Genomic DNA, 56,997 nt, shown 5'->3' on the forward strand with positions numbered 1-56,997 from the left:
CGCTTGCGTCCGAGTTCGGTTTCCACCGGTTCCACCGATAAACAATTGCTCTGCACGCCGCAATCGCCACAGCCTTCGCACACGGCTTCGTTAATGAACAAGCGCTTGTCCGGATCGGGAAACTCGCCTTTTTTGCGGCGACGGCGTTTTTCCGCCGCGCAGGTTTGATCGTAGATGAGGACGGTCACGCCCTTGATATCGCGCAACCGCCGCTGGACATCGTCGAGTTCGCGCCGATGATGGTATGTCGTCCCCTTCGGAAACTGATCGTGATGACCATCGTATTTCTCGGGTTCATCGCTGACGACTACCAGCGTCGCGATACCTTCCGCTTCTACCTGCCGCGCGATTTGCGGCACGGAAATGCTGCCGTCGACGGGCTGGCCGCCGGTCATCGCGACGGCGTCGTTGTACAGGATCTTGTAGGTGATGTTCGTCTTTGCCGCAGCCGCCTGGCGAATAGCAAGGATTCCTGAGTGAAAGTAGGTGCCATCGCCGAGATTCTGGAAGACGTGCGGCGTTTTCGTAAACATGGAATGCGATGCCCAGTCCACACCTTCGCCACCCATTTGAATCAGGCCCGTTGTATCGCGCTCCATCCACGACGCCATGAAGTGACAGCCGATCCCAGCCTGTGCGATCGATCCTTCAGGCACTTTCGTCGATGTATTGTGCGGACAGCCCGAGCAAAAATACGGCGTGCGTTTGACGGTATCGGCAGCGTTCGAGAGGATTTGCGGCGCGACGAGATCCACGACTTTATCGCGGCGATCCAGCGCAGGCTTGTGCCGCGCGAGCCAGTCCGCGAACACAGGCAACACGCGCGATGGGCGCAGTTCACCGAGCGCGCTCAGCAGCATTGCACCGTTTTGCGCGTTCTTGCCGACCACGATCGGCCGCGAGCCTTGTGTCCGGTTATACAAATGGTCCTTGATCTGCTGCTCGATCACCGGGCCTTTTTCTTCGATCACCAGGACTTCAGAGAGACCTTCCACGAAGGTATCGAGACGCGTGGTTTCCAGCGGAAACGATAGACCCACTTTATAGATACGCACACCGGCGGCATCCAGGTCATCGACGGTGAGATCCAGGCGGCGCAACGTCTCCATCAGGTCGAGATGCGCCTTGCCGCACGTGACGATACCGACGTTCGCGTGACGACTTGGCGCGATCCATTTATCGATGGAATGGGTTTTAGAAAAATACCGCACGGCGTCGAGTTTCGCGGCAAGACGCGCCTCAATCGTCAAGCTCGGCAGGTCGGGCCAGCGATTGTGCAGACCGCCTTCGGGCGCGACGAAACCCTCCGGCGCGGGCCACACGGTCTGGAACCCGTCGAGGTCCACGGTCGACCCGGATTCCACCGTCTCCGATATCGCCTTGTATCCCACCCAGGCGCCCGAAAAACGCGACAACGCCCAGCCGTAGAGACCGAACTCGAGCATATCGGCGATGTTCGACGGGTTCACCACCGGCATGTGCCAGGCGATCATCGCCTGATCGGACTGATGCGGCATGGACGACGACACGCAACCGTGATCGTCGCCCGCCACCACCAGCACGCCGCCGTGCGGCGACGATCCGAACGCGTTGCCGTGCTTTAGCGCATCACCGGCCCGATCCACACCCGGCCCCTTGCCGTACCACATCGCAAAGACGCCCTCCACGCTCCGCTCGGGGTCCGACTCAACCCGCTGCGTGCCAAGCACCGCCGTGCCGCCGAGCTCCTCGTTGATCGCGGGCAGAAAACGCACGTCATGCGACGCGAGGAGTTTTTTCGCCTTCCACAATTGCTGATCGACCATACCCAGCGGCGATCCACGATAACCGCTCACAAAACCCGCTGTATTCAGCCCGCCGGCGCGATCGAGCTGGCGTTGCATCAGCACCAGCCGAACCAATGCCTGCGTCCCGGTAAGGAAGATCCGGCCGTGCTCGGCGTTGAGGTTATCGGTGAGCTGGTAGCTGGCTAGCGGAGGGTTGTCCGAAAAAGGCACACGCGCGTTCATAAATAAAGTCTCCGGCTTCTTATCTGGCGAATTGAGGGGATGTCGCCATTCTTCCTCGACACAACCGGAAGGTTTTTGCGTTCTTTGCGATCGAACGCTCGTACCAGAAACAAAATCGATCTTTATTGAGATGGGTGAGGGAAATTCACCTGCCGAATGGCTAACGTGTGGTTAACCCGCGCCTCGAAACGCTCAGGAGCGGGTAATCTGGACGCTCCCTGACAATGCCGCGCCACTAAGAGGAATCCACCCATGAAGCTTTATTACTGGCCGAAGACGCGCGCGTTTCGCGCGTTATGGATGCTCGAAGAATTGCGCGTGCCGTACGAGTTCGCCTACGTGAACATTCGGGCGGGCGAGCAGAATGAGCCAGCGTTTTGCTCGGTGAATCCAATGTCGAAGTTGCCCGCGCTGGATGACGACGGCGTGTGCGTCGCGGAATCGGGCGCAGTGCTGCTTTATCTCGCCGATAAATACCCTCAAGCCGGGCTGGGTGTTCCGATTGATGATCCGCTGCGAGGCCGTTTCCTCCAATGGATGTTTTTCACGGGCGCTTGTCTTGAGCCGGCCATGGCCGAAAAAATGACGGGTGCACCGGGCAACAGCGTGAGTTTCGGCTGGGGCGATCTGGGCCGCGTGGAAAAGGCGATTGAATCGACGCTGGCAGATGGCCCTTGGCTGCTCGGCGAACGTTTTACAGCCGCCGATATCCTCGTCTCGAGCACGCTGCAGATCGCCTATATGGCGAAGCTGATCGAGCCGGGAGGTGTGTTGTCGGATTATGTTGCGCGCGCCACGTCGCGGGAGGGGCACGAACGCGCGGCATCGATTGATAAACAGGAAGCGCAGAAGGTGCCGTCAGCCGCCTCGCAGCCGCAGACGGGCACAGTTAGCGTCGTTAAACCCTGAGTCCCTTGGGATCAAGGGAACGTCTTCGGCTTGGGAATGCCTGCGCCGGCTTCAATGTCGGCGACGGCTTGCACGTGCGCAGCATCAATGGCGTCAGTGGGACTCGACAAGCCGTTATCGCCGCCAACGGTTTTCCACGACTGCACGGCTTTTTCGTGGTGACGGATTTCGTATTCGGCGTCCCACCGCGTCCCTTGAAGTTCGATGGGTCGAACGTGGATGGAGTAGACGCCGTAGAGGAAGAGTTGTTCAGACATGGTGGTTCTCCCGTTCAAGCGAGGTGACAACGGCGTCGGCGCTTGCTTTGCGCGCCGACGTTGTAGTCACAGTTCGAGTTCGCCGAGGATCCGGTGAGCGAGCGCGCGAGCTTCTTCCAGCGCCTCATCTTCGGACAGCGAAGTGGCCGCGACGTCGTACTGTTTCGGTTCGGAATCCTCGCCGTCTTCGCCGTCGTCCCGCACCAGCGTCACGGCGCCTCGAAACTGGCCGCCATCTGCGGCGTAAGCGCCGATCGTGGCGGTGTAGATGCCTTTCGTGTAGATCGTGTCTTCCATGATGCGCCTCCGGCAAAGGTTGAAACGATGCTAGCACGCGCATTTATCGTGCGTATGACCGTCTCTCATTGACCCGCAGGCGCAGGTTTCAGACCAGCAAATCCTCGACTTCTTCCAGCGACGGCGAGTGCGCCCCCGACATCCGGCACGCCGCCGCACCCGCCGCGAGCGCAAAACGCAGATGGTCAGGCCAGCCTCCGGCGCGTGCCATCAAGCTGTAGAGCAAGCCGGCAATGGAAGCATCGCCGGCGCCGACCGTATCGGCGACATCGACTTTCGGCGGACGTGCTTGCCAGCTTTCATCGCCGACATGCAGCGTGGCTTCCGCCGATCCCCGTGTGACTAGCACGGAGGCTTGCGGATTCATCGCGCGGATTTCGGCGATGGCGTCGGCTTCATTCGGGATCGATGGGAAAAGCTTTTGCAGGTCTTCGTCGGAGACTTTGATCAGGTCGGCAAGTGCGGCCATCTTGCGCAAGGTCGGCTCGTAGCCATGCTCCATCAGGTTTCGATAATTCGGGTCGAAGCTGATCTTCACACCGTGCTCGCGCAATTGCGCGGCGAGACGGGCGAGCGTGTCGCCAAGCGGCTGGCGCACGAGGCTGATGCAGCCGAAGTGCGCCCATTTCACCGAGTCCATCCAGCCGGACGGCAAGAGGGCGGGATCAAACGCAAGATCGGCGCCGTTTTCGCCCATGAAGTAATAGGTCGGCGGCTGCGTCTTATGGACAATTGCCAGCAGCGGCGGTCGCTCGACGCGCTGCATGAAGCGCATGTCGAGGCCGGCCGCGACGCTCGCGTCCCAGAGTTCATCGGAGAAATTGTCGGTGCCGAGCGAACCGGCACTTGCCGTCGGCAAACCGAGACGCGCGACGGCGCGTGCGACGTTCCAGCCGGCGCCGCCCGGTCGCGACAGCCAGTCTGACGGTCCTGTACGGATCAGGTCGGTGAGGATGTCGCCGGCCGAGACGAATTGAGGGAAGGTTGAATTGGAAGTCATCGTGCTCACCGTTTAGCTTGTCTCTTTAGCTTGCTTCTTTCGCTGTCTCGCGGCTTTGTTGGGGCGCGTCCGCTGCGCCTATTGCGTTCAGCACTTCGTAGCACGCGCCCATCGTGTGGTAATCGGTCTTGCCGGCGGGGCTCTTTTCGTCGCCGTACTTGCGGTTGTCGCAGGTCAGGATGCGGAACCACGCGCCATATTCGTGATCGACGAAATGTGCCCAGCTATAACGCCAGAGTTCGTCGTAGCAATCCCAGAATCGCTCCAAACCAATGCGCTTGCCGAGCAATGCCGCGGTTGCGAAGGTCTCGGCCTGCACCCAGAAGTATTTGTCGTGGTCGCAAATCGAGTTGTCGGGGCCGAAGCCGTAATACAGGCCGCCGTGCTGGTCGTCCCACGCGCGGTTGAAGCCGGCGTCGAATAGTTCGATGGCGCGCGGCGCAAGCCATGGCAACGCGCGATGCCGCTCCAGAATCAGCAGCAGCTTGGCCCATTCGGTCTGATGGCCCGGCTGGAAACCCCACGGGCGGAAGATGTTGGAACTGTCGGATTCGTTGTAATGCCAGTCGATCGACCAGTCAGGGTGGTAATGCTCCCAGACCAGGCCGTTGCTCAAGCGCGCCTGGCGCAACGTGATGTTGCCGGCAATTTTCTCCGCGCGATCCAGGTACAGCACATGGCCGGTTGCCTCGTACGCGGCCAGCAGCGCTTCAGTCGCGTGCATGTTGGCGTTCTGCCCTCGATACGGCGACAACTGCCAATCGGGCGTGGCTTCGTCTGCGTACAGACCGGCGCTCGCGTCCCAGAAATGCTTGTCCATCAGCTGGAAGGTTTCATCGATCAAGGGTTTGGCTTCATCAATACCCGCCATCGCCGCATGCGCGCAAGCCAGCAGGACGAACGCGTGGCCGTAGCAATGCCGCGTGCCGTCGAGCGTGCGTTTCGCGCCGTCGCGCCATTCGATTTCCCAGTCGTAGCCTTCGTTCACCGCGTCCCAATGCGCGTTGCGCAGGAACGCGAATGCGTGACGGGCGTTGTCCTGATGCTGCTGGCCACCGAAATGGCGGAAGGCCATTGCGTGATTGAAGACGAAGCGTGTGCTGCTGACAAGGTGACGCGTGGTGCGGTCGTAGACCGTGCCGTCGTCCTTGAAAAAATGAAAAAAACCGCCCGAGTCGTCGCGGGCGGTTCGCGCGTAGAACGCAAGTGTGTGGCGAACGTGATCGAGGAGGAAATCGCGGCTGCGAAAGTTCGGTTCTGCCGAACCCGCCACGTGCAGAGCGGTTGAGTTCATGCCGTTGTCTGTGTCCGTGTTGTGGCCGAGCTCGCGCGAGGAATCAGGTGCACGGGCACGAGCGTGTCGGTGGTATTCACGTCGTCGTGGCTTTGAGCGGTTTCAAGCAGCAATTCCACGCCGCGCCGTCCCAGTGCTTCCTTGTCGACCGTGACCGTGGTGAGCGGCGGCGTGCTTTGGGCTGCGGCAGGAATATCGTCGAAACCGACAAACGCGATGTCTTCCGGGACCCGCAAACCGTGCGCGAGACAGACGCGCATGGCAGCGAGGGCCGCAGCATCGTTATAGGCGAAAACGGCGTCGGGCAGCGGAGCAGATTGCGCGCGCGCTTGGGCGATCAGGCGTTCCATGGCGTCCGCGGCTGCCAGATCGGAGTCAATAGCAGGCTGCGTAGTGACTTCAAGCGTTGGGTTAAAGAGTAATCCCGCTTCGAAATACGCCAACCGGTATCCCATTGCCCGTTGGGAGATGCTGTAGTGCGCCAGCGATCCGCCAATGAACGCAATCCGTTTGCGCCCGAGCGCGAACAGGTGCTGCATGGCGAGCGCGGCGCCGCGCGCGTTGTCGACGTTGACCGAGCGAAAACCGGGCGCGCGCAAATCGATCAGCACAACCGGCCGGTTCATGGAGCGCAGATGCGCAAGCAGCTCCGGCTCGATAAATCCCGCGACAGCAACGGCGTCCGGTGCGTGGAGGCGCATCTGCTGGGCGAGATCATGCGTCGGGCCGGCTGTCAGTACTGACGGCACCAGCCGCCGCTCGCGGCAGGCTTCTTCGAAACCGTGCAGCACGTGAGAAAAGAACGGGCTGACCGCGAAATTGTTGTGCTGGCGATGAAGCAGGAATGTTACCCGTCGGATTCGGGTGCGAAGCTGGGCGGCGTCGTAGCCAAGTTGTCGCGCCGCTTCCACGACGCGTTCACGCGTAGTTTCCGACAGGCCCGGCTGGTTTTTAAGCGCCCGCGATACCGTGCCGATCGACACACTGGCGGCGCGCGCGACATCGCGAATGGTTGTGGCCATCGGGTTTCTCGTCTCTGCTTGCGTGGATTTGTTGTTATCGGCGCAGACGCGTTGTAGGCACGTGATGTGTTTACTAACGAGATCAGATTCGCACGATTTCGGCGATTGTATAGTAAAACATCGCGAAAACTTACCCGAGGGATCTTGGAGAAAACCCGTAAGCTGTTTGTTGATAAGGCTTTCAGTTAGCTTTATTGTTTAGTCAATGGAGCGGGAAAATTCAAAGTAACAGGCGTTCGCAGGCACTATCGCGCTTCTCGTTGATGAGTAGATTTCGCATTCGGTGACCATACGTCAAGCACCATGTCATCGTCCCAATAGCACGATAACCGCGGTAGCGTGAGTTTTGCGCGAAGTTCTCGATGTACATGGTCACCCGAATGCGGCCATCCCTCGATTGGCTGCCGCCAATGACAGGCGATCAGCGTTCCGGCACCGGCGAGTGAAACTGTCAGCCTCGCAATGAGCCCGGCTAGCTGCGCTTCATTCAGGTAATACGCCACCTCGCTGATTACGATCAGGTCGAACTCGCCTTCCGGCCAATCGTTGGGCATGGCGCGCTGCTCGACCTTAACGTTTTGAAGATGCGCGACTCGCTGGCGCGCAAGATTGACCGCGACCGGATTCAAATCCGCCGCGAGCAGCGACTCGCATCGAGGCGCCAGCTCAACTGTCAGTTCGCCGTTCGCGCAGCCGGGTTCATACGCGCGACGGTAATGCTCGTCGGGAAGGGCTGCCAGCGTCAGCGCGCGCTTGCGCCGCTCGTACCAGCGATCGCGAAGTAGCCAGGGGTCGTTGCTGCGTTGATAGAGACCGGCGAAATAGTCCTGCGCGTTCGGTTCCTGCGCGGGTGGTTCCTGCGTTTTCGGTTCCATCGTCATATCAGCACGACCTCATAGGGCCGGGTGAGACGTTCGAGCACATGCTCGGGCAGGATGGGCGCGCGACCCGTCGACCCGTCTGCTTCGATCTGGCTACGAAACGCCTGGACCGCGTGAACCTTGCGGGCAAGCGTGGCCGCATCCAGCACGATGCGGCGGGCACGGCTCCAGGGCACGCGGGAATCCTCGGGTGTTGCCCAGTGCCAGGTCCACACTGGGACTTCCACGAACGGCAGGTCAAGCTCGCCAGCTACAGTGGTCACGGCCCGGCCGACCGACTCGTGGTCGGGATGGCCATCGAAACGCCAGGTCCCAAACACAATGTCGCCCGGTCCGAGATGCGCTCTCAGCGCTTCTGCCACTTCCGGCTCGAACGTTTCTCCGCCGCCGTCCGGAAGATGCAGGCGCACCAGCGCGACATGCTTCATGTGCAGACGTTGTAGCGCGTCGCGCGTTTCTTGCGGACGGGTTGCTGCCAGCCTCCCTGTGGGCCATTCCGACGAACCAGGATGGCTCGCAGTGCCGTCCGTCACGGCGATGATCAGCACCTTGCGACCCAAATCCGATAGTTGCGCAAGCAGGCCTCCCGTGCCCAGGATCTCGTCGTCCGGATGCGGCGAAACAATCACGGCGCGTGCGCCGGGCGGGACGAGGACCGCCGGATCGACTTCGGGCAGGCTCGAAAGCCGCCCGGAGCTCTGCCAAATTGCTTCCGGCGTGCCATTCCCCTGGATGGCACGGTCGCCTGCCGAGTGCGTTACTACAGGTTCCATGTGCCGCATTCCCCTTTGATAAGTCGTTCAGCAAGCACGGCTTCATCGCGTTCGGCGTGACTCTGCCGGATAAAGACAGGTAGATCGGCCATCAAACTGGCGAAATGACGATTACGGCAGAGCGGTCCGGCGCCCAGCGCACGGCCGGCTCGCTCGACGACATCAACCGCTGCCCGTTCCGCCGCCAGGCGGACTCGAAAGGTATCGGGCATTGCGTCGGCCTGCGGCTCGCGGTCAATCCGTGCGGCCGCCTCGCGCAGGAGGCTGGCCGTGCCGGAGAGCGCTGTGTCAATAGCACCGAGGTGGGCGAGCTTGTACGGGTCGGCGCGGCGCGCAGCATCTTGTTTAACGAATTCCCCGATCGCCGCCGCCGCCCCGAACCAGCAAGCAGCGATTCCGCCGCCGCCGTGCCAGAAGCCCGCTCGCTCCAGGTAGGCGCGCGGCGCGCCGATGCGGGTGGCTTTAGCGTGATCGAAATGGACGTCCACGCTCGCGCTCGCCGACATGCCTACAGCCATCCAGCCATCACGCGTGATGCGCACGCCCGGCTGACGGAGATCGACTGCGACGAGAATTGGCTCGTCGCGCTCGTTCCAGGCTGTGACGAGGGCATGGGTAATGAAGGCCGCTCCGGAGCACCAAGCCTTCGTACCGTGCAACGTGACGCTGCTTGTGTTCGAAACAACTTTCGCGGCGAGGCGTGCCGTCGGCGGTTCTGCCGCCCAAACTCCCCACGCCTGACCGCTTTCCGGGACGCGACCAACGCCCAGTTCGGCCATGATCGCGAGCGCGTCCGTATGGCCTTCGAACAGCTTGACCAGTGCGAGATCGCACGCCGCGACCGCCGCGAGCATTCGCCAGCGCTCAAGCGTCGCGCCATGACCGGGGAGTGGCAGCCGATCAAGTCCGGCGTCGACCAAGGCATGGAGCGCGCGGGCGGTATCAGTGTCCGAGCCGCGCTCGAAGCGGAGTTCACGCAAAAACGAGCCGAGAATGGACTCGCTCGCGGCCTCGCCAGTCATTGCTTGCATGGTGATCGTTCCCAACCGCTTGCGTGGATGAAGTCAGGCATGTCGTTCTCCGTCGCCTGGTGCCAGTAACAGCTTCTGGACTCAAGTGTGGCAAGGCACATGCCCGATCACCAGTCCGCCAAACGGCATAGGGGTTGCGAAGAACCGAAATGCGTTTGCTGCAGGCTCCCCGGATCAAGTCATAGGTCTTCAGGCCGAATCGACAGAGCGTCTGAATGAGCTCCAAATAGCAAAAAAGCCGCGCAGGGCGGCTTCATGCTTGGGTAAGTTGGGTCGGGGAGTCAGTCATGCAACGTGATTTCGCACTAGTGCCGATGGCGGCGTGGGCGCCGCGCTTACTACCGGTCCAATTGGACCTAACGGACTTGCGCGCGGGCGCCTTCTGGCTGTGGCGCTTGTTCACCGGAAGTGTCGCGAGCACCCCAGCGTTGCGCGAGTACAGCGCATGTCATCAGCTGGATCTGATGAAAAAGCATCAGCGGCAGAACGACCGCGCCAACCGCATGCGAGGCAAAAATCACCTTGGCCATTGGAATCCCCGAGGCGAGGCTCTTTTTCGATCCGCAAAAAATGATCGTGATCTGATCTGCCCGGTTGAAGCCCAGCCGCTTGCTGGCGAACGCCGTTACTCCCAGCGCGAGCGCCAGCAGGACTACGTTCACTACAACCAGTCCGCCGAGCGTTTGAAGGGAAATGGTGTGCCAGATGCCCTCATTCACCGCTTCGCTGAACGCGACGTACACGACCAGCAGGATCGAGCCTTGATCGACGAAGCGCAGGATGCCTCGATTCTTCTCGAGCCATTTGATGATCACGGGCCGCAGCAATTGCCCCGCAATAAACGGCACGAGCAATTGCAGCACGATGTTGCCGACCGTGTGCCATGCGGAACCGGCGTGACCGCTGCCGTCCGTCACCACGAGACCGACCAGCGCGGGCGTGATGAAGATGCCGAGCAGGCTCGACGCCGAGGCAGCGCAAACCGCTGCCGGCACATTGCCCTTGGCAATGGAGGTGAACGCGATAGACGACTGCACGGTGGACGGCAGCGTGCACAGGAACAGAATGCCCATGTACAGCGCGGGCGTGACGAGCGGCGTGAGGACGGGTTTCAGCGCCAGGCCGAGCAAGGGAAACAGCACGAAAGTGCTGAGCAGTACAACGATGTGCAGACGCCAGTGGGTCATGCCCGACACTATCGCTTCGCGGGAGAGCTTCGCACCGTGAAGGAAAAACAACAGTCCGACCGCAATGTTGGTCAGCCAGTTGAAGCCGACCGCCGCCGCGCCGCGGCAAGGCAGCAGGCTGGCAAGGATCACCGTGCCTACGAGTGCAAGGGTGAAGTTATCGGGGAGAAACTTGGGGCGGGTCATCGGGAATTCGCATGTTCATGAAAGTGCATGACGACGTCCGGCGATCACATTTTGTGCCTGAAAAGGCGAATGGACACGCGGGAAAACCATCGCGACCGTCATTTTCGCCCCATACCCATTCAAGATGCAAATTCATTTAAATGATCTATTAATTCCCAAATAGCATGAATCGCCAGTTTTGAAGGCTCGGCGCAAGCACGTGCAAAGCCGCTATGGATCAACTTGGGACCCCTCTTCAGCGCCAGGAAATCAAGCCCGATTTGATAAGACGGAAGCGCAGTGGAGCATCTCGAAAAGAGCCAAAAAACAGTGAAGTAACATGGTGTTACAACCCTCAGGAAGACCTAACACTTTTTGGCTCGACTCCAGTCGCGCGGCACAATAAATTGAATGACAGACCGGTCGGCAGGCGCGTGTTGGAAACACGGGCCTTGTGCTCCGACAATTGACCGGTCGGCGATGTTTGACGGTGCTCACTCCGCCAACACGCTCGAACAGAGCCGGACAACTCGCAGTATCGACATGTTGCTCACCAGATTTCGACCTATCGCTCGCTTGATCCTCGCCGCTGCCATCGGATTGGTTGCGGCGTCGACGTTGTGTGCGCCGCTGGCTTTCGCTGGCGGGAATAACGGCGGGATGTTCAACCGCAACGCGGGTCAGGCTCAGGGGCAATGGAAGGCCGCGAACCGGCATGCAATGCGAGTGGACGCCTTTGAGCGTGGTAGTCAGCCGTTCCGTTTTCAACGTGTTGCGGCGGGTTCGGGCCTGACGCCGATCAGCGCGGAAGTGCGCGGCGGACCGCGTGCCGAGCAGGCGGCGCAATTGCCCACTGGCGGATCAATCCGCGCCGACATTGCGCGTTATAACGAGGAACGCAGTAGCTCGCGTCCGGCAGGCCGCCAAGGCGATGCCCCGCGCTCGCCCGCGAACTCTCCCTATCGGAATTGATGCGGGAAGTATCCGGCGCGTACAACCGGCCGCGTAATCACCCGGATGCACCCGCGTGCATCAAGTCTGCAAGTGGGGTAGCAATGGGCGAAATGCGTTTTCGCCGACCTTCAAAAAATCCCGCACCTCTCTCACCGTCCCTCGTAAGCCCCGCGATGTTCTTCACCCACTAGTTCGAACCATTGGTTCGACCGGTCGCAATTTGCTATCGAGTGGAGTGCAAAACAAAAAACAATTCCCCCGTCTATGGCTAGCGTCGCAATGACGTTATCCCGCCACAGTTTCATCGTCAGAAGCCCATGTCCATTCCTCTCAAAAATAGTCGCATTAACAATGCGTCCGGCTGGCGTTTCTGATCGCATTTTTATTGTTGCCGGAATGCAGATTGCCCGGGTGCACCGTGGCATATAGCATCGCGGGCTATCGCCTGGCTGGCCGGCTCTTGAGTCAAGCGTCTTTTTCGCACTGCGTTACATCGGCCGATAAAAGTTCGTCGCGCGCAATGTATTCAAACCGCTATAGACAGCATAAGGAAAGTTATTTTTGTCCGGAAAAATGATCCGTAAAGATGGTCCCGCCCTAAGCCATTTGCATGCATAGCGGACATTTATAAGAACAGTCCGAAAAAGCGAGGCAATACCCCTCGCCGAATCCCGATTTAACGTTAATACGACAGGAGAGTCCATGAAGCCACCCGTGAACCGCGTGCTTAAGGCCGCGGCCAAGGCCACCGTTACTGCCGGCATGTTCGGCTTGCTTGCCGCCAGTTCCGCCCAAGCACAATCGAGCGTCCAGTTGTACGGACAGGTCGACGAATGGGTGGGCGCCACCAAATTCCCGGGCAGCCAAACGGCCTGGAACGTCGGCGGCGGTGGCATGTCGACGTCGTACTGGGGCATGAAAGGCAGCGAAGATCTCGGTGGCGGGTATAAGGCGATCTTCACGTTGGAAAGTTTCTTTCGGGCGCAGAACGGTAATTACGGCCGCTTCCAGGGCGATACATTTTTCGCGCGCAACTCTTATGTTGGTATCGAGTCGCCATACGGTACGTTCACCACTGGCCGGCTGACCACGCAGCTGTTTGTATCGACGATTCTGTTCAACCCGTTTATTGATTCGTACACGTTCTCGCCGATGGTGTATCACGTGTTCCTCGGTCAGAGCACGTTCCCGACGTACACGACGGACCAGGGTGTTGTCGGCGATTCAGGTTGGGACAATTCCCTTCAGTACACCACGCCTGATTTCAGCGGTTTGTCGGGTAGCGCGATGTACAGCTTCGGCAACCAGGCCGGACAAAATGGCGCGAAGAAATACAGTGCACAATTCCTGTATTTCCACGGCCCGTTTGCGGCGACCGGCGTGTATCAGTACGTGAATTTCAGCGCAACGCCGGGCGACCTGACGTCGTTCGTGGCAGGGTACAAGAGCCAGAGCGTAGGCCAGTTGGGTGCGTCGTACGACATGAAGTTCGTCAAGTTCTTCGCACAGTACATGTACACGCACAACGATATCGATCCGGGTTCGTTCCACGTGAACACGGGCCAGGGCGGCGTGACCATCCCGGTTGGCGTGGGTTCGGTGATGGCTTCGTATGCGTATTCGCGCAGCAACGGCGGCCTCGACCAGACGCACAAGAGCTGGGCGCTCGGCTACGACTATCCGCTGTCGAAGCGCACTGACGTCTATGCCGCGTACCTGAACGACAAGTACACGAGCATGTCGAGCGGCGATACGTACGGCGTTGGCATTCGCACGAAGTTCTGAGCCAGTGGAGCGAGCGTTACGCGCGGGCTCCCGGTAATAACGCAAAAACGCCGCCCTAAGTCACGAGGCGGCGTTTTTATTGTCAGCGCGGACGAGCAATTTAACGAGCTCGGCGAAAACTCCCGCTCGCTTTATAGCGAAATACCCAGCCGCGTTTTTGCATCGTCATATTCATGCTTGAGTCGCGACACAAGTTCCGCCACCGTCGGCACGTCGTCCATCAGGCCGACGCCTTGTCCCGCGCCCCAGATTTCCTTCCACGCTTTGGCTTTGATCGCCGAGTCGCCGAAATTCATCGCTGCTTTATCCGATGCCGGCAGCGCATCCGGATCGAGTCCGGCGTTGAGAATGCTCTGGCGAATGTAGTTACCGTGCACGCCGGTGAAGAGGTTCGTATAGATGATGTCGGCAGCCTTCGATCCCACGATCGCGGTCTTGTAGTCTTCCAGCGCATGCGCCTCGCGCGTGGCAATAAAGCGCGTGCCGATATACGCGAAATCCGCACCCATGGCTTGCGCGGCGAGAATCGAGCCGCCGTTGGCAATGGCGCCGGACAACGCGATCGGGCCATCGAAAATGCGCCGTACTTCGCCTACCAGCGCGAACGGTGACGTCATGCCTGCGTGTCCGCCGGCACCGGCTGCAACCAGGATCAGGCCGTCGACGCCCGCTTCCAGCGCCTTCTCCGCGTGTCGCAAATTGATCACGTCGTGCAGCACGATGCCGCCGTAGCTGTGCACCGCGTCGATCATCTCCTTGACCGGCGCACGCAGGCTCGTGATGAAGATCGGCACGCGATGCTCAACGCACACCCGCACGTCCGCCTCAAGCCGCGCGTTCGAGTGGTGCACGATCTGGTTCACAGCAACCGGTCCGACCGGCGCGTCCGGATTCGCCGCCTTGTGCGCCTCGATACCCTCGCCGATCTGCGTGAGCCATTCGTCGAGCAACTCGGCCGGCCGCGCGTTCAACGCAGGAAACGAGCCGACAATACCCGCCTTGCACTGCGCGAGCACGAGCTCGGGATAGCTGACGATGAACATCGGCGAAGCGATGACGGGCAGCGCGAGGTGTTGCAGAGCGGCGGGAAGTGCCATGAAACGTGTCTCCTGATTGAATGAGAAAAGCCGGCGATACGCGCGCGCCCATCTGACGTGGAGTCACGATAACCTCGCTTGGCGCCTGCGGCCGGACTCGGGCGAAGCTCTGCGCATGCACGCATGCGAACGACCGTTCTATTATAGGCTAATCTTCCGATCCGCGATTGCCGGGGAAATTGGAAGAAGTCTTCAGCTTCTACGAAAGGGCCTGTCGGCAAGCAGTTTAGTATCGCGGAGGACGCCTACAATGCTTTTCCCGCCACGCTGATTATTCACACCATGTCGTTCGAAGACTACGAGCCGTTCACCTTCGATGCTGCGGGTGTCGGTATTTTCGGCATGAAGGGCGGTAACGGGCCACCGCTTCTGCTGCTTCACGGCCACCCGCAGACACATGAGATCTGGCATCGGCTGGCGGCGCCGTTGGCGCAGCATTTCACCGTGATTGCGACTGACCTGCGCGGTTACGGCGCATCGGCGAAACCGCCCAGCGACGCGCAGCACACACCCTATTCGAAACGCGCGATGGCCGCCGATCAGGTCGCGGTCATGCGGCACTTCGGGTTCGATCGCTTCATGGTCTGCGCACATGATCGCGGCGCGCGGGTGGCGCACCGGATGGCGCTGGATTTTCCGCAGGTTGTCGACCGTCTCATGCTGCTCGACATAGCGCCGACGCTTGCCATGTACGACGCCACCGATCGCGCCTTCGCCACGGCCTATTTTCATTGGTTCTTCCTGATCCAGCCCGAGCCGCTGCCGGAATTGCTGATCGGCGCGCATCCGGACGCGTATGTCGAGCGTGTGATGGGCAGTCGCCACGCGGGTCTCGCGCCGTTTGCGCCGCACGCGTTGCAGGCCTATCGCGACGCGTTGCGCCAGCCGGGCGCGGTGCATGCCATGTGCGAGGACTACAGGGCGTCGGCGAGCATCGATCTCGAGCACGATCGAGCGGATATCGAATGCGGCAACCGGCTCGCGTGTCCGCTACGGGTGTTGTGGGGACAGGAAGGCGTGATCGAGCAATGCTTCGAGCCGTTGGTCGAATGGCGCCGTGTTGCACGCGATGTCAGCGGCCGAGCGTTGCCTTCGGGCCACTATATTCCGGAAGAAGTACCCGATGAATTGCTTGCCGAAATGCTCGCGTTTTTCGAGGCAACCGAGGCCGCATAAGGGTGCAGCGTGTGCGGGTCATGGCGCTGTTATATGTCTGTAGGGAAAGCACCGATGCGTCCCAAAAACAGGCGCGCTACGATGCAGTCGGCGCTGATCACGTCAACAAAATTCCGCCGCTTGGGCTTGGCCGTTCGACGATAAATCGATAGCTGACAAGCGGCTTCTTTTTGGCTGTCTGCGGTCATTCTTTCGAATTCAGCCGATCTTCACTGTCTCGCCTTCCATCCTCAGCACGCCGCTTGCCGCCAGTTCGGCGAGATACTCGCGCACTAATCCCGGACGATCATCGGAGAGCAGGTTAGCGGCGGCGCGCATGGCCCGGGCTTCATCGACGAGCAGCAATAACTCGCTGACGGGCATCGAACGCAACTCCATCAGCTTGAACACGATCAGCACCTTCAGCGCATTCTTCGCGTTGCGTACGGGATCGGCACGCAGATAATCGATTCGCGAGAAAGCGATGTCCAACGCCTTCGATACATCCGTGAACGGCGCCCCATGGCCGGGAATCACCGCCCGCACGTCCAGTGTGGCGATCAGGTCGAGCACCGCGCGTTGTTCCGCGAAGCCGCTTTCGCCTTCCAGTTCGGGAAAGATCACGCCGAAACCGTTTTCCCACAGCGCGTCGGCGCTGATCAGCAGCCGTTCTTCGGCGCAGTACAACATCAGCGAATGCGGATCGTGACCGGGCGCGCCTAGCACCGACCAGTCGAGGCCGCCAAGCCGGAGCGTCGCGCCTGGCGCAATCGTGCCAGTGAAACCGAAACGCTCGCAGGTCTGCCCGGTCGCGTGGAACGTGAGTTTCTCTTCGTCCCATTCACGCACGGCGTCGGCTTCCGTTTGCGGAATCAGCGTCTCGCAGACGAAGGTCGATTGCAGCAACGCATTGCCGCCGCAATGGTCCGAATGCAGATGCGTGTTCACGATCAGATCGAGCGTGCGTTCATTGCCAAGCGCTTGGCGAACGAGCGCCAGCGTCTGCGGCGCGTGAGTGGCGTAGCCGGAGTCGACCAGCGCGGCGTGCGTCTCATCGATGAAAAACACGTTATTCGACGACAGCCAGCCACGCTCGAACACCCGCATGGACGCCGGTAACGCGATCATGCGTTCCGCTCCTTCGGCATCACGACGATGGTCGCACTCGCCTTGACCACGATCTCGCCGTGCTGGTTCAGAGCCTGGCCGTCCAGCTTCACGAGATCGCCGTTCAAGCTCGGTTTCCAGTGTGCTTCGGTGACTTCCCAGCTCATCGCGAGCACGTCGTTTGCCTTGACCGCGCGCACGAGCTTAAGGCCGAACTCAAGGCCGAGCGGCTGGGCGTAGGTGGAAAAATGCGTGGCGAGCATCGCCATCAAATGCGCTGTGGCTTGCGTGCCCGACGCGATCAGCGAGCCGAAGCGGCTGGTCTGGGCGTAGGCATCGTCGTGATGCAGCGGGTTGTGATCGTTCACCAGCGTGGCAAACGACTTGATGGAGTCGGGCGGAAGAGCGAGCGTTGCCGTGAGGCGTTCGCCGATATGCACGACACGCGGCCCCTTCCGGCGTGCCTGCGCTTGCGTCAGAACTGCCGCCCGTTGCGCGTCATCGAAGGAAGACCAGCCCGCTATTTCATCGATGGTGCGAAAACAGCCGTCGCAAAGCCCCGTCGATGAATTCATCCTGCATACATCGATACACGGCGATGCAACGGCCTCGGTCATCACGCAGTCTCGCGCAACGCGACATCGGCGACCGGTGCGCCGGTCAGCGCGACCAGTTCCTGCGGCGTCAGGTTGAACACAGCGTGCGGATGACCGGCGGCGGCCCAAAGGCTGTCAAGCGCGAGCAGGTCTTCATCGATCAGCGTCAGCGGCGTAGTGGCATGGCCGATCGGGCACACGCCGCCGATTGCGTAGCCGGTTTTCTCGCGGACGAACTTGGCGTCGGCACGCGCGAGCTCACCTACGCGTTCAGCCACTTTCTTCTCGTCCACACGATTCACGCCGCTGGCAATCACGAGCACGGGCGCGTCGTCTTTCTTGCGGCGAAACAGAATCGATTTAGCGATTTGCGCGACCGAACAGCCAAGGCCGGCCGCTGCTTCAGCCGATGTCTTGCCGGTTTCAGGCAGCATCACAACAGACTTGGTGTGTCCGCGTTCCTGCAGCAAAAGCGCGACGCGGCGAGCGGAGTCGGGCAGGGCGTCGAGTGTTTCGTTCATCGTGTTTTTTCCAGGGTCATAAGCCGATCATCAAACGCAGGGCGCCACGCCGTCGCGTTTTTTCGCGAGCAGCGCACGTCCCACTCGCGATGCGCTCGGCTTGCCGATCGTCTGCGAAATGAAATCACCAATCTCCACGAGCTGATCGAGATCGACGCCGGTTTCAATACCGAGCCCGTTCAGCAGGAAGATCACGTCCTCGGTCGCGACGTTGCCAGTCGCCCCTTTCGCGTATGGACAGCCGCCGAGTCCCGCCACGGAGGCGTGGAAAATCTCGATGCCTTCCTGCAGCGATGCGTAGATATTCGCGACGGCCTGACCGTAGGTGTCGTGGAAATGGCCGGAGAGCCGTTCGCGTGGAAACACCTTCGATACCGCCGCCATCACCTCGCGCGTGCGGCCCGCTGTGCCCACGCCGATGGTGTCGGCGATATCGATTTCATCGCAGCCGAGCGCCTTCATGCGCTGCACGACATCGACCACTGCTTCGATCGGCACATCGCCTTGATAGGGGCATCCCAGCGCGCACGAAATGCTGGCGCGCACGCGCAGTCCTGCTTCTTTCGCGGCCTTCGCGACGGGTTCGAAGCGCGCGATGCTCTCCGCAATACTGCAGTTGATATTCTTCTGCGAGAACGCTTCGCTCGCCGCGCCGAAGATGACGATCTCATCGACCTTCGCATCCAGCGCCGCTTCGAAGCCGCGCAGATTCGGCGTGAGCGCCGAGTAAATCGTGCCCTGACGCCGCTCGATACCCGCCATCACGGCCGCGCCGTCCGCCATTTGCGGCACCCATTTTGGCGAGACGAACGACGCCGATTCAACGTTCTGCAAACCCGCGTTTGCCAGCCGGTTCACCAGTTCGATCTTCACCTCGGTCGCAACGAATTCCTTCTCGTTCTGCAGGCCGTCGCGCGGTCCCACTTCGACGATTTTTACCTTGGCCGGTAGCATGGTTGTCTCCTTGGAATGCGTGTTTGTCCTTGCGGTTTTAGTAACCGCGTTTCACATCGACTATGCCGGATATCGGCTCGCCGCGCGCGAGCGCCAAGATCTTGTTCGCGACCTGCTCCGTGCTTTCCTCGCGCAGCGTTTCAGCGGCGATATGCGGCGTGATCGTGAGGCGCGGCGTGCGCCAGAACGGATGATTGTCCGGCAACGGTTCGGTGTGGAATACATCGAGTGTTGCGGCGGCGATCTGGCCGGATTGCATCGCGTGGAGCAAATCGTCGTCGACCAGATGCCCGCCGCGCGCGAGGTTGACGAGATACGCGCCCGGCGCCAGCCGTTCAAACGTGCGCCGGTTCAGGATGCCTTCGGTGTCCGGCGTATGCGGCAGCAGGTTGATGAGCACTCTCGTGCCGTCGAGGAAGGGCTCGAACTGTTCGTCGCCGGCAAAAGTCTTGACGCCCTCAACATCCCGCTTGGTACGGCTAAAACCACGCACCGGCATGCCGAACGCCGTCAGCGCCTGCGCGACCCGTGCGCCGAGAACGCCCATGCCCAGCACGCCGACCGTGAAGTCCTTCAGCGCATAGGGCGGTAGTTTTTGCCAACGATGCTCACGCTGGAGCGCATCGTATTCGTCCAGGCGGCGCAAGTAGCGCAGCACCGTATGGGCCGCGTATTCGACCATCTGGTGGCCCATGCCGCTATCTTCCAGGCGCACGAGCAGCGCATTGGGCGGCAGCGTGCCGGGAAGCTTCCGTTCGATTTCCAGGATTGCATCGACACCCGCGCCCAGATTGAACACCGCCTTCAGATCCGGCCGGTTTGCGAACAACTCGGCTGGCGCGCGCCAGACGACGGCGTAGTCCGCGGGAGCGTTGTCGCCGGGTTGCCACAGACGTACATCGGCGCCGGGAAGCGCACGGGCGAGATCGTCAAGCCAGAGCGAGGCCTCGGCGTGGTGCTCGTAGAGAATGATCTTCATCGAAGGTTCTTGTTCACGGGGGTAAGGAGAACGCGCGGATTGAGCGTTGAATTGTGTCCGAAATTAAGCCTATTTTACGGTTTCGCCGCGTTTTTGCCGATTCGCACACGTAACGCGGGAGACTACGCCGCCTGTTTGGCCCGATCGCCGCCGATAACCAAATGACGAAAACTTGGTTCGCGCCGACGCGCGCACGCAGCAGAATTGTTCCTCACCATGCCGGCTTCGAGCTGGCAGCGAGGTTCACATGAGTTCATGCAGTACATCCGCCTGGCCGCCGCGGCTCGTCACCGTACCGGGTCTGCACGGCAGCGAAGGCGCGCACTGGCAAACGTGGCTGGAGCGGCAATTTGCCAGATCTCGACGCGTCGAGCAGGACGACTGGGACGCGCCTCAACTGGACGCGTGGGCACAATCCGTCGCGGATACCGTGACGAGCGTCCGCGGCCCGGTGATTCTTGCCGCGCATAGTTTCGGTTGCCTCGCGGCCGCGCACGCGATTGCACAGGGGCTGACCGGCGACGCCGTTGCCGGCGTGCTGTTTGTCGCGCCCGCCAGCCCGGACAAATTCCGTTTTGCCGGCGCGTTCGAACCGCGCCGTCTTGGCGTGCCATCGGTACTGATCGCGAGCATGACCGACCCGTGGATGCCCTTCGACCAGGCGATGCGCCTGGCGAGTCAGCTTGGCAGCGCGTTCGTGAATCTGGGAGACGCCGGGCACATCAACACAGCATCGGGTTTCGGCCCGTGGCCGCGCGCAAAATATTTCGTCGATACCTTGATTCATTGCGCAGCCCCGGCGCATTTCGCGGAGCAACCCGACGTATTCGACCAATTCGAGCCCATCGAACAGGCGGCCTATGGATGAGTTGTCCGATACATTACATTCCTGACTTTTCGATAGAATCGCCGCTTCGCAGCGGATTTCACTATTCGAATAATCGGGGGATGTATGGCGGGTTTGAAGCATTGGGCAGCAATCGCGGCGCTGGGTTTCGTTACGTTCACCTCATTTGCTCACGCGGATACGGCGTTGCTCAACGTCTCTTACGACGTCACGCGCGAGTTGTACAAGGACATCGATACCGCGTTTATTGCCGACTATAAGCAGAAGACCGGCGAGACGCTTTCCGTGCGCCAGTCGCATGGCGCGTCGAGTGCGCAGGCGTTGTCGGTGATGCAGGGACTGCAGGCCGACGTGGTCACGATGAACCAGCCGAACGACATCGACTTGCTGGTCGAGCGCGGCGGCCTCGTGCCGGCCAACTGGCGCACGCTTCTGCCGAATAACGCGGTGCCGTATACGACCACCATGGTGTTTCTGGTGCGTCATGGAAACCCGAAAAACATCAAGGACTGGAGTGATCTCGCGCGTCCCGGCGTGCAGGTCGTGATCGCGAATCCGAAGACGTCGGGTAATGGGCGTTATGCATATCTGGCGGCGTGGGGCTACAAGAAGCAGCAAGGCGCAACCGATGAACAGGCTCAAGCGTTCGAGAAAGCCATTTTCAAGAACGTGCCGGTGCTGGATACGGGCGGCCGAGGCGCTACGACAACCTTCACGCAACGCGGTATTGGCGACGTGCTGGTGACGTTTGAAAACGAAGTCGCGTTGATGGATGCGGGCGCGTCGGGCAAGGATTTCGACGCAGTGTATCCGTCGGTGAGTTTGTTAGCCGAGCCGCCGGTTGCGGTGGTTGCCAAGGTCGTGGACAAGCGCGCGACGCGCAAGGAAGCGCAGGCGTACCTGGATTATTTGTGGACACCGGCGGCGCAGGAAATCATCGCGCAACATCATCTGCGGCCGCGCAATGCCGAAGTGCTCGCGAAACACGCCAGCGAATTCAAGCCGATCAAGACGTTCACGGTGGAGCAGGTTTTCGGCAACTGGCAGAAAGCGCAGCAAACCCATTTCTCCGATGGCGGCACGTTTGATCAGGTGATTGTGGATAAGAATTGAGGGCGTAGGGCAATTCCAACGACTTGCTGCTCCTTCACGTGTGCGCTGGTGAAGGGGTCAGCGCCCGCGCGAATCGCTCTGTCTCGGCAAGCAGGTCATTTTCATCAAACCCCTTGTAGCTGCCATGACCAGGGCAGCATGAGCCTACCGGCATCAAGCACAATTCTCATTCTTTTGATGCTGCACGACAAAACACCGAGTTTTGGAGATGTCACGCGACATTTTTCGAGATTGTGGGCTCTTTCTTCGCTGGAAAGCGACATTTTCCCGCGAGCTCGATAGAAGGAAAAAATTGGTTTTTTCGCTGCTACGCGACAAATAAGCTGGTTTAAGCGACGCTACACGACAAAATGGAGACTTTGGTCTGTAAGATGTGACGTTACGCGACAACTGCTTCCGCTCCAATGAACGTCACGATCATCAAGAAGGCCGCTGCCGTCAGGCTCGCGACAGAGGACATCATTTTCCTGTCGCGCCTAGGTCCCGCCGCGCGACGCAAGGTGCAACGCAGCGCAGTGGGTGGAAAGCTGACCCGCGTGTTTAAAGGGGTATATGTCAGCAATGAGGGCGGTCAGGCCGAAGTAGAACGGCGAGTGCGTGCGCAATGGGTGGATATCGGCGGCATGCTCATTCCAGGAGGTGTCGTTTCGCATGTCAGCGCCTTCCACGGCCAACCGCAAGACCACGTCTGGATGGTCTCGCACCCAAGCCTCGTGCGCAAAAGGCTCGAATTGCCCGGGCTCGCTTTCCAGCTCGTTGAAGGGCCTGGGCCGCTGCCAGGGGATATGCCTCTCAGTCAAAGTGGACTGCACTGGGCGAGCCAGCCGCGGATGCTGCTTGAAAATCTTGGCCGCAAGGCGCCGCGCCGCGTAGGTCAGGAGGAGGTCGAGAAGTGGCTTATCGAGCGACTGAATGCCTCAGGAGAAGCGTTCCTCAACGAGTTGCGTGACAAGGCTGCATCGCTGGCCGAGCCACTTGGCATGAAGGAAGAGCTCGAAACCTTGCGCGGAATGATTGGCGAACTCCTTGGGACGCACGAGAAGGGCGAACTGAAGACGACTGAAGGGATTCTTGTATCGAAAGGAAAACCAGTCGATCGCGACCGTATCGAGCGCTTCAACCTGCTTGCCGGCTACCTCCGTGGGGCTGCTCTGCCCCGCATCGCAGACGCTGTTCCGAATGGTGTTGCACGGCATAATCGGGCCTTCATCGAATCGTATTTTTCGAACTACGTGGAAGGCACCAAATTTTCCATTGAGGAAGCGCGCGACATTGTCATCAACAACAAGGTCGTGACGACGCGACCAAAGGACTCGCACGACGTCCTCGGTGTGTATCGGTTGGCGATCGAAGCACCTTACCGCCATAGTCCGCCAGTATCGGGAGAAGAATTTCTGCCCGCGTTGCTCGAGTGGCACGCAAAAATGCTTCATGCGCGGCCCGAGGCCAGCCCTGGAAAAATTAAAACGCAGACTAACTACGCCGGCACGACCCAGTTCGTGAACCCAGCGCAGGTTCGGGGGACCTTCGAAGAAGGGTCGCGCATTGCGCTGAGCGTTCCGGAGGGACTCGCCCGCGCTGTTTTCTATATGTTTCTAGTCGCCGAAATTCATCCGTTTGTCGACGGCAATGGGCGGGTGTCGCGTCTCGTCATGAATGCCGAGCTCTCGCGCACAGGCTTGCACCGAATCATCGTGCCCACCCTGTTCCATCCGCAATTCGTCGATTGTCTGCGCAAGCTCACGCAAGAAAATGAGCCCATCGACTTTGTTCGGAGCTTGGCCAAGATGGCGCGATGGTGTGCACAGTTTGACTACAGCAACCTTGACATGGTCATTGAGAACCTGAAGAGGACCCATGCGATGGAGGAATCTCCGGCGCGGTTCCAACTGCACAACATTGACGGGACCCGCACGCTTGCGGAGTGACGTCGTCAGCGCAATCGAAGAAATCCCCCGGATCTGACGATCGCGGGGGATTCCGGACATCAACTGCGCTTCAAGTCAGCAAACCAAACGACCTGTCGATCACTGCACCTGCGCGTGCCCGCACTTCACGTCACACGCTTGCGCTGCTTGCATCTGCTGCGACGCCTCCGCGCGCATTCCCAACCGCTCCAGCAATTTCCGGTCGGCTTCAGCCTGCGGGTTGCTCGTCGTCAGCAACTGGTCGCCGTAGAAAATCGAGTTCGCGCCGGCGAGGAAACACAGCGCCTGCAGCGCTTCATCCATTTGCTCGCGTCCCGCCGACAACCGCACCATCGCCTTGGGCATCGTGATGCGCGCAACCGCGATGGTACGCACGAATTCAAACGGATCGAGCGGTGCGGTGCCCGTCAGCGGCGTGCCTTCCACCTGCACAAGATTGTTGATAGGCACCGATTCCGGATACGGCTCCATGTTCGCCAGTTGCGTGATCAGCCCGGCGCGCTCGCGACGCGATTCGCCCATGCCGACAATCCCGCCGCAACACACGTTGATACCGGCATCGCGGACGTGTTCGAGCGTATCCAGACGATCCTGATACGTGCGCGTCGAGATGATCTGGCCGTAGAACTCCGGCGATGTATCGAGGTTATGGTTGTAGTAGTCCAGCCCTGCGTCGCGCAGGCGCGCCGCCTGATGCCCTTCCAGCATGCCTAGCGTCACGCAGGTTTCGAGGCCCATTGCCTTCACGCCGCGAATCATGTCGGCGATCGGTTCCAGATGCTGGTCCTTCGGATTGCGCCATGCCGCGCCCATGCAGAAACGCGTCGCGCCGTTCGCCTTGGCGATTTCGGCGGCCTTCAGGACTTCATCGACGGCCATCAGTTTTTCGGCCTTCAACCCTGTGTCGTGATGCGACGACTGCGGGCAATACGCGCAATCTTCCGGGCAACCGCCGGTCTTGATCGACAGCAGCGTGGAGAGCTGAACGGTGTTGGCATCGAAGTGTTCACGATGCACAGCCTGCGCGCGAAACAGCAAGTCGTTGAACGGCAGGTCGTAGAGCGCGACGATATCCGCGACACGCCAGCGAGCCAGCGTTTGCGGTGCGGCGGGTTGAGCGGCCTGATCGGTGGATTGCAGTTGCGTCATGTGAGGATCCTTATTCATATAACGAAGAATCATTGGCCCGCGCCAACTGAACGAAGCGTGTCCAGCAGCAGGGAGGTATCGATATAAGTCGTTGCCGCGCGAGCGTCCGGCGGCGTGAGGCGGGGAATGGTGCCGAGCAGCGGCGCGTTGTATTGACTGTCCAGCCGCAGCCGGATTGCTTCGATGTTTTCAGCGGGAAACAGCATGGCGGGATCGATCTGGTTAGCCACCCAGCCCGCCAGATGCAGCCCACGTGCCGCGATGGCCTCAGCGCTCAGCAACGCATGGCTAATGCAGCCGAGCCGCATGCCGACCACGAGCACGACAGGAAGATTCAATGCGAACGCGAGGTCGGCGGTATCGTGGACATCGGTGAGCGGCACGCGGAATCCGCCCACGCCTTCCACCACGACCACGTCCGCTTGCTGCACGGCGAACTTGTGCGCATCCACGATCCGCGCAATATCCAGCGATACGTTCTCGCGTGCTGCCGCGATATGCGGCGCGGCAGCTTCCTTCAGCAGGAACGGCGTCCGTATCGATGGCGGCAGCGCAACGTTAGCGGCGGCATCGAGTTGATCGGCGTCTTCGTTGTGCCACTCGCCGTCGAGTTCAAACGCGCCTGCCGCGATGGGTTTCATCGCGGCGGCGCGCAGGCCGAGTGCGGCGAAGCCATGCAGCAAAGCAGCCGATACGAGCGTCTTGCCGATCTCGGTATCGGTGCCGGTGACGAAGAGCGAGAGTGGCCCTGTCATGATCGATTGCTCAAGGTTTGCAGTGCATCGTCGAGCTTGGCTAGGTCGTCGTGGCTATGCGCCGCCGAGAGCGAAATGCGCAGGCGCGATGTGCCAACGGGAACTGTCGGCGGCCGGATTGCGGGCACCCACATGCTGTATTCATCGAGCGCGGCGGCGAGCTTCAGCGTCTCCTCATTGCCGCCGATAATCAACGGTTGAACGGCTGTATGCGAATCCACCGGTGACCATCGCGTGCGCTGCAAAATGGCGCGCGTACTGTCGATCAACGTAGCGAGATGGGCGCGTCTTGCGTCGCCTTCCTGTCCGCCGATAATCTTCAAACTCGCCGATACCGCGTGCGCCACGGCCGGCGCCGATGCCGTCGTAAAGATGTACGGCCGCGCGCGTTGCACGAACCATTCGATCACCGTCTCATGCGCGATCACGAACGCGCCGGACACGCCCGCTGCCTTGCCCAACGTGCCGACGTACACAAGATGCGGTGAGCGCAACGCGGCGTCGGCCAGCGCGCCGCGGCCTTGCGGACCGAGCACGCCGAAACCGTGCGCGTCGTCGACAACCAGCCATGCGCCGTGACGCTCCGCCAACTCGAGCAGCGAGCCAAGCGGGGCGATATCGCCGTCCATGCTGAAGACGGAGTCCGTGACGATGATCTTCGTGCCGCTCTCATTCGCCGATGCTTCGAGCATGGCGTCGAGCGCTTCGGCGTCGGCGTGAGGATAGATGCGAATCTCCGCTCGCGACAGGCGTGCGCCATCGATCAGCGATGCATGGTTCAACGCGTCGCAGAACATCAGCGTGTCGCGACCGCCGGACTTACTCGCAGCGCCGAGCGTAGTCAGCGTCGCGAGATTTGCCATGTAGCCGGTGCTGAAGTACAGCGCACGCGCCTGGTCGACGAAACCGCCGGAAAACGCCGCAAGGTCGTCTTCAAGCTGCGCATGCGCGCGCGAATGGCCGCCGAGCAGATGCGATCCGCCGCTGCCCGCGCCGTATTGTCGTGCGCCTTCCGCCAGTGCTTCGCGCAGGGTTTCATGCGCGGCGAGCCCGAGATAATCGTTGCTCGCAAAGCCGATGATCTCGCGTCCATCTACCGTCATGTGAGCGGCGCAGGCGCTGTCGACAATTCGTCGGCGACGACGCAAGCCGTTGCGCTCGATATCGGCGAGACCTTGTTTCAGGGACTCGAAAAGAGCGGGCGATGTGTTGCTCATGCGGCCTCCGATAACGTGGCGTCGAAGACAATGCGCGTGCGTTCGGCGAGCAGCGCGAGTTCGTCGTCGCTGAGGATGTACGGCGGCATCAGGTAGACGGTCTTGCCTATCGGTCGCAACAATAACTCGTGTTTTAGGGCCTTTTCGAAGAAACGCCGCGAGAATGAGCGTGCTTGATCAGGATCTTCGATGATCGCATCGAACGCGAAGATGGTGCCGCGTTCGCGCAGGTTTCTGACCTGCGGATGATCCTGAAGCGGGCTCAGCGCAGCGCGCAACACAGACGATTTTCGACGGTTCTCTTCAAGCACGTTCGCGCTTTCGAACAGGTCGAGCGTCGCCAAAGCGGCGCGGCATGCGAGTGGATTGCCCGTGTACGAATGAGAGTGGAGGAAGCCACGCGTCATGTCGTCGTCGTAGAACGCGGCGTAGATTTCATCGCGTGTCAACACGATGGATAGCGGCAAATACCCGCCGCTGATTCCCTTCGATAAACACAAGAAGTCCGGCCAGATCGCAGCCTGTTCGCACGCGAAGAACGTGCCGCTGCGACCACAGCCGACTGCGATTTCATCGGCGATGAGGTGGACACCGTAGTCATCGCACAAAGCGCGCAGGCCCTTCAAATATGAGGGATCGTGCATCGCCATGCCGGCCGCGCATTGAACAAGCGGTTCCACGATCACGGCCGCAAGCTGCGAGGCTTTGGCGTCGAACAGCGTTTTCATATCGGCGAGCGCGCGTTGTGCGACATCACGTGCCGTCTCACCTTCGCGAGCCTGCCGGGCATCCGGCGATGTCACCACGTGCGCATGTCGAATCAACGGATCGTAGGCGTCCTTGAACAACGCGACGTCGGTCACGCCGAGCGCGCCGATGGTCTCGCCGTGATAGCTGTTCGCGAGGCAGACGAATTCGCGCTTCTCCGCGTGGCCGCTGTTGCGCCAGAAGTGGAAGCTCATCTTCAACGCGATTTCGACTGCCGATGCGCCATCGGAGGCGAAGAATGCATGGCCGAGCGTGTGCTGCGTCAGGGCGTGCAGACGTTCGGCGAGCAGGACGGCGGGCTCGTGCGTGCAACCGGCGAGCATCGCGTGTTCGAGCGTGTCGAGTTGATCTTTCAACGCTGCATTGATGTGAGGATTCGCGTGGCCGAAGAGGTTGACCCACCACGAGCTGATGGCATCGAGATAGCGATGGCCGTCGTGGTCGTAGAGCCACACGCCCTTGCCGCGAGCGATGGGCACGAGCGGTGTGCGCTCGTGATGTTTCATTTGCGTACACGGGTGCCATACGGCGCGTAGCGAGCGTGCGACCCAGTCATCGGGTGCAGGCTTTGGCTGGTTGTTCAGGTTCAAAACGACTCCAGGGGAGCGGCCATTCATGCGCTGAGACATGCGGTCACACGAGCACTCAGGCAACGCTCCCGATCACATTCAGGCGAGCCACGACGGCTTGCTCTTTTCCAGAAAACTGCGCACGCCTTCGCGCCCTTCATCCGAGGCGCGAATGCGTGCGATACGGTCAGCGGTGTCCGAGATCAACGATTCATCGATTGGTTTATCCGCCAGATCGACCACCAGTTGTTTGCACTCGCGCACTGCGTTCGGGCTATTGGCGACGATTGCGGCTGCGACTGCATCGACGGTGGCGCCCAACGCATCGGCTGCAACGACCTGATGCACGAGGCCGATGCGCAGGGCTTCAGCGGCATCGAAACGTTCGGCGGTCACGAAGTATCGGTGCGATGCGCGCGCGCCGATTGCCCGGATCACGTAGGGCGCGATGGTGGCGGGCATCAGCCCGAGCTTGGCCTCGGACAAGCAGAAGTGTGCTGATTCTGCGCTGATGGCAATGTCCGCGACGGCTACGAGCCCCATGCCGCCTGCGTACGCGTCGCCCTGGACTTGCGCGATCACGGGTTTGTTGCAGGCGTAGATAGTGTTGAGCATCGTGGCGAGGCCGAGGGCATCGGCGCGATTTTCTGCGTCCGAGTAGGTCGCCATGCGTTTCATCCAGTTGAGGTCGGCGCCTGCGCAGAATGCGGGGCCGTTTGCGGCGAGGATGATGACGCGGATGGCGTTGTCGTCGGCGAGTGCGCGGAAAGCAGCAGTCAATTCGACGATGGTGGCTTCGTCGAAGGCGTTGCGGACGTCGGGGCGATTGAGCGTGACGCGTGCTACGTAGCCGTCGACGATGACTTTCAGGCGCTGCAGGTTCATTGCATCGGTCATGGGGGTTTCTCGATGTGCGCGACTCGGTGTTTCGCTGAGCACCAATTATCTCTAATTTCGCTGCGGGATTCGATTTTGGGAGAGCAGGGGACCTCCGGCGGGCGTGGGACGCGTTGGGCGATTGCTTGGCGTCGCTGCTAACTTCGCTTATCGTGGAGGGTGTTGGTGGGGTTCAGGGGCTATTTTCCGCTGGCGCTCGGTCAAGGGTTTTTCGTTCGCACTCGGGGGCGGGGTCGGGTTCCTGCGGTTAGCGGTCGGGGTCATTGCCGGGTTGCTAGGTTCCTGCGATAGCGGTCTGAGTCATTGCCGGGTTGCTGCTTTCGGCCTTAGCGGTCTGCTTGAGTTGGATGTTTTCTTTATCACTATTAGCCACTGCGCGTGGCAGCGCGTCATTTCTTTGTCCAAAGCGACAAAGAAACGAAGCAAAGAAAACGCTTTCAGAACGCGGGCTCGTAAGTTGACCTAGCGTGCAGTTTCCAAGTTTTTGGCACCCCAAAAGCACGGTGCTCGCCAGAACGACGGATGTGTGAAACCCTCCTTCTCGCGAATTCTTACACGCACACGCTTCGCCCCGTACGCTCTTGGGCAAGCACGCTTGCCCAAGAGCCCGCACGGCCTGACGCGCTTTTAGTCCTTCATTGCTTGGTCGGCTGGTTGCTTGATCTGCGCAGCTATTTTGGGGTACGGCCTTACCCATCGTGCGGCCTCGTTTTGAAGCGGGTTGGCCACGTGGTTCGGCATGCGAACAAATTTGGTGGGTGGTTTTTCGCGGATAGCGCGGGGTGAACCTTAGGCAGGTTCAGTCACTGGTGGCGAAGCGTGTGGGTATCTGTGTTCGGAGAAGGAGGGTTTCACACATCGGTGGCTCTGGCGAGCACCGTGCTTTTGGGGTGCCAAAAACGCGGAAACTGCACGCTGGGTCAACTTATGAGCCCGCGTTTTGAAAGCGTTTTCTTTGCTTCGTTTCTTTGTCGCTTTGGACAAAGAAATGACGTGCCGCCACGCACAGTGGCTAATAGTGATAAAGAAAATAGCCAACTCATGCAGACCACTAAGGCCGAAAGCAGCAACCCGGCATTGACTCCGACCGCTAACGCAGGAACCTAGCAACCCGGCATTGACCCCGACCACTAACCCCAGAACCCGTCACAACACCAGCCACCGGCAGAACCACCCCCCAGCTACCAGCCTTTGGCTGATTCAAAGGCACCTACCGTGAGGCTGTCTGCGTCTGAGCAACATTCCGATCATTCCAGACCACTGCGTTGTCAACGGCATACAACCGGCATGGATCGCTGCTCTGCTTCTGGCACCCGTTCAACGCCACCGACATGGGGTCGTCACCCCCTTCCGCCCACGACCACGCACCCGAATCCGACACCGCGAACGCGCGGCTCGAATATTGATGCAGAAAATTCTCGTAACCCTCACGGCCGTGTTCATCGAGGAACGGCACGGCTTTTACCGCATCCACCGTCGCATAACCCGTAGGCGTGGGCGCCTGCGGATCCGAAACCTGATATTGCCGATCCGTCGGCATGCCAACATCTTCGAGGAACGTCTTCACGCGCGGCCACCAGATCGCCACACCGTCACGATCCCCCACCAGCCGATGCGCATCGTTCTTATATGCGCCGAAATTCACCATATCGGCCTTCGCACCGTGCGCGCTATACGACGTGAACATTTCCTCAGGCAAGTTGCCCTGCCACACGGAGTCGTTAGTGCCGTACATCCACAACGACGGCAACTTCACATGCTCACCGTATTCACCAAACGCGCTCGTCAGGTTTTTCTGCCAGCCGGGACACTCGTCCTGACGCAGGCCACCGGAGAAATTGATCAGGCCACGCACGCCGTTCGCCTCACGCGCGTCGCGAGCGCCATACGCCATGGTCACCAACCCACCATGCGAAGCGCCCGCCACCACCACATGCTGGCTGTCGACAAACGGCTGTTTGTCCATGTAAGCCAACGTGGCCGTCACGTCGCGCGCTTGCGTAAAACCATTGGCTTCGACATCGCAACCGTTGCCAGTATATTCCCCGCCCGATTCCGCAAAGCCACGGCGATTCGGCACGACAACCACATAACCATGACGCACGAACTCACGCGCAAACGCGATCGGACGCGCACGCGCCTGGTCATGCGCATTGCCAGGGAGCTTGCCGTGATTGAAGACGACCATCGGGAACGGACCCGGGCCATCAGGTTTGAAGATGGTGGTTTCAAGCGAGACATCGCCTGAAGGTACTTCGACAACAGACTCGTTGAGGTTTGACTCAACAACGGGAAGCGACGGGTCGAATGACTGCGGCACCGTGCCGAAGGCAGGTGCCTCGAGCTTCGCATACTGCTGCGCACCCGGGAACGGCTCTGCAAGCGCCGAGGCGGACACCGCCGCGAGCGCACACACCACTACACAACCTGACAACACTTGCCTAAATGCCATCCCCGAAACTCCACCCGCTTCTCGACCCGGCTGATTTCCCAAAGCACGAGCCAGCTTATTGTCACAATCCATCGATCCGGACGTTCGTACTGTCAATCAGTATCGCTAGTCGGATCGTCAAGTCATGTCCCGAATAGACATGACAATGGGCTTCAATACGCAACACCGCTGCACTGACAGATATTTAGCTTATGAAACAGTAACTTAATATCATTCGCCAGTGACTGGCGAAAAGCTAGAGTACCCGGACAAAATGAATGGGCGCAATTAGAAAGTACCCGCGCGGGCGACAAAATTCGGGGCGAAAGCAGTCGTTAAGGAAATTATTGCCGCGATGCAGCACGAATCGTCGCTATGACGTTTCAATCGCGGAGATCACCGTCAACATAACGCCACAACCCAGCGGCATCGCGTTCGAAACGGCTCGTCTCATGTAAGCGGAATGCGCGGCCGCCGAGCTTGTATCGAGCGACGAATTCGACCTCGGCGTGGTCCGCGTCAACAGGCGTGTGGCGTTTTATCTGCAAGCCGAGCCAGCGGGTGGCGGGATCCGCGGAGGTTTCCAGGTCGCGGGGGCAGGTGCTCTCGGCCCAGGTCGCACGCAAATACGCCGTATTGCCGAGCACGTACGCGGTATAGCGTGAGCGCATCAGTTCCATGGCGTTGCCTGCTCGCGCACCGCCTTCTATGAAGCGTCCGCAACATTCGACGTATTGAGGCGGACGCTTAACAGCGTTGTTCGATCCCGGCGACGCACCGCCGCACGGGCATTCCCCGACTGCCTTCATACCCTTCATACATCTACGCCCGGCATCTCGATGTGTCGCGGCTGCGCCTTCACGCGTGCAAGCCATGCGCGAATGGCCGGATACCGGCCGAGGTCGAGGTTGGCTTCGTCGGCGACATGGGTGTACGCATACAGCGCAATGTCCGCGATGGTGTATTGCTCATCGACGAAATACGTCCGCGTCGCGAGATGCGTTTCCATGACGTCGAGCGCGCGATACGAACCCGCGGTTTTCTCGGGCAGGCGCGGATCGTCAGGGTGTTTGGCGAACTGAAGAATGAAGCGCGCAACCGCGATGTTGGGTTCGTGACTGTATTGCTCGAAGAACATCCATTGCAGGACGCGCGCCCGCGAAAGACGGTCGGTCGGCAGCAGCGGCGTACCTTCGGCGAGGTAATACAGGATCGCGTCCGATTCGAAGAGGCACGTGTGCTCATCGATCTGCAGCACCGGCACCTTGCCGTTCGGATTCAACTGACGAAACGCATCGGTGCGCGTGGCGCCGTTCATCATGTCTACTTCATGCCAGACATAAGGCCGGCTCAGTTGTTCGAGCGCAAGCCGGACCTTGTAGCAATTCCCCGAAGACGCCACGCCATGTACTTGATACGCCACTTCATGTCCTTTTCGTTTGATTGAAACGCTCACTTCGGAAGCCGTACTAACGCACAGCACTCACCACGCGAGCGGCGTACCGTCATACTGAATGAACGAGCCATTGAATTTTTTAGGGTTCGCCGCCGCCGCGGCGATCACCGCGCGCATTCCGGAAATGCTGTGCGCCGGTTCGATCGCAGCCGACGCGCCACCCATCTCGGTGCGCACCCATCCCGGATGCAAAGCGATGCAAGTCGAACCGCGCGCTTCCAGCGATGCAGCCTTCAACGCCGCATTCACCGCGGCCTTGCTCACCCGATACAGCCAGCCCGCCGTCCCGTTCATCTCCGCAATACCGCCCATCTTGCTCGATACCACCGCGAGCACGCCATGCGCTGCGTTGGTGAGCGGCAGGAGGATGGGCAGCAATTGCATCGGGCCGCGGACATTGGTGTGCATGACCTGATCGAAATCTTCCGAGGGCACGGTTTCCACGTGTTCGGTTCGCGGACCATACACACCCGACACGATGATCGCGACATCGAGCTTCTCGCCATCGAGTTGCCTGCCGAGCGTCGCGATCTGCTCGGGTTGGGTCGTGTCGACCGAGAAGGTTTTTGCACCCATGGCGTCAAGTGCTTCCAGTGACTCCGCGTTGCGAGCGGTGGCGAGCACGCGCCAGCCATCGCGGCAATATCCTCGCACGAATTCGTGGCCGAGCCCGCGCGATGCACCCACGATCAATACGGTTTTCATGATGTTCTCCGGCACGCTGCCCTAAACCAGTTCGATACCCATCGCCGTCGCTTCGCCACCGCCGATGCACAAGCTCGCCACGCCCCGCTTCAATCCGCGCTGACGCAACGCGCCGATCAACGTCACGAGAATCCGCGCGCCGGATGCACCGATCGGATGTCCCAGTGCACACGCGCCGCCGTTGACGTTGACCTTGTCGTGAGGCAAGTCGTGTTCCCGCATGGCAGCCATCGCGACCACGGCGAACGCTTCGTTGATCTCGAAGAGATCGACTTCGTTTGCGCGCCAGCCGTTCTTGTCGAGCAGCTTGCGGATCGCGCCTACTGGCGCAGTCGTGAACAACGCCGGTTCCTGCGCGAAGGTGCTATGCCCGACGACTCGCGCGAGCGGCGTGACGCCGAGCCGCTTCGCCGTGGATGCACGCATCATCACGAGCGCAGCGGCGCCGTCGGAGATAGACGATGCGTTCGCCGCCGTCACCGTGCCGTCTTTTGCGAACGCGGGTTTGAGCGTAGCAATCTTGTCGATATCCGCCTTGAACGGCTGTTCGTCGTGATCGATAACGGTATCGCCCTTGCGTCCTGCGACCGTCACCGACGCGATTTCCCAATCGAACGAACCGTCTTCGTTCGCCCGCTTCGCGCGACGCAACGACTCAACGGCAAACGCGTCCTGCGCTTCCCGCGAAAACTTGTACGACCCGGCGCATTGCTCGGCGAACGCGCCCATCAACCGGCCTTTTTCATACGCGTCTTCGAGGCCATCGAGGAACATGTGATCGAGCACCTGGCCGTGGCCCATGCGCATGCCGGCGCGCGCTTTGGGCAGCAAGTACGGCGCATTGGTCATGCTCTCCATCCCGCCCGCGACAATCACGTCCGCCGACCCGGCCAGCAGCATATCGTGCGCGAACATGGCGGCGCGCATGCCGGAACCGCACATCTTGTTGACCGTCGTGCTGCCGACGGACAGCGGCAAGCCCGCGCCGAGCGCGGCTTGGCGCGCGGGCGCCTGACCGAGACCGGCGGGCAGCACGCAACCCATCACGGCTTCCTCGATCTGCTCGGGCTTCAGGCCGGCGCGTTCAACCGCGGCGCGGATTGCCACCGAACCGAGTTGCGGCGCTGTCACGGTGGCGAAGTCGCCTTGAAAAGCGGCCATCGGCGTACGCACAGCCGACACGATCACCACCGGATCAGTTACGAAATCAGTCATGTTTCAGCTCCTTGATCACACCTTTCACGATTGCCGGGATATCGCCGAGACGGGCGGCATCGGAGGCCAGCACATCGTTCTCCGATGAATGCGCGCCACCGCGCGCCAGCGCCGCGATGCATTGCCGATAGGTCGGTTCTACTTCTTCCGACCCGCCGATCATCATCCCCAGGTTGCGCACGCGGCCGTCATGCACGCCGTAGGTCCAGCCATGCACCGTGATCTCCTGGCCACGCGCCCACGCATCGCGCAGGATGGTCGTGTGACACACGTTCACCGTCTGTTCGATGGTATTGAGCTCCACCAGCCGGCGATTGCGCGCGACGCCCATCGGCCATTCCTCGAGCAGCGCGGAGTGCTTGTCGCGCACGTCTTCCACGTGACGCAACCAGTTATCGGCCAGGCCCACGCGCCGGCCCAGGAGGGCCGCGCCCACGCCGGAGCAGCCGTAGTGCCCGACCACCATGATGTGCTTGACCTTCAGCAGGTCGACCGCGAACTGGATCACGGACAAGCAATTAAGGTCCGAGTGAACGACCACGTTCGCGATGTTCCTGTGCACGAACACCTCGCCTGGCGGCAAGCCGATGATCTGGTTAGCCGGCACGCGCGAGTCCGAGCATCCGATCCACAGGTATTCGGGCGCTTGCTGGTCGGCGAGGCGTGAGAAATACTCGGCGTCTTCCGAGAGCTTGCGATCGACCCACTTCAGGTTGTTATCGAATAGGTGGGAGAGCGGGTTGTTGTCTTGGCTTTCAGGGTTGTCGATGTTGTCGATATTGGACATGGCATTCAGTGCGGATAGGTTTCATGCGGCGCGTGCTGCGGGTGCGCCGGCCAGAAAACGCTCAGGATAACGAACGCAAAAACGGATACCGCGTTCGTACGGGAAGAAGTCGGCGAGTTCGCCGTTAAGGATCTGTTCCTTGTGCTTTTGCCAGAGTGCGGGGTCGAAAAAATCGGGGTGATGTTTCATGAATACGTTGCGCACGCGCGGGTCGCCGAGCAGGAACGTGTCATAGGTTTCGGGGAAGATGTCATGCGGCCCGACGGTGTACCACGGCTCGCCCGACATCTCGTCTTCCTCGTTGCGCGCTTGCGGCACCCGGCGCACGTTGCAGTCGGTCAGATACTCGATCTCGTCGTAGTCATAGAACACCACGCGGCCATGGCGCGTGACGCCGAAATTCTTGTAGAGCATGTCGCCGGGGAAGATGTTGGCCTGGATCAGTTCCTTGATCGCGTTGCCATATTCCTTGATGCCATGCTCGATTTCCGACAGCGTGCCGTTCTGCAAATACAGGTTCAACGGCGTCATGCGGCGCTCGATGTACAAATGCCTGATCACGAGGTTATTGCCTTCGTGTTCGATCATCGAAGGGACTTCTTTGGTGAGCTCTTTCAGCAGCACATCGTCGAGGCGCGACAACGGTAACGCGACGCTCGAATACTCGAGCGTGTCGGCCATGCGTCCAAGGCGGTCATGACGTTTGACGAGCTGATACTTGTCCTGGATCTTCTTGCGCGTGGTTTCCTTCGGCGGCGGAAAGGTGTCCTTGATCAGCTTGAACACGTACGGAAAAGACGGCAGCGTGAACACCAGCATCACGAGCCCTTTGATGCCTGGCGCGATGACGAATTTATCGCTGGAATGCGAGAGGTGATGCAGCAAGTCGCGATAAAACAGGTTCTTGCCCTGCTTCTGCAAGCCCACCGATGTATAGATTTCCGCCTTCGGTTTGCCCGGCATGATCGAGCGCAGGAACTGCACATACGCCGACGGCACTTCCATATCCACGAGGAAATACGAATGCGAGAAGCTGAAGATGATCAGCACTTGTTCGCGCTGCAGCAGGACCGTATCGAGCGCAAGCAGGCAGGGCGACGCGTGACGCACGGGCACGACGAAAGGTATCACCAGATCACCATTGATGATCCGGCCCACTATGTACGCCGCCTTGTTGCGAAAGAACAGCGACGACAGCACATGAATCTGGAAATTAGGCGCAGCCTTGAACTCGCCGAACGCTTCGGTAATGGCTCGCATCAGGCATTGAACATCGCGCTGCAGATCCTCGAACGGCGGCTCGAGCTGGAAGTTCGTCACGATCCGTTCGAATGTCGCGGCGAGCCCGTCTTTACTCGGGTAATACGCCCGATAGGTCGGCTTGGCCGCGGGCTCGTCGTTCTCGATGTACTCCGTCGAAATAGCGGGCCGCACGAAAATGAAGTCGTTGCTGAAGTACGAACGATGCAGGATCTTGCAGCACACGGAGTTGAAGAAAGTCTCCGCGCACTCGGGCTGCCGGTGCGACGTCAGCAAGCCGATGTAATGCAGCTTGATCTGCTGCCAGATTTCATCGTCTATGTTTTCGGCGTCGTACTCGTCTTCCAGACGCATCACGCACTCTTCCACCCGATCGTCGTACGACGTGATGCGCTCGCGCGCCAGCCGCTGCAGCGCGTGCCAGTCGCCGGCCTCGAATAGCCCCTTCGCCGCGATGGCCGCATCGCGAAACACGCAATAGTGACGGTCGAAGCCTTCGAGCAGCGTTTCCGCGACATCGAAGCCAATCTGCGACGACAGCAACTTGGGAAAGTGATTCATTTCGACCCTGCACTTCGTGTGGTGTCGTCCGACATGCGCTCAGTGCGCTACGTGCGCTACGTTGATTACGTCTTTGCGTTAGTGATAAGCATCAAACCCGACTTCGAATCCGGCCGACGAATCCGGCCGATATTGTATCGCCGGACGTTTTTGTTCCTCGACAGCCGCCGTTCTTGCCCGTTGCAAGCTCAGGGCACTTTCGCGCGTGTCTCCGTCGGAACAGTCGAAACCGCCGCCTTGCGCGTGCGTTTTTCAACGTTCGCTGAAAGCAGCGCACGGCCTTGCGTTTCGTAGGCCGAGAGTTCGGCGAGCGTTGCGTTCAGGTCGTCCAGTTGCCGCGTAAGCACCGCGCGATGCGCCGCGATAGTGTCCAGGAACGCATGCAATTGTGCAGCCGTCCCGGTAGGTGAATCGTAGAGATCGAGCAGCCTGCTCACCTCCAGCAACGTGAATCCAAGCCGTTTGCCACGCAGCGTCAGCTTGAGCCGTGTGCGGTCGCGCGCCGAATACACGCGGCGCATGCCGTTCGTGCCAACGCGTGCCGGCGTGAGCAAGCCCTGGTTCTCATAGAACCGGATTGCGCGCGGCGTGACCTCGAATTCGCGTGCCAGTTCGGTGATGGTGTAGCGCGTGTCTGTCATTGAAATTACAAGGTTCCCAACGCTTTTCTGAAGCCGACGTTAAAATGAAGGTTAACGTTAGCGTCAACTTGGCGGCAATGCAACAACTGACAACCCGGAGACCCGACCCGCATGAACCCGCTCGAACAGCAACTCGATTACGTTTTCGCAGACCGTCTTCCTGAGAGCGGCCACTCGATGGAAGTCACGCCCGGCGTGTTCTGGGTGCGCATGCCGCTGCCGTTTGCGCTCGACCACATCAACCTGTGGGTCATGCGCGACGAGATTGACGGCGTGGCGGGCTGGACCATTATCGACTGCGGTATTTCAGACGAAACCATCCGGGCGAACTGGGAACGCACCTTCGACACGCTGCTGGACGGCCTGCCGGTGCTGCGCGTGCTCGTCACGCATTGCCACCCGGACCACCTCGGTCTCGCGGACTGGATCTGCAACGGCGGCGAGAAGAAGCGATGGGACCCGGTCAGGCTCTGGATGTCGCTCGGCGAGTACGCGATGGGCCGCGTGATGTCCGCCGGCGATGGTTCCGACGCGGGCGGCGAGCGGGCGGCACGGCACTTCGCGCGGCATGGTATGACGGACCCGGCTTCGCTTGAAGCGCTGCGCAAGCGCGATACGTATTATCCGAAGCTCGTGCCGTCCATCCCGCCGGTTTATCGCCGGTTACGCGATAACGATAAGGTGGAGATTGGTGGCCGCGAGTGGGAAGTGGTGACCGGGTTTGGTCATTCCCCTGAACATTGCGCGTTCTTCTGCGCGGAGACCAAGGTGCTGATTTCCGGCGATATGGTGCTGCCGCGCATATCGACTAACGTCTCGGTGTTTGCTATTGAACCGGAGGGGAATCCGCTCGCGCTATTCCTCGGTTCGTTGGGCCGCTACGAGTCCCTTCCTGCCGATACACTCGTGCTTCCTTCGCATGGCAAGCCGTTTCGCGGCATGCATACGCGCATCGGGCAGCTTCGGGATCATCACGCGGCGCGTTTGCAGGAAGTGCGCGAGGCTTGCGCGCTCAAACCGCAAAGCGCCGCCGACATCGTCCCGCTCATGTTCAAGCGCCCGCTCGATGTGCATCAGATGACGTTCGCACTCGGCGAAGCGCTGGCGCATTTGCACCTGCTTTGGCTGCAAGGCGAACTCGTGCGCCAAACCGACAACGAAGACGGCGTGATCCGGTTCGCACCAAAGTAAAAAAGCCGGGCGTTTGCACGCCCGGCTTCTTCAGTGAACCAACGCAGTGACTACTGCACCACGACGTTCGCGAAGTTTTGCCGTCCGAACGGGCTCACACGATATCCACTGACATTGCTGCGCGTGAGCGCCGCTGCTGTCGGATAACCGAGCGGAATCCACAGCGCCTGGTCATGGATAATCTGCTGCGCTTCCGTATAGGCCTTGGTCCGCTTGCTTAAATCCGCGGTTTCCTTGCCTTCATCGATCATGCGGTCCAGCGTCGGATCGCAGAACCGCGCGAAGTTGATGCCCGAACGCACTGCGGCGCAACTGAACAGTGGCGACAGATAGTTATCCGGATCGCCGTTGTCACCGGCCCAGCCCATGAACAACATGTCGTGCTGACCCTGCTTCGCTTCCTTGATCAGCTCACCCCATTCGATCACCTTCACCTGCGCCTTCACGCCGATCTTCGCCAGATCCGCTTGCAGCAACTCCGCGCCCACCTTCGGATTCGGGTTTAGCACGCTGCCGTTCGGACGCACCCAGATTGTCGTGTCGAAGCCATTCGGAAAGCCGGCATCGGCGAGCAGCTTCTTCGCGCGATCGACCGAATACGGATACGCCGTGATCTGCTTGTCATAGCTCCACGTGTTCGGCGGGTACGGATTCACAGCGGGCGTGGCGGTGTTTTCGAAGACCGTCTTCAGGTACGTCGTACGATCGAAGGCAACGTTCAACGCCTCGCGTACCTTGGGGTTATCGAGCGGCTTTTTCTGCGTGTTTAACGCAACGAACGCCGTCATGAACGCCGGCGTCTCGACCACTTTCAACGAACTGTCCTTCTTCGCGTCGACCACGTCCTGCGGTTTCGGCGACAACGCAATCTGGCATTCACCTGCCTTGATCTTCTGCGCGCGCACCGAGGCGTCGGGCGTGATGGCGTAGATCAGCCGGTCCACTTTGGGTTTTGGTCCCCAGTACGTCGGATTGACGTCGTAACGGATCACGGCGTCTTTCGTGTAGCTCTTCAGCACGAACGGACCAGTGCCGATGGGCTTCGCGTTCAGGTCGGTTTCGTGGCCGGCCTTGAGCAACTGGTCGGCGTATTCGGCCGAATAGATCGATGCAAAGCCCATGGTGAGGATGGGCACGAAGGTCGCGTTCGGTGTGTTGAGTTCGAACTTGACGGTGTTGTCATCGACCTTGGAGACGGACTTGATCAGCTTGATGAGACCCATTGACTGCGCGTGCGGGAAGCCACTCGCGCCCGCTACCTTGTGCCAGGGGTTGCTGTCGGAGAGCATGCGGTCAAAGGAGAACACTACGTCGTCGGCAGTTAGTTTTCTCGACGGCGTGAAGTAGTCCGTGGTCTGGAACGCCACGTTCGGCCGCAGATGAAAGGTGTAGGTCAGGCCGTCGGCGCTCACATCCCATTTCTCGGCTAGCGCGGGCGTGACCTTTTTCGCGACTTCATCGTAGGAGACGAGGGTGTTGAAGATCACATCCGCCGATGCGTTGGTCGTCACCAGCGAATTGAATTGCACGACGTCGAAGCCATCCGGGCTCGACTCGGTGCACACAGTGAGCGGTTTCGCGATCGCGAGCACCGGCGCAATGGCCAGTACAGCGGCTGCGAGCATTCTGAAGCGCATGGGATCTCCCGTTACGAACCTGGTCGCAAAGTGTTAGTCAGTCAGACGTTTCTTGTTTGGCGGTTGCAGCTTATTGTACGGCGCGCTTCGTCGGATGCTTCAATGCAACAAGTCAGCGCAACGACAGAGCACCCAAAGGTCACCGAAGGGGTCCCCAACAGGGTCCCCAACGGGCCTCCGTGGCCGTAGCTTACTGAACCGTTATTTCCGCTACAACGACCGATTCGGGATATCCATATGGGGTTAGTGACAGTTTCTTGAACATTCCCGCGGCCGGTTGCCTAATCCACGGACCCAAGCTAAACTCGTGGCCGTCTTTGGGGAGTAGCCTTCCTTCCGCAATGGGAGGAGGACGCGTCAACATACTCGGCTTGTCTGCCGTGGCGCGTTCGACCGGTCAGGTTTGGCGAGACCATGGGTGCATCTTGTCGTTCACGGTCGGACGGCGCGGGATTGCATCCTGGTTCGCTGACGTCCGACCGTGAAATTATCGTGTCTCCAAAACAAAAACACCCCAGGCCTGCCCCAGGCCATACGCTGTTCCGCCATTTCCATTGCGTCACCTTCTCGCCAGCTTCATCGCGAGGTGCCGCATGACGCTGCTTTTCGTGCAACTCGCGCTGATGCTCGTGGTGATCCTGGCGGCATCGGAACTCTTCACCAACGCGCTCGAACATCTCGGCGAAAAACTCGGTATCTCCGAGGGGGTCACCGGTTCGCTGTTCGCGGCTATCGGCACGGCGCTGCCGGAAACCACCGTGCCGATCATCGCGTTGATGGGCGGCACGGCCAGCCGCGCGGTGAACGAGGAAATCGGCGTGGGCGCGATCCTCGGCGCACCCTTGATGCTCGCCACTTTGTCCACCTGCCTGATGGCCGTCGCCGTGCTCAAGATGCGCGGTTTCAAGGGGATCGTCGCGCCGGAACACAGCGGTTTCACGCGCGATCTCAACTTCTTCCTCTGCGCTTTCCTGATTGCAGCCGGCGCCATGTTCGTGCCGCATCACGCGTGGCAAGTGCGCGCGCTGTTCGCCGTGGGGCTGGTCGGCGTGTATGTCGCGTATGTGGTGTCGACGTTCCGTGCGTCCGCCGGTCTTGTCGAAAAAGGTCATGGCACTGAAGCGCCCGAGCGGCTCTTGATCTCGCGCTTCGGGTTACCTACCTCGCTCGCGACCATCGTGTTGCAGATGGTTCTGGGCACGGTGCTGCTGGTTGGCGGTGCGAAGGGGTTTATCGCCGGCGTTGAAGGGGTCTCGCAGGTGCTGGGGATATCGGCGTTGCTGCTATCGCTGATCATCATCCCGATCGCAACCGAGCTGCCCGAGAAGGTCAATAGCATCATCTGGGCGCGGCGCGGCAAGGACACGCTGGCGTTCGGCAATATCACTGGCGCAATGGTGTTCCAGGGCACGCTGCTGCCGGGTATCGGCATCATGCTGACGCCGTGGGAGCCACGCGTGGAGGTGATGACGGGCGTTTTCATCACGCTCGCGGCGGCCGCGTGGCTGCGCTTCAACGCGAAGAAGGGTGGGGTCGTGCTGTGGGCGCTGCTGGTGAACGGCGGGCTTTATGCGCTGTATCTGGTGTTGACGCTGGGGCGTTAGCCCATAAGAAAACACCCCGGAAGCACGCAGGTGCCCCGGGGTGTTGACGCGACCAAAGCGCCAGGCGCGCGGATTTTTGCTGCTGCAGTAGAACCAGGATAAGGCGCCGTCAGGTCAGAACTTGGCGGCCTGGTGATACTTGCTGGCAGCCTGGACTTTCTTCATCGCCGAACTGTATTCGACTTGCAATTCCGATTGCGTCGTCTTCGCGTCCGCGGCAATGGCGACATCGATTGCCTGGATCCGGTTGATCACTTCCATGGCCGTGGCGTCCTGTTCCGGCGTCAATTCCATGAAAAGCGGCGTCCTCTCTTCAGTCAGACGCGCGGCTTCCTGCCAGTCCGCCATGGCCGCTGCGTGCTGGATCGCGAGCGTCAACTCGAGCAGGCGGTCGATCAAGCTGTTCTGTTCCATGTCGATTTATCCTCAGCGGACCTTAGCAGCTTAGCTGCTCGCTCCTGTTGCGAGTGCACCCGCGCTATCGGCGCCGCCGAACAATTGCGTCAGGTACTGCGAGTTGTTGTTCATCGTGGCCATCAGTGTATTGAGCGCCGTGAACTGCGCCTGGTACTGGCTGGTCAACTGTGCCGTGTAGGCGGTCAGGGTGGTTTGCTGCTTCGCGACACTCGCCAAGTCCGTGTTCACCGCACTCTGGCTGTTCGCGATCAAGCCGCCCGTGCCTAGCCACGAGTTAAGGCTCGTCGTCATTTGCGCAGCCACGCCGGTGGTCGAATTAAACAGGGCCGCGACCCCCGACGGGTTGCTTTGAAGCGCTGCGGCGAGCTTGGTGGGATCGATTACCAGTGAGCCCGCCGGCTGCGTCGCGCTGGCTTGTCCCTGCAGCGTGATCCCCAGCGCCCCAAGAGAGATTGTGGAGCTGCCGTTCTTCACGCCGCTGCCGGCAATCTCCGCCAGTGTGTTCTGGATGGTGGCAAGCATCGGGTTGGAGGCCAGCACGCCGCCCTGCGAACTCGCTGCCTGCGAGTTGTCGTTGCCCACCTGGCCGTACGTGGTGACAAGGGTGTTATAGAGGGTGACGAAGCTGTTGATCGCGGTCGATGCTGAGGCGGTGTTCTGTGCCACAGTCAGCGTCTGCGCAGTGCCGGCCGGTGTACCAATAGCAGCAGCCGTTAGGTTCAGGGTGACGCCCTGGAGTGCGGTGGTCACCGAGTTGGTGGAACTCGTCGCTGCTGTCCCGTCGATCGTGAACGCGGCGTCTTGTGCGGCCGCGGTTTGCGTCCACGCGCTCGTGCTCACCGCCGACGTGAATGTCGATGGAGCCCCGCTGGTGCCGGCAGTGGACGTAACGCCGAGGCTGGACAGGCCAGCATCGCTCGCGACGTTGCTCACTGAAACATTGATCGTATTCGATGCACCCGTGGCGGTCGAGCGCAGTACCAGATGCGCGCCGTCCGAGCCAGTTATGACCGAGGCACTGACACCCGGGTTATTCGACGCCGAGTTGATCGCGCTTGCAATGCCGCTCACCGTGTCGTTCGACGACGTGATGGCGAGACTCATCGACTGGCTGCCGACCGAGATGTTCATCGTGCCGGTACCGAGCGCCGTCGTGCTGCCGAACGCGGCCGATGAAAGCGTCTGCGAGCTGGCAATTTGCGTGACCGCAACGGAATAAGTGCCCGCTGACGCAGTGCTGCCGGCGGTCGCCGTCAGTCCGGTACCGCTCGGGGTCGCGGTGTACTGGCCGAGGGCGGTGCCGTTGGATAGGGAGGCGATACCGGCCTGCAAGGCGGATAGTGCCGCCTGCAACGCGCTGATGGCCGAAAGTTGGGTGGTGTCGTTGGTCTGTTGCGCGGTGAGCGTGGCGGTCTGACCCGCCACCTTCGCATTGACGAGGCTCGTGACGAGCGAGGAGACATCCAGCGACGAATTGCCCGTGGAACCACTGATGATGGATTGTGCGGCGGACGCTTCGGCTGCCTGGGTGGCGGCTAAAGTGGCTGCTGCTGTGGCCGCGGCCGTGCTGGAGGCGCTGGGAATCGTCGACATTGAGATGCTCCGTACGTCGGTTTTGCTTTTGAGCCTGAATGATAAACGTTTGTAAAACGTGTAGGGGAGGCAAGCCTCCCCAAGCAACACATTTGGCCCACGCGTAACGCGGTAGTGCGATGCGCCGCGCTACGCGTGGGCCATTACCGCAAAAGCTATTACTGGAGAAGCTTCAGAACTTGCTGCGGGTTGGAGTTGGCTTGCGCCAGCACCGAGATACCTGCTTGTTGCAGCACTTGCGCCTTGCTCAGGTTGGCCGTTTCTGCAGCGAAGTCGGCGTCCGTGATTTGCGACTGGGCGCCCGACAAGTCGGTCGATTGCGATTGCTGTGCCGAGGAGATCGACGTGAAACGGTTTTGAGCAGCACCCAGGGTTGCCTGGATGTTGTTGACCGTTGCGAGCGCGTTGTCGATCGATTCCATTGCAGCGTTCGCGCCTGCCGTCGTGCTGACGTCGACTGCCGAAATTGCCGGCGGTGCATTGTTGCTGGCAACCGTCGACAGCACGCCGCCGGCGACGCCCGTACCACCGGCTGCACCCGGAGTACCAAGGGTTGAGCCTGCTTTACCGCCGATGAGCGCAAACGTCGCAGGCGTCGTGCCTGGAACAGCCGCCGTGAGGGTGAAGTTGCTCGTTATAGCGGCGCTGGTGTTCGCGAGCTGATTGCCGTTCTGATCAAAGAACTGCAATCCTGAGTTACCGTCCGACTTCACTGTAATCGACGTGATAGCGCTGGCGCTGGTCGATGCAGCTCCTGTGGCCGGGTCGATCGAGATGTTCGAAATCGTGCCAAGGGTTTCGCCGGCGGTCAACGCAGTGGTGTTATCAGCGCTGATCGCGGTTACAGCATTCGCTGTAGTCAGCGGGTTAGTCCCCGCGCTGTTGACCGTGAGTTGGCCGCTAGCATTCGTGGCAAACAACGCGCTCGACGTCGCTGTCGAGATGGCCTGGTTGTTCTGGTCGGTAAAGGTGTAGCCGCCGTTGCCATCGGACAAGACGTTGATCGACGTGATAGCGCCCGCTACCCCCGCGGCGGGAATCCCACCGGCCGATGTCAAGTCAAGACCCGTAATCGTGCCCAGCGTGTTGCCCTTTTGCACTGTGCCGCCGCCGAGCGAAGCTGCCGACAGGCTTTGCGTCAGGTTCAGGTCGATCGTCTGACCGACGTTCGCGCCAACCTGGAAGCTCACGTTACCTGCAGAACCGTCCAGAACGTTCTTGCCGTTGTAGTTCGTTTGCGATGCCACGCGGTTCACTTCAGCGACTTGCTGCGCTACTTCTTGTTGCAGTGCTGCCTGGTCGCTTGACGAGAGCGAGCCGCTCGACGCCTGCACTGCCAGTTGACGAATGGTTTGCAGGCTCGTCGTGATCTGCGCGAGACCGCTCGATGCCGTCTGGATCATCGAAACGCCGTCGTTCGCATTCGAAACGCCTTGGTTCAAGCCGTTGATCTGCGTTTGCATACGGTTCGAGATCGCGAGACCAGCTGCATCGTCTGCTGCGCTGTTGATGCGCTTACCGGACGACAGGCGCGTGATGGCCTGCGACAGCGCGCTTTGCGAGGTGTTCAGGTTTTGCTGAGCAACCAGCGAGTTGATATTGCTATTGATACCGATCATTTGGATTTCTCCTGAAAGAACTTAAAGGGCTGTTATGGCTACTGCACGGTCCTGTTGCTTGGCGGTTCCGAGCGTGGTAGCCGGCCGCCTACATGGGTTAGCGGCCCATGAAAAAAAAACTTGAGGACTTGAGTAAGGATTTGTAGGGAGAATAGCGAATGACCGGTCGCCTGCGAGCAGCAGGATTCGCGGGTATTCTTTTTCGTTCAGGTATCGCGCGTTTGCCTACAACAGCCCGGGAGCAACCATGCAGCACCGCACTATCGGTAAGTCAGACCTCAAAGTCGCGCCGCTCGTTTTCGGCGGAAATGTATTCGGCTGGACCGCCGACGAACGTACGTCGTTCTCCATCCTCGACGCCTTCGTCGACCACGGTCTTAATTTCATCGATACCGCCGACGTCTATTCCGCCTGGGTCGACGGCCACCAGGGCGGCGAGTCGGAGACGATCATCGGCAAGTGGCTCAAGGAAAGCGGCAAGCGCGACAAGATCGTGCTGGCGACCAAGGTCGGCCTGCTGAGCACGCGCACGGGGCTGTCGGCGGCGAATATCGAGGCTGCCGTCAACGACTCGCTCAAACGCCTGAAGACGGATTACATCGACGTCTATTTTTCCCATCGAGACGACGATAAAACGCCCCTGCTCGACACGCTCGGTGCGTATCAAAAGCTGATTACGGCAGGGAAAGTGCGCGTAATTGGTGCGTCCAATTACAGCGGCGAAAGGCTGGAGGAGGCGCTGAAGATATCGGCGAAAGAGGGGATTGCGGGTTATCAGGTGCTTCAGCCTGAATACAATCTTTATGATCGCGCCGGCTATGAGAATGACCTGGAACCGGTAATCAAGGCGCACAAGGTGTCGGTTGTGACCTATTACAGCCTGGCGAGCGGTTTCCTGAGCGGAAAATACAGATCCAAAGCCGATACCGAGAACAGTGCCCGAGGCGCGAAAGTGTCGGGCTACCTGAACGACCGGGGCTTGAGAATTGTTAAAGCGCTGGTTAAAGTGTCAGACCGCTATGACACGGAGCCGGCGGCAGTCGCGCTTGCGTGGCTGATCGCGCGGCCGGGCGTCACGGCGCCGATCGCGAGCGCGACATCGGTCAAGCAGCTCGAAACCCTGGCCCACGCGACCCGGATTACTTTGACGCCTGAAGACGTCGCACTCCTCGACGAAGCCAGCAATCCGGACTGAAATCGGCAAAAAGCACGCATCATCATGGGGTTGCCCGTCTGCAAACCTCCGCACACAGGTGTTTCGGGGTTGGCGACGGGGCGACGATCTGATAACATCTCGCCCGAATCGAGATTTTTGCCCGATGGCGCAGCTATTTTTAAGCGACGCCGGGCGGCCCGAAGTGCGCTGTTCGTTTTCGACAGACTGCGCATGCCGTGATCGGCGGTGAAATCCCACCTCTCTCTTTTCCGGCCTCCGTGGCCGCTTTGCTCGTGTCCGCTGTTGTTGGGTGGACGATCGGAGTGCCGGCGCGCGGCGTTGCCTTAGTCGGTACGCTTCGCCGCGCAGTCAGAAAAACGTATCAGCGATTTAGGACATCCATGACCACTATTGTTTTGAAAGAAAACGAGCCGTTCGACGTTGCGATCCGTCGCTTTCGCCGGACCATCGAAAAGAACGGCCTGATCGCCGAACTTCGCGAACGTCAGTCGTATGAAAAGCCGACGACGGCACGCAAGCGCAAGAAGGCGGCAGCAGTCAGCCGTCTGCGCAAGCGTCTGCGCAGCCAGATGCTGCCCAAGAAGCTTCACTAAGTCTTGGCGGTCGCAGCCTGATTGATAGGCTGCACCAAGCAAAACGGCGATGCCGCCCGCAAGGGTTGCATCGCCGTTTTGCTTGTCTGGTTTGATTTGCCGGTTTTAGTTGTGGCTTTACTTCGGCTCGCGGCTCAGCTTGTCCGGGTCGCCTTGGCTGGAATTCTCTGGCTGGTTTTTTTGGATTCCTGGCTCACGCACGCCTGAGCGAATCTTCCTCATTTTTCGCTCTTGTCGCGGCTTGGCGGACCATCGCCTGAGCTGGCGGGCGTCTATTCGCTTCTATTCGTATTTATTTGCGTGTATTCGCGCCTAAACAAACGCGTGCCGTTCGCCCACGCGCGCCAGAAGCTGGGGCCATTCGTCCACGTTGGAATCGTCGTGAACTTCTTCCAGTTCGATCAGCAACTCGACGATGTCCGGATCGTAGGCATTAACGTCCGACGCGTACAGCGCGCGCAACAATGAGCCGTCCTTTGCGTGCCGGTAGTACGAGATTCCAACTCCCTCGATCTCCGGCCGATACAACTCGTCGGCGATCAACGAACCGATAGCGCACTTTCGGCCGTTGCCGCTGCGGAGGCGGCACGAACCGTTTTCATCTTCTGATACAGCCCGTTGGGTAAGCAGATGGTTGCTCACGCGTTCGTAGATGTCTCTCGCGGTTAACATGGCATTGCTCGTTGCTTTGACTATTGCGTTGCTCGCATGCGGCGTATTTATTTATTCGTTCGATATCTGCGCGGACACGATTCGTTCATGGGTCAGTGCGAGGGAATCGTTTCAGCAACCTAAGTGCCCCGCGGAGCCTCCCAAAATCCTGCCCAGTTCCGCTCAGTTCCGCTCAGTTCCGCTCAGGCTGCTGACTTAAGTCGATCCGCCGACAAGTTGAACTGCCGGGCAATTGAGGCAAAGCGTTCACGCCATTCCCACTTGCCGAACACGTCGTGCACGTTTTGCAGGCAACTGAGCAGATCGACGGTTGTTGGATCGTAGACGTTGATGTTCGAGCGCAAGAGCGCGCGCTTCAGCGCAGCCACACCGACGTCCATGTATGCCGGCACGGTTTCCGGCCCTTTGCTGACAAAGCGAATGGGCACGCCTTCCATGGCGGTCATGTAGTCGCGCGCCTTGATGAAGCTGCCGACAGGACAACCGCCGCAATAGCCGCGATATGCACCGCCGCCGTGCGGCAACAACGCTGCGTGGCCCTGGCCAAACAGGTGATGCACGGCACGATCGAAGATTTCCTGGTGCGTCAAAAAGTGGAGGTTTTTCATTTTGGGTTCTCCCCTGCACCGACAACCGCGGTGCTTCATGGGTTTTCATCCAACAGCGTTATCAGTATCGGACGCGGACTCGGTCGTCATAGCGCGGTCGACCACATAACCGCGTCATTTCTACGGGCTGTCTACTTTGCCGCGATCGTTCGCAGAGTCTGAATACGCTTTGGTAAGCAGAAGGAAGAGGCAGTTGCTTCGGAGTGCAACTGGCTCGCCGGAAAAAGCCGCTTACAGTGTATTTATAGCGGTTCTTTTCGGTAAAAAAGTAGTGCTATGTGCGGTTGGCCGCAATTCTGACATGATGTCTGACTTCTTGCACAGGGGCAGAATCTCCTCAAAGGCTTTGTAGTAAAGGCTTCAGAGCATGATTCACCAAGCAGGCACGGCTATCGTCGGGATTTTCCCTGACGAGGGCTTAAACCGCGGCAGATGTTGCGAAAACGCAATACGCGTATCGGAAATTCGTAGAGCAAAGTACCTAATTTGTTCGACGCTTGGCCGATTCGCGCTTGGGGATGGCTGTGCTGTTGCGCAACCGGCAGAAACAGGTGGACTCGTGGTCGTTGACCATGCCGGTTGCCTGCATGAACGCGTAGCAGATGGTCGTTCCGACAAACTTGCAGCCGTATTTCTTGAGGGCGCGGCTCATGGCGTCGGAGATTTCGTTGGAGGCGGGCGCCTCTGCATAGGTTGGCCGCGGGGTGTCAATGGGCGTATTGCCGACGAACGACCACACGAAATTCGCGAGCGAGCTGTGTTCCGCCTGGATGCGCTGCACCGCGCGGGCGTTAGCGACGGCCGCAGAGATCTTCGCGCGATTGCGGATGATCCGGGTGTCGAGCAGCAACCGGGCCGCGTCGTCTTCACTGAAGGCGGCCACCCGGTCGATGTCGAAGTTGTGGAACAGAGCCCGGTAACCCTCTCGCTTGTTCAAAATGGTCAACCACGACAGCCCGGCCTGCGCGCCTTCCAGTACGAGCATTTCGAACAGGTGGCGATCATCATGAGACGCAACGCCCCATTCCTCGTCGTGATAGCGGGCGAGTGATTCGGTTGTTACCCAGCCGCAACGGTGCGGGGCGGTGTTGTCGTCTGGGTGGGCTTTCTTCGGGTTTGTCATGTCGGATTCAGGGAGTGCGAGGTTGGCGTTCGATCAGCATAGGCGCAAGGGCAAGGGGAGAATAGTCGGCCGATCGGCCTGGTTCCCGGGCGATTTGCCAAGCATGCCCGTTTCCGGCGCGACGAGACCGCTATCCGGCGGCTCCCTGGAAGCATGGGTATAACCAACAGGCACAACGTCCAGTCCCAATGGAAGTTGTCCCATGGCAGAGGGTTGCCCGATGGTGACCCGATATGCTGGTTGTCTTGCGACGTTACATGCCGCGTAGCCCGTTCGGCCGAGTGGCGGCGTGCCGGTCGTGCCGTTAAGCTTGCGGACATGACTACTTCAACCTACACACACAAGTACCTGATAGGTGTCGATGGCGGCGGCAGCGGTACGCGCGTCGTCCTGGCGGACACAGAGGGCATCGAGCTGGCACGTGCGACGAGCGGGCCGTCGGGCCTGGCGCTGGGCGTCGAGCGTGCGTGGGACGCTATTGAAGCGGCATGCTTGCGGGCCTTTGAAGCAGCGGGACTGCCATTCGAGTGGAGCACATGTGCGCTTGGCTGTGGCCTTGCTGGCGTGAATCACGCGGGTTGGCTCGCGCAGTTCCATGCAACCGCGCCGGATGGGTGCGCGCTTGCCGTCGAAAGCGACGCCTTCACCACGTTGCTCGGCGCGCATGGAGGAGAGCCGGGCGTGATCGTGGCGCTGGGAACGGGCAGTATCGCCGCGTCACTGGATGCGGGCGGTCAGTTCGCGATCGCGGGCGGTTATGGTTTTCCGAGCGGCGACGAGGCGAGCGGAGCGTGGTTGGGCTTGCGGGCGGTCGTGCATCTGCAGCAGGTGCTGGACAACCGCGCACCCGCCGACGACTGGTCCGCGGCGTTGCTCGCGTGTACGGACGCGACTGATCGGGACAGCCTCGTCGTATGGCTATGCGCGGCGAATCAAACGGCTTATGCAACGCTGGCGCCAACGGTTTTCGAACACAGAAAACATCCGTTCGCGGCGCGCCTTCTTGAGGAAGCGGGGCGTGAGATCGCAAAAATGGTGTCGGCGCTGGACCCGGATCAGTCCCTGCCGGTCGCGTTGTGCGGCGGGTTGGCCATACCACTGGCTCCGTTCGTTCCGGACGAACTGCGCAGCCGCTTGCGTCTGCCGCTCGCGGACTCCGCTGCAGGCGCTCTGCAACTCGCCCGCCACGCCGCAAGCCGGGAATCCGCCCATGAGGGCTAAAATGCCAGGCTCCTAACGGCTTAAAGGAAAGCGCTTCCCATGTACTCCATTATCGCTACCGATCTCGACGGCACCTTGCTCAACAGCGACCATCAGGTCGACCCGTTCACCGTCGAAACGGTCCGCGAACTGGAGGCGCGCGGTGTGCGTTTCATCATCGCGACGGGGCGGCATTATCGCGATGTGGTCGGGATTCGGAAAGTGCTCGGCATTGACGCTTATCTGATTACATCGAATGGCGCGCGCATTCACGCGCCGGATAACGAGCGCATTTACGCCCGCGACCTCGCTCCGGCGGTAGTGCGCCGTCTTGCCCAACCTGATCTGGCGGGAAGCGAGCGCGTGATCGTGAATCTCTTTGCCGACGACGCCTGGCTGATCGACCGTCACGCGCCCGAATTGCTGGCGTTCCATCAGGATTCGGGCTTTGACTACGACGTGATGGACCTGCGGGAGCACGACGGCGAGAACATTGCGAAGGTGCTGTATATCGGTGAGCCGGACGATCTCAAGGTGACTGCGGCGAATCTCGAACGTGAATTCGGCGATTCCATCTACGTCACTTATTCGATGCCGGATTGTCTCGAAGTAATGACGTCTGACGTCTCGAAGGGGCGGGCGTTGCAGTTCGTGCTGGACCGGTTGGATATTGACACTGCGCATTGTGTCGCTTTTGGCGACAACATGAACGACATCGATCTGCTCGAAACTGCGGGCCGGCCGTTCATGATGAACAACGCAAATCCGGCGCTGATAAAACGGCTGCCGAATGTCCCGCGGACCGGCAACAACTTCGAGGCCGGCGTTGCGCATCAATTGCGGGCGTTGTTCGGCATGACGGATGAGCTCGCCGCGCCGGCTCGCGCTGACGAATAAAGCAAAGGCTACACGCGCCGGGAGCAGGCGAGACCGTAACTAAACGCAGGGTCGGCCAGCATCGCAGGGGTAGCCTAAACCCGTAACAAGAAAGGGAGCACCTCGATCAGCCGCTCCCTTTGCTCGAACAACGCTTGGCAAACTTCTACACGTCGCGCCGCTTATCCGCGACGATTCCCGACCTCGTAACCGTGGTCACTGTGATCGCAACCGGTACGGTTCCAACGTCCGCGATCCGGTCCACCCCAGCGATCGTCGCGATGTCCCCAGACGGGCGGCGGAGCGCGATAGTACGGCGCGGGTTGGACGTATACCGGCGCGGGTTGCACATATCCAGGCACGCCTAGCGACAGCCCAATAGAAAGATCCGTGTGAGCTTGCGCGGCGCCAATAGTACCTATCACGAGACCGGTGGCAACCAGCAAATGAGTGACGATGCGCTTCATGGTGTTCTCCTTATAGGGCGACGCGTGTCGGATGACTCCAATCTACGCAATGGCTGTTTTACGAGTATCGACGAGTTGTTAGCAGATGAAAGTGCTGCGAAAGTTAAAAGTCAGGGTTTGTCCGCGGAGTAAATACCCGTAAAGCCCCGTCAGGTATCGTGTGTCGGACAATTCCGCAGCCTTATATAAGTAAATTGACGTTTAAAAGCCTCGCAGGGCGTAAGCCGCCATTACATTTGTCGCGGATTATTCATATTGCACCGTCATATCGACGCGATAAAAACGAATTACGTAATAAAAAAACGGGCGCTAAGCGCCCGTTTTTTTATCGGTTTTCACCGTTTTTTATTTACGCTGCAGCAAGCGCCCGGTTCTTCGCACCGGTCAGCAACGGATAAACCACACCCGCGATGATGGCGCCAATGATAGGAGCCACCCAGAACAGCCACAGCTGTTCCAGTGCCGCACCGCCCACGAACAACGCCGGGCCTGTAGAACGCGCCGGGTTCACCGACGTATTCGTGACCGGAATCGAGATCAGGTGGATCAGCGTCAGGCACAGGCCAATAGCGATTGGCGCAAACCCGGCAGGTGCGCGGCTGTCGGTGGCGCCCAGGATCACGAACAGGAAGAAGAACGTCATCACGACTTCACACACGAGCGCTGCGATCATTGTGTAATGACCCGGCGAGTGATCGCCGTAACCATTGGTGGCAAAGCCGCTGGCAACCAGGTCGAAGCCCGGCGCGCCGCTGGCGATCACCGACAACACGTACGCGCCGATTACGCCACCCACGACTTGGGCCGCAATGTACGGAACCAGGTCGCGGACCGGGAAGCGTCCTGCGACCGTCAAACCGACGCTCACCGCCGGGTTCAGGTGGCAACCGGAAATGTGGCCGATGGCGTAGGCCATGGTGAGAACAGTCAGGCCGAACGCAAGCGCAACGCCCGCGAAGCCGATACCAAGTTGAGGGTAACCCGCGGCCAGCACTGCGCTGCCGCAGCCGCCCAGCACGAGCCAGAACGTACCAAACATTTCTGCGCCGAGGCGCTGTCCTAATCGCATGATTCGTATTCCTAAAAATATATAAAAAACCGAAACAATTCCGACGCTTGTGACCATGAGTATTTGTACGGATCACTGCGGCGGGTAAGCAGTGTAATCCGAGTCCCGGGACTAGTTGTCAACAATTGTTAAATCATCAGGAACTAACGGAACTCTCATTAGGAATGCCCTATAGTTTCAAGACTCTTCTCATTCGCATTAGGACTTTTTGCAATTGCATGTTCAAACGTTGCATCTTTTAATCGATGCCGTTACGCTTCTCAATAATCGCGGGCTATTAGAAAGGATTGGGAAATGTCGCAATACACCGAGCTCAAGGCGCAGATCGCCAAGCTTCAGGAACAGGCGGAGGAGGCGCGCCGCGCAGAACTGGAAGCAGTACTGGCGGATATCAGGCGCAAGATCGTAGAGTATGGGCTCACAGCCCAGGATCTGGGACTAACAGTCGTCCGGCGAGGTCGGCCTCCCAAGAAGGAGCCGCTGCCGCCGATCTATCAGGACCCCAAGTCGGGCAGCACCTGGAGCGGCCGCGGCAAACCGCCGAAATGGATTGCAGGAAAGAACCGCGAGCGCTTCCTGATTAGTCAGGCGCATTCTTAAAAGTGCGTGGTGAGTGCGTCGAATAGTGCAGACAAAAGTAAAACAAAATCTCGTCATCAACGACAACGAAAAAAATCCGCCCGAAAGGGCGGATTTTTTTTTGCCTTGCAATAAAACGTTGGGTGAACGACGCGACCGTCGGTCACCGTCGTTTCCAATCGAGTCGACGCCGCAAATCCAAGCAATTCCCGAGCAATTCGTAGCGGCGCCCGGTCTCCCGGCAGCTGAATAACTTAGCCGAAGATTAGCCGATCGCCACCCGGCGCAATACCGGACGATTGGCGGCTTGCAACAACGCGGTATAGCTTTCGACGTAATTCAGCGCCATGGTCTTTGCACTAAAGCGACGTTCGAACTGCGCGCGAATTTCGGTACGTGAGAGCTCGTCCAGGCGTTGAAGTGCTCCGACCGCGCCTTGCACGTCTTCGCAAATGAAGCCCGTCACGCCGTGGTCGATTACTTCCGGCACCGAACCACGATTGAATGCGATTACCGGCGTACCGCACGCCATCGCCTCAATCATTACCAGACCGAACGGCTCCGACCAGTCGATCGGGAACAGCAACGCCTTGGCGCCCGACAGGAACTCCGGCTTTTGCTGCTCGTTGATCTCGCCGACGAATTCCACACTGGCTTTCGACTCAGCCAGAAGCGGCTCGATCACTGTCTTGAAGTATTCCTGGTCGACCTTGTCTACCTTGGCGGCAATCTTCAGCGGAAGACCACTTTGAGCAGCGATCTTGATGGCGAGATCGGCGCGCTTTTCGGGACAGATACGACCCAGGAACGCAAGATATTCCGGCTTCTTGTGCGTTTGCGGCGTCAGCAACTTTTCCGGCAGTCCGTGATAGATCGTGTTGAGCCATCCAGCCTGCGGAAGCGGCACGCGCTGCGAATCCGAGATCGATACAACCGACGCATCAGGAAACGCGCTGAACACAGGTTGCAGTTCCGGAAGATCCAACCGGCCATGAAGCGTGGTCAGAAACGGCGTGTCCATTTGCGAGAAAATCGAGAACGGCATGTAGTCGAGGTGAAAGTGCAGCACGTCAAACTCATGAGCCCGGCGGCGGACATTCTCAAGCAGAAGCGCATGCGGCGCATTCCAGTCGCGGATGGACGGATCCAGGCGCAACGCGCGCGGCCAGGCGGCTTCCAGTTTCGCCTTGGTTTGCGAGTCGCCGCTTGCGAATAGCGTCACATCGTGGCCGAGATCAACCAGTGCGTCTGTCAGATACGAGACGACGCGCTCAGTGCCGCCGTAGAACTTCGGGGGGACTGCTTCGTGCAACGGTGCAATTTGTGCGATACGCATAACGTGACTCTCCTGTTCGTGAGGGCTTCGACGCGCAGTCTTCGGAACAAAAACAACGAAAACCGGTAAAGCCTTGGCAGACGGGCCAGCGCCAAAGCTGCCGCCCCCTGAAAATAGGACCCGGATGAATCGGGTTATCCCTTACGACTCATTATCGGGATGACCCTGTGCATCAACGAGTCATTTTTCAAACGCTTAACCTTGTTACAGGCCGAAACACCGGCCGTTACAAGGCTTGGCGAATTGCCGACGTCCTTATTTGGCAAGCGATTGCGCCTTCGTCATCAAATTGCGCGGCGCAAGATGCGTTGCCCAGGAAGCCAATCACAGCAAAGCGTGTGCCACGGCGCAGGCAGGCTAGTCATGCCTCGCCTGCACTGGTCTCAGCGCTTGCCTGGGAAAATAAATGCTCGTCGCATAAAGATTTGTCCGGGTCTGCCGTTAGTCAGACGGTTAGCTCAGGCGGCTCGAAAATCGATTCGTCCGATCTCAAAGCGCAAAAGCTTGCTTACAACTTGGTACCGATTCGTAAGCTTCGAATCGGCATCTTTGCCCGGGTTTCTTGGTGACGCGAACCCCGACAGCGTGGCAAGGCGGCCGAACCGGCTCGCCAGCCGACTGCCTTAGAGGCGTGAATGCACCGCCAATCAAGACGCTGCGCGGTCCCCAACCCGCTGCCCCCATCCGCTATTTCCCTTCAAAGTTTTCCCGCCACTTGCCGTAAACCACTTAACGGCGGTTTCGCCGATGCAACCAAGAGGGTTCGATTGTGCTGATTTTCATCGGAACATTAGTGACGCTGTTGTCCGTTTTCGGCGGTTATGCGCTGGAAGGCGGTCATCTTGGCGCATTGGTCCAGCCCGTTGAAATCCTGATGATCGCCGGCGCCGGCGTGGGCGCGTTCATCCTCGGCAACGGCATGAAGACGATCAAGTCCACGCTGCGCGTGATCCCGACGCTCTTC

General features: G+C 60.0%; 54 protein-coding genes and 1 riboswitch (2 of these 55 cut by a window edge). Of the genes, 15 read left to right on the top strand and 39 right to left on the bottom strand.

Annotated features, from left to right (window positions below):
- Positions 1-2,009 carry the 5' portion of an indolepyruvate ferredoxin oxidoreductase family protein gene (locus tag FH08_RS0103780; RefSeq protein ID WP_031357037.1) on the bottom strand. It extends 1,561 nt beyond the left edge of the window, so the window shows 2,009 of its 3,570 coding nt (coding positions 1-2,009); its start codon is at positions 2,007-2,009; the stop codon falls past the left edge of the window.
- Positions 2,010-2,261: 252 nt separating this feature from the next.
- Between FH08_RS0103780 and FH08_RS0103785 the strand changes: the two genes are divergently transcribed.
- Complete coding sequence (locus FH08_RS0103785; RefSeq protein WP_035565236.1) at positions 2,262-2,918, top strand: glutathione S-transferase family protein; 657 nt, start codon at positions 2,262-2,264, stop codon at positions 2,916-2,918.
- An 11-nt stretch (positions 2,919-2,929) separates the two neighbouring features.
- Here FH08_RS0103785 and FH08_RS0103790 read toward each other — a convergent pair whose 3' ends face one another.
- The 9 genes from FH08_RS0103790 to FH08_RS0103830 all read right to left on the bottom strand — a co-directional run bounded on the left by FH08_RS0103790 (position 2,930) and on the right by FH08_RS0103830 (position 10,846).
- Positions 2,930-3,175: a hypothetical protein gene (locus FH08_RS0103790; RefSeq protein WP_031357039.1), complete on the bottom strand. Its 246-nt coding sequence runs from the start codon at positions 3,173-3,175 to the stop codon at positions 2,930-2,932.
- 66 nt (positions 3,176-3,241) lie between these two features.
- Positions 3,242-3,472 (bottom strand): hypothetical protein, encoded by a 231-nt coding sequence (locus tag FH08_RS0103795; RefSeq protein WP_031357040.1) that lies wholly within the window; start codon positions 3,470-3,472, stop codon positions 3,242-3,244.
- Between the two features lie 88 nt (positions 3,473-3,560).
- On the bottom strand, positions 3,561-4,472 hold the full coding sequence (locus FH08_RS0103800) for a carbohydrate kinase family protein (protein WP_031357041.1): 912 nt from the start codon (positions 4,470-4,472) through the stop codon (positions 3,561-3,563).
- 25 nt (positions 4,473-4,497) lie between these two features.
- Entirely contained in the window at positions 4,498-5,766 is a 1,269-nt protein-coding gene (locus FH08_RS0103805; protein WP_051887711.1) for an AGE family epimerase/isomerase, read from the bottom strand.
- On the bottom strand, positions 5,763-6,788 hold the full coding sequence (locus FH08_RS0103810) for a LacI family DNA-binding transcriptional regulator (protein ID WP_031357043.1): 1,026 nt from the start codon (positions 6,786-6,788) through the stop codon (positions 5,763-5,765). The genes FH08_RS0103805 and FH08_RS0103810 overlap by 4 nt, the downstream gene beginning before the upstream one ends.
- Positions 6,789-7,033: 245 nt before the next feature.
- A complete protein-coding gene (locus tag FH08_RS0103815; RefSeq protein ID WP_051887742.1) occupies positions 7,034-7,663 on the bottom strand; it encodes a class I SAM-dependent DNA methyltransferase in 630 nt (209 codons plus the stop codon).
- A 2-nt stretch (positions 7,664-7,665) separates the two neighbouring features.
- Complete coding sequence (locus FH08_RS0103820) at positions 7,666-8,442, bottom strand: PIG-L deacetylase family protein (RefSeq protein WP_031357045.1); 777 nt, start codon at positions 8,440-8,442, stop codon at positions 7,666-7,668.
- A complete protein-coding gene (locus FH08_RS0103825) occupies positions 8,430-9,473 on the bottom strand; it encodes an acyl-CoA dehydrogenase (protein WP_235210278.1) in 1,044 nt (347 codons plus the stop codon). The genes FH08_RS0103820 and FH08_RS0103825 overlap by 13 nt, the downstream gene beginning before the upstream one ends.
- Positions 9,474-9,829: 356 nt before the next feature.
- On the bottom strand, positions 9,830-10,846 hold the full coding sequence (locus FH08_RS0103830) for a bile acid:sodium symporter family protein (protein WP_031357047.1): 1,017 nt from the start codon (positions 10,844-10,846) through the stop codon (positions 9,830-9,832).
- Positions 10,847-11,368: 522 nt separating this feature from the next.
- Between FH08_RS0103830 and FH08_RS0103835 the strand changes: the two genes are divergently transcribed.
- The gene (locus FH08_RS0103835; RefSeq protein WP_031357048.1) at positions 11,369-11,797 is read left to right on the top strand and encodes a hypothetical protein; all 429 of its coding nucleotides are present in this window, start codon (positions 11,369-11,371) and stop codon (positions 11,795-11,797) included.
- A 744-nt stretch (positions 11,798-12,541) separates the two neighbouring features.
- Entirely contained in the window at positions 12,542-13,564 is a 1,023-nt protein-coding gene (locus FH08_RS0103840) for a porin (protein ID WP_235210283.1), read from the top strand.
- A gap of 131 nt (positions 13,565-13,695) precedes the next feature.
- On the opposite strand, the gene FH08_RS0103845 is transcribed toward FH08_RS0103840, so the two are convergent.
- Positions 13,696-14,661, bottom strand: a complete 966-nt coding sequence (locus FH08_RS0103845; protein WP_031357050.1) for an NAD(P)H-dependent flavin oxidoreductase — start codon at positions 14,659-14,661, stop codon at positions 13,696-13,698.
- A gap of 282 nt (positions 14,662-14,943) precedes the next feature.
- Between FH08_RS0103845 and FH08_RS0103850 the strand changes: the two genes are divergently transcribed.
- A complete protein-coding gene (locus tag FH08_RS0103850) occupies positions 14,944-15,837 on the top strand; it encodes an alpha/beta fold hydrolase (RefSeq protein ID WP_031357051.1) in 894 nt (297 codons plus the stop codon).
- Between the two features lie 198 nt (positions 15,838-16,035).
- On the opposite strand, the gene FH08_RS0103860 is transcribed toward FH08_RS0103850, so the two are convergent.
- Genes FH08_RS0103860 through FH08_RS0103880 form a run of 5 tightly spaced genes read right to left on the bottom strand, consistent with a single transcriptional unit; the run spans position 16,036 to position 19,973 of the window.
- Positions 16,036-16,944, bottom strand: coding sequence for an MBL fold metallo-hydrolase (locus FH08_RS0103860; RefSeq protein WP_031357052.1), 909 nt, complete (start codon positions 16,942-16,944; stop codon positions 16,036-16,038).
- Entirely contained in the window at positions 16,941-17,540 is a 600-nt protein-coding gene (locus tag FH08_RS0103865) for a DUF1289 domain-containing protein (RefSeq protein ID WP_075583282.1), read from the bottom strand. The genes FH08_RS0103860 and FH08_RS0103865 overlap by 4 nt, the downstream gene beginning before the upstream one ends.
- Positions 17,540-18,040, bottom strand: coding sequence for a YbaK/EbsC family protein (locus FH08_RS0103870; protein WP_031357054.1), 501 nt, complete (start codon positions 18,038-18,040; stop codon positions 17,540-17,542). Before FH08_RS0103870 ends, FH08_RS0103865 begins: the two co-directional genes overlap by 1 nt.
- A gap of 30 nt (positions 18,041-18,070) precedes the next feature.
- The gene (locus FH08_RS0103875; RefSeq protein ID WP_031357055.1) at positions 18,071-18,994 is read right to left on the bottom strand and encodes a hydroxymethylglutaryl-CoA lyase; all 924 of its coding nucleotides are present in this window, start codon (positions 18,992-18,994) and stop codon (positions 18,071-18,073) included.
- A gap of 37 nt (positions 18,995-19,031) precedes the next feature.
- A complete protein-coding gene (locus FH08_RS0103880) occupies positions 19,032-19,973 on the bottom strand; it encodes a 2-hydroxyacid dehydrogenase (protein WP_031357056.1) in 942 nt (313 codons plus the stop codon).
- A gap of 247 nt (positions 19,974-20,220) precedes the next feature.
- On the opposite strand from FH08_RS0103880, the gene FH08_RS0103885 reads away from it, so the two are divergent.
- From FH08_RS0103885 to FH08_RS0103895, 3 genes are all read left to right on the top strand, one after another.
- Complete coding sequence (locus FH08_RS0103885; protein ID WP_031357057.1) at positions 20,221-20,841, top strand: RBBP9/YdeN family alpha/beta hydrolase; 621 nt, start codon at positions 20,221-20,223, stop codon at positions 20,839-20,841.
- A gap of 84 nt (positions 20,842-20,925) precedes the next feature.
- Entirely contained in the window at positions 20,926-21,933 is a 1,008-nt protein-coding gene (locus FH08_RS0103890) for a sulfate ABC transporter substrate-binding protein (RefSeq protein WP_081889346.1), read from the top strand.
- A gap of 404 nt (positions 21,934-22,337) precedes the next feature.
- Complete coding sequence (locus tag FH08_RS0103895) at positions 22,338-23,861, top strand: Fic family protein (protein ID WP_081889347.1); 1,524 nt, start codon at positions 22,338-22,340, stop codon at positions 23,859-23,861.
- Between the two features lie 99 nt (positions 23,862-23,960).
- Here FH08_RS0103895 and bioB read toward each other — a convergent pair whose 3' ends face one another.
- The 13 genes from bioB to FH08_RS0103960 form a co-directional block, all read right to left on the bottom strand.
- Positions 23,961-25,010 (bottom strand): biotin synthase BioB, encoded by a 1,050-nt coding sequence (bioB, locus tag FH08_RS0103900; RefSeq protein ID WP_031357060.1) that lies wholly within the window; start codon positions 25,008-25,010, stop codon positions 23,961-23,963.
- 29 nt (positions 25,011-25,039) lie between these two features.
- On the bottom strand, positions 25,040-25,765 hold the full coding sequence (gene bioD, locus FH08_RS0103905; protein ID WP_031357061.1) for a dethiobiotin synthase: 726 nt from the start codon (positions 25,763-25,765) through the stop codon (positions 25,040-25,042).
- Positions 25,762-26,982 (bottom strand): 8-amino-7-oxononanoate synthase, encoded by a 1,221-nt coding sequence (gene bioF, locus FH08_RS0103910; protein ID WP_031357062.1) that lies wholly within the window; start codon positions 26,980-26,982, stop codon positions 25,762-25,764. The genes bioD and bioF overlap by 4 nt, the downstream gene beginning before the upstream one ends.
- Positions 26,979-28,340 (bottom strand): adenosylmethionine--8-amino-7-oxononanoate transaminase, encoded by a 1,362-nt coding sequence (gene bioA, locus FH08_RS0103915; protein WP_419177983.1) that lies wholly within the window; start codon positions 28,338-28,340, stop codon positions 26,979-26,981. Before bioA ends, bioF begins: the two co-directional genes overlap by 4 nt.
- 78 nt (positions 28,341-28,418) lie before the next feature.
- Entirely contained in the window at positions 28,419-29,204 is a 786-nt protein-coding gene (locus FH08_RS0103920; RefSeq protein ID WP_031357064.1) for an enoyl-CoA hydratase/isomerase family protein, read from the bottom strand.
- 1,222 nt (positions 29,205-30,426) lie between these two features.
- On the bottom strand, positions 30,427-31,668 hold the full coding sequence (locus tag FH08_RS0103925) for a dienelactone hydrolase family protein (RefSeq protein WP_031357065.1): 1,242 nt from the start codon (positions 31,666-31,668) through the stop codon (positions 30,427-30,429).
- Positions 31,669-32,030: 362 nt separating this feature from the next.
- Positions 32,031-32,456 carry a YchJ family protein gene (locus FH08_RS0103930; protein WP_031357066.1) on the bottom strand — a complete coding sequence of 142 codons (426 nt, stop codon included), beginning with the start codon at positions 32,454-32,456 and terminating at the stop codon, positions 32,031-32,033.
- A 5-nt stretch (positions 32,457-32,461) separates the two neighbouring features.
- Complete coding sequence (locus tag FH08_RS0103935; protein ID WP_031357067.1) at positions 32,462-33,070, bottom strand: glutathione S-transferase family protein; 609 nt, start codon at positions 33,068-33,070, stop codon at positions 32,462-32,464.
- Positions 33,071-33,130: 60 nt separating this feature from the next.
- Positions 33,131-33,808, bottom strand: a complete 678-nt coding sequence (locus FH08_RS0103940; protein ID WP_031357068.1) for an SDR family oxidoreductase — start codon at positions 33,806-33,808, stop codon at positions 33,131-33,133.
- 21 nt (positions 33,809-33,829) lie between these two features.
- The gene (locus tag FH08_RS0103945; RefSeq protein ID WP_031357069.1) at positions 33,830-35,023 is read right to left on the bottom strand and encodes an acetyl-CoA C-acetyltransferase; all 1,194 of its coding nucleotides are present in this window, start codon (positions 35,021-35,023) and stop codon (positions 33,830-33,832) included.
- Positions 35,016-35,810 (bottom strand): carbonate dehydratase, encoded by a 795-nt coding sequence (gene can, locus FH08_RS0103950; protein ID WP_031357070.1) that lies wholly within the window; start codon positions 35,808-35,810, stop codon positions 35,016-35,018. Before can ends, FH08_RS0103945 begins: the two co-directional genes overlap by 8 nt.
- A gap of 21 nt (positions 35,811-35,831) precedes the next feature.
- Positions 35,832-37,631 (bottom strand): bifunctional isocitrate dehydrogenase kinase/phosphatase, encoded by a 1,800-nt coding sequence (gene aceK, locus FH08_RS0103955; RefSeq protein WP_031357071.1) that lies wholly within the window; start codon positions 37,629-37,631, stop codon positions 35,832-35,834.
- Positions 37,632-37,819: 188 nt separating this feature from the next.
- Positions 37,820-38,272, bottom strand: coding sequence for a MerR family transcriptional regulator (locus tag FH08_RS0103960; protein ID WP_051887715.1), 453 nt, complete (start codon positions 38,270-38,272; stop codon positions 37,820-37,822).
- Positions 38,273-38,383: 111 nt separating this feature from the next.
- On the opposite strand from FH08_RS0103960, the gene FH08_RS0103965 reads away from it, so the two are divergent.
- On the top strand, positions 38,384-39,463 hold the full coding sequence (locus tag FH08_RS0103965; RefSeq protein WP_031357073.1) for an MBL fold metallo-hydrolase: 1,080 nt from the start codon (positions 38,384-38,386) through the stop codon (positions 39,461-39,463).
- A gap of 50 nt (positions 39,464-39,513) precedes the next feature.
- Here the strand turns inward: FH08_RS0103965 and FH08_RS0103970 are convergent, their stop codons facing one another.
- The gene (locus FH08_RS0103970; RefSeq protein ID WP_031357074.1) at positions 39,514-41,100 is read right to left on the bottom strand and encodes an ABC transporter substrate-binding protein; all 1,587 of its coding nucleotides are present in this window, start codon (positions 41,098-41,100) and stop codon (positions 39,514-39,516) included.
- Positions 41,101-41,403: 303 nt separating this feature from the next.
- Positions 41,404-41,578, top strand: a riboswitch (yybP-ykoY riboswitch).
- Positions 41,579-41,693: 115 nt separating this feature from the next.
- On the opposite strand from FH08_RS0103970, the gene FH08_RS0103975 reads away from it, so the two are divergent.
- Positions 41,694-42,704, top strand: a complete 1,011-nt coding sequence (locus FH08_RS0103975; RefSeq protein WP_031357075.1) for a sodium:calcium antiporter — start codon at positions 41,694-41,696, stop codon at positions 42,702-42,704.
- Positions 42,705-42,818: 114 nt separating this feature from the next.
- On the opposite strand, the gene fliT is transcribed toward FH08_RS0103975, so the two are convergent.
- The 3 genes from fliT to FH08_RS0103990 form a co-directional block, all read right to left on the bottom strand.
- A complete protein-coding gene (gene fliT, locus FH08_RS0103980) occupies positions 42,819-43,118 on the bottom strand; it encodes a flagellar protein FliT (protein ID WP_031357076.1) in 300 nt (99 codons plus the stop codon).
- 30 nt (positions 43,119-43,148) lie between these two features.
- Positions 43,149-44,714 (bottom strand): flagellar filament capping protein FliD, encoded by a 1,566-nt coding sequence (fliD, locus tag FH08_RS0103985; protein WP_031357077.1) that lies wholly within the window; start codon positions 44,712-44,714, stop codon positions 43,149-43,151.
- Between the two features lie 158 nt (positions 44,715-44,872).
- Entirely contained in the window at positions 44,873-46,333 is a 1,461-nt protein-coding gene (locus FH08_RS0103990; RefSeq protein WP_031357078.1) for a flagellin, read from the bottom strand.
- Positions 46,334-46,580: 247 nt separating this feature from the next.
- Between FH08_RS0103990 and FH08_RS0103995 the strand changes: the two genes are divergently transcribed.
- Positions 46,581-47,528, top strand: a complete 948-nt coding sequence (locus FH08_RS0103995) for an aldo/keto reductase (protein ID WP_031357079.1) — start codon at positions 46,581-46,583, stop codon at positions 47,526-47,528.
- Positions 47,529-47,890: 362 nt separating this feature from the next.
- Positions 47,891-48,103 (top strand): 30S ribosomal protein S21, encoded by a 213-nt coding sequence (gene rpsU / locus FH08_RS0104000; protein WP_031357080.1) that lies wholly within the window; start codon positions 47,891-47,893, stop codon positions 48,101-48,103.
- Between the two features lie 312 nt (positions 48,104-48,415).
- On the opposite strand, the gene FH08_RS0104005 is transcribed toward rpsU, so the two are convergent.
- The 3 genes from FH08_RS0104005 to FH08_RS0104015 all read right to left on the bottom strand — a co-directional run bounded on the left by FH08_RS0104005 (position 48,416) and on the right by FH08_RS0104015 (position 50,506).
- Positions 48,416-48,775: a hypothetical protein gene (locus FH08_RS0104005; protein ID WP_031357081.1), complete on the bottom strand. Its 360-nt coding sequence runs from the start codon at positions 48,773-48,775 to the stop codon at positions 48,416-48,418.
- 182 nt (positions 48,776-48,957) lie between these two features.
- Positions 48,958-49,383, bottom strand: coding sequence for a hypothetical protein (locus FH08_RS0104010; protein ID WP_031357082.1), 426 nt, complete (start codon positions 49,381-49,383; stop codon positions 48,958-48,960).
- Between the two features lie 481 nt (positions 49,384-49,864).
- Positions 49,865-50,506, bottom strand: coding sequence for a DNA-3-methyladenine glycosylase I (locus FH08_RS0104015; protein ID WP_035565239.1), 642 nt, complete (start codon positions 50,504-50,506; stop codon positions 49,865-49,867).
- 318 nt (positions 50,507-50,824) lie between these two features.
- On the opposite strand from FH08_RS0104015, the gene FH08_RS0104020 reads away from it, so the two are divergent.
- The gene (locus tag FH08_RS0104020) at positions 50,825-51,727 is read left to right on the top strand and encodes a BadF/BadG/BcrA/BcrD ATPase family protein (protein WP_031357084.1); all 903 of its coding nucleotides are present in this window, start codon (positions 50,825-50,827) and stop codon (positions 51,725-51,727) included.
- Between the two features lie 39 nt (positions 51,728-51,766).
- Entirely contained in the window at positions 51,767-52,603 is an 837-nt protein-coding gene (locus FH08_RS0104025) for a Cof-type HAD-IIB family hydrolase (protein ID WP_031357085.1), read from the top strand.
- 161 nt (positions 52,604-52,764) lie between these two features.
- Here the strand turns inward: FH08_RS0104025 and FH08_RS0104030 are convergent, their stop codons facing one another.
- Together FH08_RS0104030 and aqpZ are read right to left on the bottom strand one after the other, a co-directional pair.
- Positions 52,765-53,049 carry a hypothetical protein gene (locus FH08_RS0104030; RefSeq protein WP_031357086.1) on the bottom strand — a complete coding sequence of 95 codons (285 nt, stop codon included), beginning with the start codon at positions 53,047-53,049 and terminating at the stop codon, positions 52,765-52,767.
- A 349-nt stretch (positions 53,050-53,398) separates the two neighbouring features.
- The gene (gene aqpZ / locus FH08_RS0104035) at positions 53,399-54,118 is read right to left on the bottom strand and encodes an aquaporin Z (RefSeq protein WP_031357087.1); all 720 of its coding nucleotides are present in this window, start codon (positions 54,116-54,118) and stop codon (positions 53,399-53,401) included.
- A gap of 294 nt (positions 54,119-54,412) precedes the next feature.
- Here aqpZ and FH08_RS0104040 point away from each other — a divergent pair, with 294 nt between their 5' ends.
- On the top strand, positions 54,413-54,718 hold the full coding sequence (locus FH08_RS0104040; protein WP_031357088.1) for an H-NS family nucleoid-associated regulatory protein: 306 nt from the start codon (positions 54,413-54,415) through the stop codon (positions 54,716-54,718).
- Between the two features lie 244 nt (positions 54,719-54,962).
- Here FH08_RS0104040 and FH08_RS0104050 read toward each other — a convergent pair whose 3' ends face one another.
- Positions 54,963-56,033, bottom strand: coding sequence for a glycosyltransferase family 4 protein (locus tag FH08_RS0104050; protein WP_031357090.1), 1,071 nt, complete (start codon positions 56,031-56,033; stop codon positions 54,963-54,965).
- A 769-nt stretch (positions 56,034-56,802) separates the two neighbouring features.
- Here FH08_RS0104050 and motA point away from each other — a divergent pair.
- On the top strand, positions 56,803-56,997 hold the start of the coding sequence (motA, locus tag FH08_RS0104055) for a flagellar motor stator protein MotA (protein ID WP_031357091.1). The gene runs 666 nt beyond the window's last position; only the first 195 of its 861 coding nucleotides appear in the window; it begins with the start codon at positions 56,803-56,805; its stop codon lies off the right edge, out of view.

The sequence above is a fragment of the Caballeronia sordidicola genome (assembly GCF_000729995.1).
Classification (GTDB): Bacteria; Pseudomonadota; Gammaproteobacteria; order Burkholderiales; family Burkholderiaceae; genus Caballeronia; species Caballeronia sordidicola_A.

Bases quoted from the DNA above. Each gene is read 5' to 3' on its own strand.
- FH08_RS0104010 (WP_031357082.1), bottom strand. From the start codon at position 49,383: ATGAAAAACCTCCACTTTTTGACGCACCAGGAAATCTTCGATCGTGCC.
- FH08_RS0103875 (WP_031357055.1), bottom strand. From the start codon at position 18,994: ATGCTACCGGCCAAGGTAAAAATCGTCGAAGTGGGACCGCGCGACGGC.
- FH08_RS0103820 (WP_031357045.1), bottom strand. From the start codon at position 8,442: ATGGAACCTGTAGTAACGCACTCGGCAGGCGACCGTGCCATCCAGGGG.
- FH08_RS0103815 (WP_051887742.1), bottom strand. From the start codon at position 7,663: ATGGAACCGAAAACGCAGGAACCACCCGCGCAGGAACCGAACGCGCAG.
- fliD (WP_031357077.1), bottom strand. From the start codon at position 44,714: ATGTCGACGATTCCCAGCGCCTCCAGCACGGCCGCGGCCACAGCAGCA.
- FH08_RS0103990 (WP_031357078.1), bottom strand. From the start codon at position 46,333: ATGATCGGTATCAATAGCAATATCAACTCGCTGGTTGCTCAGCAAAAC.
- bioD (WP_031357061.1), bottom strand. From the start codon at position 25,765: ATGACAGGGCCACTCTCGCTCTTCGTCACCGGCACCGATACCGAGATC.
- fliT (WP_031357076.1), bottom strand. From the start codon at position 43,118: ATGGAACAGAACAGCTTGATCGACCGCCTGCTCGAGTTGACGCTCGCG.
- FH08_RS0103880 (WP_031357056.1), bottom strand. From the start codon at position 19,973: ATGAAGATCATTCTCTACGAGCACCACGCCGAGGCCTCGCTCTGGCTT.
- FH08_RS0103830 (WP_031357047.1), bottom strand. From the start codon at position 10,846: ATGACCCGCCCCAAGTTTCTCCCCGATAACTTCACCCTTGCACTCGTA.
- FH08_RS0103810 (WP_031357043.1), bottom strand. From the start codon at position 6,788: ATGGCCACAACCATTCGCGATGTCGCGCGCGCCGCCAGTGTGTCGATC.
- FH08_RS0104005 (WP_031357081.1), bottom strand. From the start codon at position 48,775: ATGTTAACCGCGAGAGACATCTACGAACGCGTGAGCAACCATCTGCTT.
- FH08_RS0103965 (WP_031357073.1), top strand. From the start codon at position 38,384: ATGAACCCGCTCGAACAGCAACTCGATTACGTTTTCGCAGACCGTCTT.
- FH08_RS0103925 (WP_031357065.1), bottom strand. From the start codon at position 31,668: ATGGCATTTAGGCAAGTGTTGTCAGGTTGTGTAGTGGTGTGTGCGCTC.
- FH08_RS0103960 (WP_051887715.1), bottom strand. From the start codon at position 38,272: ATGACAGACACGCGCTACACCATCACCGAACTGGCACGCGAATTCGAG.
- FH08_RS0103790 (WP_031357039.1), bottom strand. From the start codon at position 3,175: ATGTCTGAACAACTCTTCCTCTACGGCGTCTACTCCATCCACGTTCGA.
- FH08_RS0103890 (WP_081889346.1), top strand. From the start codon at position 20,926: ATGGCGGGTTTGAAGCATTGGGCAGCAATCGCGGCGCTGGGTTTCGTT.
- FH08_RS0103805 (WP_051887711.1), bottom strand. From the start codon at position 5,766: ATGAACTCAACCGCTCTGCACGTGGCGGGTTCGGCAGAACCGAACTTT.
- aqpZ (WP_031357087.1), bottom strand. From the start codon at position 54,118: ATGCGATTAGGACAGCGCCTCGGCGCAGAAATGTTTGGTACGTTCTGG.
- FH08_RS0104020 (WP_031357084.1), top strand. From the start codon at position 50,825: ATGACTACTTCAACCTACACACACAAGTACCTGATAGGTGTCGATGGC.
- FH08_RS0104025 (WP_031357085.1), top strand. From the start codon at position 51,767: ATGTACTCCATTATCGCTACCGATCTCGACGGCACCTTGCTCAACAGC.
- FH08_RS0103795 (WP_031357040.1), bottom strand. From the start codon at position 3,472: ATGGAAGACACGATCTACACGAAAGGCATCTACACCGCCACGATCGGC.
- FH08_RS0103835 (WP_031357048.1), top strand. From the start codon at position 11,369: ATGTTGCTCACCAGATTTCGACCTATCGCTCGCTTGATCCTCGCCGCT.
- FH08_RS0103865 (WP_075583282.1), bottom strand. From the start codon at position 17,540: ATGACCGAGGCCGTTGCATCGCCGTGTATCGATGTATGCAGGATGAAT.
- FH08_RS0103970 (WP_031357074.1), bottom strand. From the start codon at position 41,100: ATGCGCTTCAGAATGCTCGCAGCCGCTGTACTGGCCATTGCGCCGGTG.
- FH08_RS0104030 (WP_031357086.1), bottom strand. From the start codon at position 53,049: ATGAAGCGCATCGTCACTCATTTGCTGGTTGCCACCGGTCTCGTGATA.
- FH08_RS0103975 (WP_031357075.1), top strand. From the start codon at position 41,694: ATGACGCTGCTTTTCGTGCAACTCGCGCTGATGCTCGTGGTGATCCTG.
- FH08_RS0103895 (WP_081889347.1), top strand. From the start codon at position 22,338: ATGAACGTCACGATCATCAAGAAGGCCGCTGCCGTCAGGCTCGCGACA.
- FH08_RS0103870 (WP_031357054.1), bottom strand. From the start codon at position 18,040: ATGAACGAAACACTCGACGCCCTGCCCGACTCCGCTCGCCGCGTCGCG.
- bioB (WP_031357060.1), bottom strand. From the start codon at position 25,010: ATGACGCAACTGCAATCCACCGATCAGGCCGCTCAACCCGCCGCACCG.
- FH08_RS0103995 (WP_031357079.1), top strand. From the start codon at position 46,581: ATGCAGCACCGCACTATCGGTAAGTCAGACCTCAAAGTCGCGCCGCTC.
- FH08_RS0103945 (WP_031357069.1), bottom strand. From the start codon at position 35,023: ATGACTGATTTCGTAACTGATCCGGTGGTGATCGTGTCGGCTGTGCGT.
- FH08_RS0104050 (WP_031357090.1), bottom strand. From the start codon at position 56,033: ATGCGTATCGCACAAATTGCACCGTTGCACGAAGCAGTCCCCCCGAAG.
- bioF (WP_031357062.1), bottom strand. From the start codon at position 26,982: ATGAGCAACACATCGCCCGCTCTTTTCGAGTCCCTGAAACAAGGTCTC.
- FH08_RS0103850 (WP_031357051.1), top strand. From the start codon at position 14,944: ATGTCGTTCGAAGACTACGAGCCGTTCACCTTCGATGCTGCGGGTGTC.
- FH08_RS0104015 (WP_035565239.1), bottom strand. From the start codon at position 50,506: ATGACAAACCCGAAGAAAGCCCACCCAGACGACAACACCGCCCCGCAC.
- FH08_RS0103860 (WP_031357052.1), bottom strand. From the start codon at position 16,944: ATGATCGCGTTACCGGCGTCCATGCGGGTGTTCGAGCGTGGCTGGCTG.
- FH08_RS0103940 (WP_031357068.1), bottom strand. From the start codon at position 33,808: ATGAAAACCGTATTGATCGTGGGTGCATCGCGCGGGCTCGGCCACGAA.
- rpsU (WP_031357080.1), top strand. From the start codon at position 47,891: ATGACCACTATTGTTTTGAAAGAAAACGAGCCGTTCGACGTTGCGATC.
- FH08_RS0103845 (WP_031357050.1), bottom strand. From the start codon at position 14,661: ATGGCACTTCCCGCCGCTCTGCAACACCTCGCGCTGCCCGTCATCGCT.
- FH08_RS0103920 (WP_031357064.1), bottom strand. From the start codon at position 29,204: ATGAACCTGCAGCGCCTGAAAGTCATCGTCGACGGCTACGTAGCACGC.
- FH08_RS0103840 (WP_235210283.1), top strand. From the start codon at position 12,542: ATGTTCGGCTTGCTTGCCGCCAGTTCCGCCCAAGCACAATCGAGCGTC.
- FH08_RS0103825 (WP_235210278.1), bottom strand. From the start codon at position 9,473: ATGCAAGCAATGACTGGCGAGGCCGCGAGCGAGTCCATTCTCGGCTCG.
- aceK (WP_031357071.1), bottom strand. From the start codon at position 37,631: ATGAATCACTTTCCCAAGTTGCTGTCGTCGCAGATTGGCTTCGATGTC.
- FH08_RS0103785 (WP_035565236.1), top strand. From the start codon at position 2,262: ATGAAGCTTTATTACTGGCCGAAGACGCGCGCGTTTCGCGCGTTATGG.
- can (WP_031357070.1), bottom strand. From the start codon at position 35,810: ATGTCCAATATCGACAACATCGACAACCCTGAAAGCCAAGACAACAAC.
- FH08_RS0103885 (WP_031357057.1), top strand. From the start codon at position 20,221: ATGAGTTCATGCAGTACATCCGCCTGGCCGCCGCGGCTCGTCACCGTA.
- FH08_RS0104040 (WP_031357088.1), top strand. From the start codon at position 54,413: ATGTCGCAATACACCGAGCTCAAGGCGCAGATCGCCAAGCTTCAGGAA.
- FH08_RS0103800 (WP_031357041.1), bottom strand. From the start codon at position 4,472: ATGACTTCCAATTCAACCTTCCCTCAATTCGTCTCGGCCGGCGACATC.
- FH08_RS0103930 (WP_031357066.1), bottom strand. From the start codon at position 32,456: ATGAAGGCAGTCGGGGAATGCCCGTGCGGCGGTGCGTCGCCGGGATCG.